This window comes from Alcanivorax profundi (assembly GCF_003597125.1).
GTDB lineage: Bacteria > Pseudomonadota > Gammaproteobacteria > Pseudomonadales > Alcanivoracaceae > Alcanivorax > Alcanivorax profundi.
In genome coordinates this window covers 922,747-980,417 of the sequence record NZ_QYYA01000001.1, presented here as the reverse complement: position 1 = coordinate 980,417, position 57,671 = coordinate 922,747, and the positions used below count along the sequence as shown (strand labels likewise).

Annotated in this window: 52 protein-coding genes and 1 tRNA gene (2 of these 53 only partly in view); 37 read left to right on the top strand and 16 right to left on the bottom strand. The window is 54.3% G+C overall.

Annotated elements, in window-relative coordinates:
- On the bottom strand, positions 1-907 hold the 5' portion of the coding sequence (rimO, locus tag D4A39_RS04580; RefSeq protein WP_022986540.1) for a 30S ribosomal protein S12 methylthiotransferase RimO. 437 nt of this gene lie to the left of the window's left edge; the window shows 907 of its 1,344 coding nt (coding positions 1-907); it begins with the start codon at positions 905-907; its stop codon lies beyond the left edge, outside the window.
- 144 nt (positions 908-1,051) lie between these two features.
- Here rimO and thpR point away from each other — a divergent pair, with 144 nt between their 5' ends.
- Both thpR and D4A39_RS04570 read left to right on the top strand, forming a co-directional pair.
- Entirely contained in the window at positions 1,052-1,564 is a 513-nt protein-coding gene (gene thpR / locus D4A39_RS04575) for an RNA 2',3'-cyclic phosphodiesterase (RefSeq protein ID WP_022986539.1), read from the top strand.
- Between the two features lie 65 nt (positions 1,565-1,629).
- A complete protein-coding gene (locus tag D4A39_RS04570) occupies positions 1,630-2,259 on the top strand; it encodes a YbhB/YbcL family Raf kinase inhibitor-like protein (RefSeq protein WP_119917573.1) in 630 nt (209 codons plus the stop codon).
- A gap of 78 nt (positions 2,260-2,337) precedes the next feature.
- On the opposite strand, the gene D4A39_RS04565 is transcribed toward D4A39_RS04570, so the two are convergent.
- Positions 2,338-2,414 (bottom strand) — tRNA-Pro (locus D4A39_RS04565).
- 142 nt (positions 2,415-2,556) lie between these two features.
- On the opposite strand from D4A39_RS04565, the gene D4A39_RS04560 reads away from it, so the two are divergent.
- Positions 2,557-3,687 carry a methyltransferase gene (locus tag D4A39_RS04560; protein WP_119917572.1) on the top strand — a complete coding sequence of 377 codons (1,131 nt, stop codon included), beginning with the start codon at positions 2,557-2,559 and terminating at the stop codon, positions 3,685-3,687.
- Between the two features lie 16 nt (positions 3,688-3,703).
- Here the strand turns inward: D4A39_RS04560 and mtnC are convergent, their stop codons facing one another.
- From mtnC to D4A39_RS04535, 5 genes are read right to left on the bottom strand one after another with little or no spacing between them, the layout of a single operon-like run.
- Positions 3,704-4,387, bottom strand: coding sequence for an acireductone synthase (gene mtnC, locus D4A39_RS04555; protein ID WP_119917571.1), 684 nt, complete (start codon positions 4,385-4,387; stop codon positions 3,704-3,706).
- Positions 4,388-4,434: 47 nt separating this feature from the next.
- Entirely contained in the window at positions 4,435-4,977 is a 543-nt protein-coding gene (locus D4A39_RS04550; RefSeq protein WP_022986535.1) for a 1,2-dihydroxy-3-keto-5-methylthiopentene dioxygenase, read from the bottom strand.
- Between the two features lie 3 nt (positions 4,978-4,980).
- On the bottom strand, positions 4,981-5,616 hold the full coding sequence (locus tag D4A39_RS04545) for a methylthioribulose 1-phosphate dehydratase (RefSeq protein ID WP_119917570.1): 636 nt from the start codon (positions 5,614-5,616) through the stop codon (positions 4,981-4,983).
- 19 nt (positions 5,617-5,635) lie between these two features.
- Positions 5,636-6,670 carry an S-methyl-5-thioribose-1-phosphate isomerase gene (mtnA, locus tag D4A39_RS04540; RefSeq protein WP_119917569.1) on the bottom strand — a complete coding sequence of 345 codons (1,035 nt, stop codon included), beginning with the start codon at positions 6,668-6,670 and terminating at the stop codon, positions 5,636-5,638.
- A complete protein-coding gene (locus D4A39_RS04535) occupies positions 6,660-7,130 on the bottom strand; it encodes a hypothetical protein (RefSeq protein ID WP_022986532.1) in 471 nt (156 codons plus the stop codon). The genes mtnA and D4A39_RS04535 overlap by 11 nt, the downstream gene beginning before the upstream one ends.
- Positions 7,131-7,318: 188 nt before the next feature.
- Between D4A39_RS04535 and D4A39_RS04530 the strand changes: the two genes are divergently transcribed.
- A complete protein-coding gene (locus D4A39_RS04530; protein WP_119917568.1) occupies positions 7,319-7,792 on the top strand; it encodes a DUF2489 domain-containing protein in 474 nt (157 codons plus the stop codon).
- Here the strand turns inward: D4A39_RS04530 and D4A39_RS04525 are convergent.
- On the bottom strand, positions 7,726-8,475 hold the full coding sequence (locus D4A39_RS04525; protein WP_022986311.1) for a DUF3108 domain-containing protein: 750 nt from the start codon (positions 8,473-8,475) through the stop codon (positions 7,726-7,728). The two genes, D4A39_RS04530 and D4A39_RS04525, sit on opposite strands and share 67 nt — an antisense overlap.
- A 96-nt stretch (positions 8,476-8,571) precedes the next feature.
- On the opposite strand from D4A39_RS04525, the gene D4A39_RS04520 reads away from it, so the two are divergent.
- Positions 8,572-9,249: a hypothetical protein gene (locus tag D4A39_RS04520; protein ID WP_119917656.1), complete on the top strand. Its 678-nt coding sequence runs from the start codon at positions 8,572-8,574 to the stop codon at positions 9,247-9,249.
- Complete coding sequence (locus D4A39_RS04515; RefSeq protein ID WP_022986309.1) at positions 9,242-9,628, top strand: PilZ domain-containing protein; 387 nt, start codon at positions 9,242-9,244, stop codon at positions 9,626-9,628. The genes D4A39_RS04520 and D4A39_RS04515 overlap by 8 nt, the downstream gene beginning before the upstream one ends.
- Positions 9,629-9,882: 254 nt before the next feature.
- Here the strand turns inward: D4A39_RS04515 and D4A39_RS17630 are convergent, their stop codons facing one another.
- Positions 9,883-10,494 (bottom strand): S46 family peptidase, encoded by a 612-nt coding sequence (locus D4A39_RS17630; RefSeq protein WP_147393886.1) that lies wholly within the window; start codon positions 10,492-10,494, stop codon positions 9,883-9,885.
- A gap of 502 nt (positions 10,495-10,996) precedes the next feature.
- Here D4A39_RS17630 and D4A39_RS04500 point away from each other — a divergent pair.
- The 3 genes from D4A39_RS04500 (at position 10,997) to thrH (ending at position 13,873) form a co-directional block, all read left to right on the top strand.
- Positions 10,997-11,911 (top strand): 5'-nucleotidase, encoded by a 915-nt coding sequence (locus tag D4A39_RS04500; protein ID WP_031226772.1) that lies wholly within the window; start codon positions 10,997-10,999, stop codon positions 11,909-11,911.
- An 81-nt stretch (positions 11,912-11,992) separates the two neighbouring features.
- Positions 11,993-12,967 carry an HTH-type transcriptional regulator CysB gene (cysB, locus tag D4A39_RS04495; RefSeq protein ID WP_022986104.1) on the top strand — a complete coding sequence of 325 codons (975 nt, stop codon included), beginning with the start codon at positions 11,993-11,995 and terminating at the stop codon, positions 12,965-12,967.
- A 288-nt stretch (positions 12,968-13,255) separates the two neighbouring features.
- Complete coding sequence (gene thrH, locus D4A39_RS04490; protein ID WP_022986105.1) at positions 13,256-13,873, top strand: bifunctional phosphoserine phosphatase/homoserine phosphotransferase ThrH; 618 nt, start codon at positions 13,256-13,258, stop codon at positions 13,871-13,873.
- Between the two features lie 200 nt (positions 13,874-14,073).
- On the opposite strand, the gene D4A39_RS04485 is transcribed toward thrH, so the two are convergent.
- Complete coding sequence (locus D4A39_RS04485) at positions 14,074-15,189, bottom strand: anthranilate synthase component I family protein (protein ID WP_119917565.1); 1,116 nt, start codon at positions 15,187-15,189, stop codon at positions 14,074-14,076.
- 306 nt (positions 15,190-15,495) lie between these two features.
- Between D4A39_RS04485 and filA the strand changes: the two genes are divergently transcribed.
- The 18 genes from filA to D4A39_RS17620 all read left to right on the top strand — a co-directional run bounded on the left by filA (position 15,496) and on the right by D4A39_RS17620 (position 40,815).
- Positions 15,496-16,317, top strand: a complete 822-nt coding sequence (filA, locus tag D4A39_RS04480; RefSeq protein ID WP_022986107.1) for a putative pilus system protein FilA — start codon at positions 15,496-15,498, stop codon at positions 16,315-16,317.
- Positions 16,318-16,427: 110 nt separating this feature from the next.
- Positions 16,428-18,302 carry a tetratricopeptide repeat-containing sulfotransferase family protein gene (locus D4A39_RS04475; RefSeq protein ID WP_147393885.1) on the top strand — a complete coding sequence of 625 codons (1,875 nt, stop codon included), beginning with the start codon at positions 16,428-16,430 and terminating at the stop codon, positions 18,300-18,302.
- Between the two features lie 161 nt (positions 18,303-18,463).
- Positions 18,464-19,273, top strand: a complete 810-nt coding sequence (locus D4A39_RS04470; protein ID WP_022986101.1) for a C39 family peptidase — start codon at positions 18,464-18,466, stop codon at positions 19,271-19,273.
- A gap of 43 nt (positions 19,274-19,316) precedes the next feature.
- Positions 19,317-20,330, top strand: coding sequence for a transporter family protein (locus D4A39_RS04465; RefSeq protein WP_022986100.1), 1,014 nt, complete (start codon positions 19,317-19,319; stop codon positions 20,328-20,330).
- Positions 20,331-20,361: 31 nt separating this feature from the next.
- Positions 20,362-22,029, top strand: coding sequence for an OmpP1/FadL family transporter (locus D4A39_RS04460; RefSeq protein WP_031226765.1), 1,668 nt, complete (start codon positions 20,362-20,364; stop codon positions 22,027-22,029).
- Entirely contained in the window at positions 22,029-22,895 is an 867-nt protein-coding gene (locus D4A39_RS04455) for a hypothetical protein (protein WP_147393884.1), read from the top strand. The genes D4A39_RS04460 and D4A39_RS04455 overlap by 1 nt, the downstream gene beginning before the upstream one ends.
- A gap of 41 nt (positions 22,896-22,936) precedes the next feature.
- Positions 22,937-24,871, top strand: coding sequence for a hypothetical protein (locus D4A39_RS04450; RefSeq protein ID WP_147393883.1), 1,935 nt, complete (start codon positions 22,937-22,939; stop codon positions 24,869-24,871).
- A gap of 106 nt (positions 24,872-24,977) precedes the next feature.
- The gene (locus tag D4A39_RS04445; RefSeq protein ID WP_022986096.1) at positions 24,978-25,676 is read left to right on the top strand and encodes a GntR family transcriptional regulator; all 699 of its coding nucleotides are present in this window, start codon (positions 24,978-24,980) and stop codon (positions 25,674-25,676) included.
- Positions 25,677-25,685: 9 nt separating this feature from the next.
- On the top strand, positions 25,686-26,576 hold the full coding sequence (gene prpB, locus D4A39_RS04440) for a methylisocitrate lyase (RefSeq protein ID WP_022986095.1): 891 nt from the start codon (positions 25,686-25,688) through the stop codon (positions 26,574-26,576).
- Between the two features lie 121 nt (positions 26,577-26,697).
- Positions 26,698-27,843 (top strand): bifunctional 2-methylcitrate synthase/citrate synthase, encoded by a 1,146-nt coding sequence (gene prpC / locus D4A39_RS04435; protein ID WP_119917563.1) that lies wholly within the window; start codon positions 26,698-26,700, stop codon positions 27,841-27,843.
- A 141-nt stretch (positions 27,844-27,984) separates the two neighbouring features.
- Positions 27,985-30,576: a Fe/S-dependent 2-methylisocitrate dehydratase AcnD gene (gene acnD / locus D4A39_RS04430; RefSeq protein WP_119917562.1), complete on the top strand. Its 2,592-nt coding sequence runs from the start codon at positions 27,985-27,987 to the stop codon at positions 30,574-30,576.
- A 192-nt stretch (positions 30,577-30,768) separates the two neighbouring features.
- The gene (prpF, locus tag D4A39_RS04425) at positions 30,769-31,947 is read left to right on the top strand and encodes a 2-methylaconitate cis-trans isomerase PrpF (protein ID WP_022983842.1); all 1,179 of its coding nucleotides are present in this window, start codon (positions 30,769-30,771) and stop codon (positions 31,945-31,947) included.
- 477 nt (positions 31,948-32,424) lie between these two features.
- The gene (locus D4A39_RS17625; protein WP_147393882.1) at positions 32,425-33,774 is read left to right on the top strand and encodes a hypothetical protein; all 1,350 of its coding nucleotides are present in this window, start codon (positions 32,425-32,427) and stop codon (positions 33,772-33,774) included.
- Entirely contained in the window at positions 33,771-34,505 is a 735-nt protein-coding gene (locus D4A39_RS04410) for a DUF6160 family protein (protein WP_147393881.1), read from the top strand. The genes D4A39_RS17625 and D4A39_RS04410 overlap by 4 nt, the downstream gene beginning before the upstream one ends.
- Before the next feature lie 25 nt (positions 34,506-34,530).
- Positions 34,531-36,780 carry a DUF6160 family protein gene (locus D4A39_RS04405; protein ID WP_233552408.1) on the top strand — a complete coding sequence of 750 codons (2,250 nt, stop codon included), beginning with the start codon at positions 34,531-34,533 and terminating at the stop codon, positions 36,778-36,780.
- Positions 36,781-36,820: 40 nt separating this feature from the next.
- Complete coding sequence (locus D4A39_RS04400) at positions 36,821-38,281, top strand: hypothetical protein (protein WP_022983837.1); 1,461 nt, start codon at positions 36,821-36,823, stop codon at positions 38,279-38,281.
- Positions 38,282-38,318: 37 nt separating this feature from the next.
- The gene (locus tag D4A39_RS04395; RefSeq protein WP_119917559.1) at positions 38,319-39,986 is read left to right on the top strand and encodes a glycosyltransferase family protein; all 1,668 of its coding nucleotides are present in this window, start codon (positions 38,319-38,321) and stop codon (positions 39,984-39,986) included.
- Between the two features lie 19 nt (positions 39,987-40,005).
- Entirely contained in the window at positions 40,006-40,815 is an 810-nt protein-coding gene (locus tag D4A39_RS17620) for a hypothetical protein (RefSeq protein ID WP_147393880.1), read from the top strand.
- 10 nt (positions 40,816-40,825) lie between these two features.
- Here the strand turns inward: D4A39_RS17620 and D4A39_RS04390 are convergent, their stop codons facing one another.
- Together D4A39_RS04390 and D4A39_RS04385 are read right to left on the bottom strand one after the other, a co-directional pair.
- Positions 40,826-41,548 (bottom strand): glycosyltransferase, encoded by a 723-nt coding sequence (locus tag D4A39_RS04390; RefSeq protein ID WP_022983835.1) that lies wholly within the window; start codon positions 41,546-41,548, stop codon positions 40,826-40,828.
- Entirely contained in the window at positions 41,545-42,396 is an 852-nt protein-coding gene (locus tag D4A39_RS04385; protein ID WP_147393879.1) for a GNAT family N-acetyltransferase, read from the bottom strand. The genes D4A39_RS04390 and D4A39_RS04385 overlap by 4 nt, the downstream gene beginning before the upstream one ends.
- Before the next feature lie 548 nt (positions 42,397-42,944).
- Here D4A39_RS04385 and rffA point away from each other — a divergent pair.
- Complete coding sequence (gene rffA / locus D4A39_RS04380; RefSeq protein ID WP_022983833.1) at positions 42,945-44,096, top strand: dTDP-4-amino-4,6-dideoxygalactose transaminase; 1,152 nt, start codon at positions 42,945-42,947, stop codon at positions 44,094-44,096.
- Positions 44,097-44,143: 47 nt separating this feature from the next.
- Here rffA and ppsR read toward each other — a convergent pair whose 3' ends face one another.
- The gene (gene ppsR / locus D4A39_RS04375) at positions 44,144-44,962 is read right to left on the bottom strand and encodes a posphoenolpyruvate synthetase regulatory kinase/phosphorylase PpsR (protein ID WP_031225768.1); all 819 of its coding nucleotides are present in this window, start codon (positions 44,960-44,962) and stop codon (positions 44,144-44,146) included.
- A gap of 485 nt (positions 44,963-45,447) precedes the next feature.
- On the opposite strand from ppsR, the gene ppsA reads away from it, so the two are divergent.
- Positions 45,448-47,820: a phosphoenolpyruvate synthase gene (gene ppsA / locus D4A39_RS04370; RefSeq protein WP_022983831.1), complete on the top strand. Its 2,373-nt coding sequence runs from the start codon at positions 45,448-45,450 to the stop codon at positions 47,818-47,820.
- A gap of 219 nt (positions 47,821-48,039) precedes the next feature.
- Positions 48,040-48,336, top strand: a complete 297-nt coding sequence (locus D4A39_RS04365) for a Rieske (2Fe-2S) protein (RefSeq protein WP_022983830.1) — start codon at positions 48,040-48,042, stop codon at positions 48,334-48,336.
- Positions 48,337-48,431: 95 nt separating this feature from the next.
- On the opposite strand, the gene D4A39_RS04360 is transcribed toward D4A39_RS04365, so the two are convergent.
- Positions 48,432-49,070 (bottom strand): transglycosylase SLT domain-containing protein, encoded by a 639-nt coding sequence (locus D4A39_RS04360; protein WP_022983829.1) that lies wholly within the window; start codon positions 49,068-49,070, stop codon positions 48,432-48,434.
- A gap of 237 nt (positions 49,071-49,307) precedes the next feature.
- Here D4A39_RS04360 and D4A39_RS04355 point away from each other — a divergent pair, with 237 nt between their 5' ends.
- A complete protein-coding gene (locus D4A39_RS04355) occupies positions 49,308-50,876 on the top strand; it encodes an FMN-binding glutamate synthase family protein (RefSeq protein WP_119917558.1) in 1,569 nt (522 codons plus the stop codon).
- Positions 50,877-50,951: 75 nt separating this feature from the next.
- Entirely contained in the window at positions 50,952-52,316 is a 1,365-nt protein-coding gene (gorA, locus tag D4A39_RS04350; RefSeq protein WP_119917557.1) for a glutathione-disulfide reductase, read from the top strand.
- 118 nt (positions 52,317-52,434) lie between these two features.
- On the opposite strand, the gene D4A39_RS04345 is transcribed toward gorA, so the two are convergent.
- Positions 52,435-53,778 carry a cytochrome P450 gene (locus D4A39_RS04345; RefSeq protein WP_022983826.1) on the bottom strand — a complete coding sequence of 448 codons (1,344 nt, stop codon included), beginning with the start codon at positions 53,776-53,778 and terminating at the stop codon, positions 52,435-52,437.
- A gap of 323 nt (positions 53,779-54,101) precedes the next feature.
- On the opposite strand from D4A39_RS04345, the gene D4A39_RS04340 reads away from it, so the two are divergent.
- From D4A39_RS04340 to D4A39_RS04320, 5 genes are all read left to right on the top strand, one after another.
- Positions 54,102-54,881, top strand: coding sequence for a ParA family protein (locus D4A39_RS04340; RefSeq protein WP_022983825.1), 780 nt, complete (start codon positions 54,102-54,104; stop codon positions 54,879-54,881).
- Entirely contained in the window at positions 54,874-55,254 is a 381-nt protein-coding gene (locus D4A39_RS04335) for a YkvA family protein (protein ID WP_119917556.1), read from the top strand. The genes D4A39_RS04340 and D4A39_RS04335 overlap by 8 nt, the downstream gene beginning before the upstream one ends.
- 9 nt (positions 55,255-55,263) lie before the next feature.
- Entirely contained in the window at positions 55,264-55,857 is a 594-nt protein-coding gene (locus D4A39_RS04330; RefSeq protein ID WP_119917555.1) for a DUF805 domain-containing protein, read from the top strand.
- Between the two features lie 107 nt (positions 55,858-55,964).
- Positions 55,965-56,759, top strand: a complete 795-nt coding sequence (locus D4A39_RS04325; RefSeq protein ID WP_119917554.1) for a hypothetical protein — start codon at positions 55,965-55,967, stop codon at positions 56,757-56,759.
- A gap of 76 nt (positions 56,760-56,835) precedes the next feature.
- The gene (locus tag D4A39_RS04320) at positions 56,836-57,606 is read left to right on the top strand and encodes a hypothetical protein (RefSeq protein WP_031225765.1); all 771 of its coding nucleotides are present in this window, start codon (positions 56,836-56,838) and stop codon (positions 57,604-57,606) included.
- A gap of 45 nt (positions 57,607-57,651) precedes the next feature.
- Here D4A39_RS04320 and D4A39_RS04315 read toward each other — a convergent pair whose 3' ends face one another.
- A protein-coding gene (locus D4A39_RS04315) for an alpha/beta fold hydrolase (RefSeq protein WP_233552407.1) crosses the window boundary here: on the bottom strand, positions 57,652-57,671 show its 3' end. The gene runs 1,105 nt beyond the window's last position; the window shows 20 of its 1,125 coding nt (coding positions 1,106-1,125); its start codon lies beyond the right edge, outside the window; its stop codon occupies positions 57,652-57,654.

Here is a 57,671-nt window from a genome sequence, read left to right as displayed (position 1 = left end):
TGCTGCGCAGGGTAATGTCGGGGCAGATTTCACGCCAGCGACGAATCCGCTCAAGGGTATTTTCGGCATGAGCAGGGCGTTTCATCGCCTTCAGTACTGTCGGGCTGGCGTGCTGGAACGGAATATCCAGATAGGGAAGGATATGCCCCTCAGCCATCATCGGGATGATGTCGTCCACGTGAGGGTAGGGGTAGACATAATGAAGCCGAACCCAGGCCCCCAGTTGTCCCAGAGCCTGACAGAGCTCCAGCATCCGGGTTTTCACCGGCATGCCCTGCCAGAAGCCGGTTTGGTATTTGCGGTCGACACCATAGGCGCTGGTGTCCTGACTGATCACCAGCAGTTCCTGTACCCCCGCTTTGACCAGCCTTTCAGCTTCATCCAGAACGTCGCCCACCGGGCGTGAGTCCAGTTTGCCGCGCATGCTCGGGATGATGCAGAAGCTGCATTTATGATTACAGCCTTCGGAAATCTTCAGATAAGCATAATGACGCGGGGTCAGTTTGATCCCTTGCGGGGGGACCAGATCCAGAAAGGGATCATGGTTCTGCAGCGGCGGTACCACCTGATGAACCGCGTTGACCACCTGTTCGTACTGCTGGGGCCCAGACACGGATAACACCGAGGGGTGTACCTTGCGAATGGTCTCTTCTTCCACCCCCATGCAGCCGGTCACAATCACCTTGCCGTTCTCGTGAAGGGCTTCACCAATGGTGTCCAGGGATTCCGCCTTGGCATCGTCAATAAACCCACAGGTATTCACCACGACCACGTCGGCATCATCGTAAGTCGGCGTGACTTCGTAGCCTTCGGTGCGGAGCTGGGTCAAAATGCGTTCGGAGTCCACCAGGGCCTTGGGGCAACCCAGGCTGATAAAACCGACTTTGCCGGGGGCTTTACCGGACATAGTTCACCTCGAGATTGGCTGCCGCCTGTCGGGCACAAACGGCTGGCTGAGTGTCAGAGTGGGTGGGCGCGCAATTCTACCGTTGTCGCAGCCCTTAAGCCATGGGCGATTCCGGTATAAGGTGAGCCATCAGAGGGAGATTGTATGCGCTGTTTTCTCGGCATTCCGGTCTCGGGCCCACTGGCCCATGAATGTGTGGCGTTGTCACTGGGACTGCCTCAGGCGTCGCCGCGGCGAAACCTGCATCTGACGTTGGCCTTTTTGGGAGAGTGCTCACCGGGTTCCGTCAAACGTCTGGTCCCTGGCGTGTCTGCACTGGCTGCCCGTCATGCTCCCTTTACGATTGCCTTGACGGCCTGTGAGCCCTTCCCTGAGCCAGAGGGACCCTATCTGGCGCTGACGCAAACCACCCAAACGGCTCTGGCATCGCTCCATGACGACATTCAACAGTTGCTCAGCGCAGTCGACGGCTTTACGGCGGAGACGCGGCGGTTTCGTCCCCATGTGACCCTGGCCAAACCCGGAGAGCCATTGCAGAGGCGCACGGGGCAGTGGATTCTGGATGCGGATCAGTTGTGGCTCTATGAAAGTGACAGCCGTCACGGCAGGCCGCCGAGTTACCATCCGTTGCAGCGTTTTGCGCTTTCCGGTGGTTGAAATCCCCATCAGGACCCGCATGCTTCAACGGACGACCTCACACGACAGTGAACAGGAGTTTCACCATGCAGTTACTCAGCAACAGCCTGACCGATCAGGCCCCCATTGGTGAGAAGTACGCCTTTGCGGTCAAGGATGCAGATACCCACGTGGCCCTTTCCAGCAACATCAATCCCCATCTGGCCTGGAAAGACGCGCCGTCACAGACCCGCTCATTTGCCGTGGTTTGCCATGACCCGGATTGCCCCAGTGCCGGTGACGATGTGAACCAGGAAGACAGGGAAGTCCCGGCAGATTTGCCGCGGGTGGATTTTTATCACTGGACCCTGTTCGACATTCCTGCCGGTCAGAGTGAAATTCTTGAGGGCGAGCATTCGAGCGAAGTGACCGCCCATGGCAAGAACGGACCCACTGCCCCACAGGGGCTGCGCCACGGCAAGAACGACTATAGCGGCTGGTTTGCCGGTGATGCGGATATGGAAGGGGAGTACTTTGGTTACGATGGGCCCTGTCCGCCGTGGAATGACAGCATCGTGCACCGCTATGTCTTCACCGTGTACGCACTGGACGTGGAGCAATTGCCGACAGAAGGGGATCTCAGCGGTGCCGCGCTGGTCGGGCTGATCAAGGCGAATGCGCTGGATTCCGCCAGCATCACCGTGAGTTACACCCTGAATCCGCGACTGGCCAAGTAGACGGCTGTTGGGGAATCAGGAAAGAAAAAAGGCCGCGGAAAGCGGCCTTTTTCGTCAGCCCCCGGGAAGGGCTGGAATTGGTCGGAATAGCAGGATTCGAACCTGCGACCCCTACGTCCCGAACGTAGTGCTCTACCAGGCTGAGCTATATTCCGGATCTGGTGCTGGCGCATTCTAGCAGCGAATTCTGAAATTGCCATACCTAAATCCCCCGGTGGGGGTCGTTTGCACAGATTATGGCCAACCCGGAATCACACAGGCAGAATGCCACGCCAGACTGGCAGGTGAAGAGACGCAATGACGGAATTTGAGCATCCTTGGGGCACGCTAACCTTGCAGCGCTGGCCGCTAAAACGGCAGGACGCATTGCAGGCCTGGGACAACGCTGACCACTATCTGCTGAAGACTCTGGCGGATCGGGGCGAAGGGACAGCGACGCTGTGTCTCAATGACAGCTGGGGAGCGCTGGCGCTGGCTGCAAGCCAGCATGGCGAGGCGCTGTCCTGTGGTGATTCCTGGCTGGCGTGGAAGGGGATGGCCATCAACGCACAGACCAATGGCCTTGCCCCTCCCCAATGGTGCTGGCCACAACAGGCACTTGATGTCACCCCGGATCAAATAGTGCTGAAAGTCCCCAAATCCGTGGCCCTGCTGGAATCCCAGCTGGACTGGATCGCGCAGAACACGCCGGACGATGTACCTGTCTGGCTTGCGGGAATGGACAAGCATTTGCCGCGCCAGCTGGTTCCGCTGCTGGAGAGGTTCCTGGGGAACGGCCGCGCCGAGTACGGTTGGAAAAAAGCGCGCTTGTTCAGTGCCCGAACACCGGGGCAATCCCTGGCACAGGCGGACTATCCTTCTACCATTGATTCTCCATTCGGCCCCTTGGTTGTTCATGCGGGAGTGTTCTCACAGTCCCAGCTGGATATCGGCGCGCGCTGCTTTCTGGACCATCTGCCAATGAATGTGACGCCAGACACGCGTGTGGCAGACCTGGGTTGTGGAAACGGCGTCATGGGGCTCGCCATGCTGGCCGCTTCGCCCGGTTGCCGGGTGACGTTTTGTGATGAGTCCTGGCTGGCCTTGCAGAGCGCCCGGGAGAATGTAGACCGCCACAGCCCGAACGCAAACGCCCGGTTTCATCTGGGCGATGGGTTGAAAGGCGCCGGAGGCCCGTTTGACCTGATCTTGCTGAACCCGCCTTTCCATGAAGGCCATGTGGTCGGGGATCATGTGGCACGCCGGTTGTTTCGGCAGGCCAGCGAGTCGCTGGCACTTGATGGCGAGTTACGGGTGATCGGAAACCGGCATCTGGGGTATCACACCGTGTTGCAGCGGTTGTTTGAATCGGTCGAGGTAGCCGGCAGCAATCGAAAGTTTGTGGTGTGGGCTTGCCGGTTGCCACGAGGGCGGCCTGGCCAGTCCTGACGCGCCATGGACTGGCTTAAAAGCTAGCCAGATCAATCTCATCAAAACGGCTGGCCACTGGGTGTCGGCTGGCGCCCTGACTGCCCTCACGATCCAGCCGGCAAGTATGAAAACCCGCTTCGGCTGCGGCATCCAGTTCGGCTTCCACATCAGACAGGAACAGCAACTGGTTGGCCGGAAGGCCAATGGCGGCCTGAATATTCCGGTAGCTCTGGACATCCTGCTTATGGCCCGAGGTGGTATCGAAATAGCCACTGAAAAGGGGAGTCAGGTCGCCGGCATCGCTGTAGCCGAAAAACAGCTTTTGTGCAGCGATGGAGCCTGACGAGTACACATAAAGATCCAGGTTTTGCTTTTTCCAGAGGTTCAGGTTGGCCGCGGTGTCGGGATAAAGGTGGGCGGTATAATCGCCATTCTCATAGCCCGCCTGCCAGATTTTGCCTTGCAGGGCCTTGAGTGGCGTTACCTTGCGGTCTGCTGCGATCCATTCCTGGAAGAGGGCATTGGCACTGTCAGGTGATGTCAGCGGCTGGCCACTTTCGGCGGCGGCTGCCGCAATCAGTTGTTGAACGTCAGCCTCATCCCAGTGTTCTGCCAGAAACCGGGGGAAGGCGTTGGCGGCATAGGGGAACAGCACTTCCTTGACGAAAGAAATGCTGCTGGTGGTGCCTTCGATATCGGTAACGATGGCCTTGATCATGGCGGTATCCCGTTTTCTGGTGTTATCCCCGGATGCGCAAATCGCGTTCAGTCCAGACGATTGAATCGCTGGGCGATATCGCTGCCGGTAAAATTTGCGACCCATCCCTCAGGGTTGTTGAACAGGCGGATCGCCACAAAACGAGGGTTGGGGCCCATATCGAACCAGTGCGGCGTGTTCGCTGGCACGCTGATCAAATCGCCCTTGGTGCACAGCACTTCATAGACGTTGTCGCCAATGTGCAGCGTAAACAGACCGCGGCCTTCCACGAAGAAGCGCACTTCGTCTTCACTGTGACGATGTTCTTCCAGAAACTTTTGTCGAAAAGCGGCCTTTTCCGGGTGATCCGGTACCATGCTGACGACATCGACGGTCTGGTAGCCTTCCTGTTCAATAAGACGATTGATATCTGCCTGATAGGCCTCAATCACCTCTGCCTGATCGGGATTTTCTGACAGTGCCTTGCTGGCTTCCCACTGTTCATAGCGAATCCCGGCGGCCGCCAGCGCCTGGGCCATAGCTGCTTTGTCGGTCAGATGCTGCTGAACGGTTTGCGGCTGGCTGTCATGAAATATCTTAAGTTCGCTCATGTTTTACACTCCACTCAGGCGACGGCGATCCAGCTCAACGGCGAGCAAGACCTCCAACGCTTCAAGCTGTCGGTAACAGGATGGCAGATCGCTGGCCCAGGTATAAAGCCCATGCCCACGAATCAGGTAGGCATGGCTGATGGCGCCTTCTGCCATGGCCGTATCGACCTCACTGGCCAGCGCGGCGATGTCCTGAGTATTGTCGAAGACCGGGATCTGCAGTCGACTCTCATGGGTGTGGATGCCCTCGAGTGCTTTCAGCAGCTCGTAGCCTTCCAGCGTCAGCATATTGGCAGGCCAATGCATGGTCAGCACGGTACTGGCGTGGCTGTGGGTGTGCAGTACTGCGCCGATCTCAGGAAAACGCTGGTACACCTGGGTGTGCAGAAGGGTTTCGGCAGATGGCTTGCCATCGGTGGCGGGTTGGCCCTGAAGGTCAACCGCCATGATGTCGGTTTCGCGCAGCAAACCTTTATCTTTCCCGGAGCGAGTGATGGCCGCGTGGGTCGCGTTCAGGCGAACGGAATAGTTACTGCTGGTGGCTGGTGACCATCCATTGGCATAAATACGCTGGCCGGTCGCGGCCAGCGCTCTGGCGGCGTCGCGGTAGCTGGCAGTAGAAAAAGGGCGATCAGTCATGGTGTCGGCTCTGGCTGCCTCAGTGGCTGGCTTGAAGGTGGGCAAGTACCTTCGATGTGTCGGGGGCATCAATGACGCCACGTTCAGTGACAATCGCACTGATCAGGGATGCCGGCGTCACATCAAAGGCCGGGTTATAGACGGGGCAGTGTGCCGGTGCCACAGGCTTGCCTTGTATCTGGCGGATTTCACTGCCATCGCGTTCTTCAATCACGATATGGCTGCCGTCCGGCAACTCGCTATCAAGGGTCGACAACGGCGCGGCCACAATGAACGGAATGCCGTGATGTTTGGCGAGCACCGCCAGAGTGTAGGTGCCGATCTTGTTGGCGGTATCACCGTTAGCGGTGATCCGGTCGGCGCCGACAATGACGGCGTCAATCTTGCCCTGGGCCATCAATTGGCCTGCGCTGCTGTCAGCCACAAGGGTAACCGGGATGCCATCGTTGAGTAGCTCCCAGCTGGTCAGGCGACTGCCTTGCAGCCAGGGGCGGGTTTCACCGGCGTAGACCCCGGCAAGCGTGCCCGCTTCCCACGCACTGCGAATAATGCCCAGGGCGGTACCGTGACCGCCGGTGGCCAGCGCTCCGGTGTTGCAATGGGTGTAGAGGGTGGCGCCAGGGCTCAGCAAGGCGGCGCCAAACTCGCCCATGCGGCGGTTCGCTGCCAGGTCTTCCTGGTGGATGGATTCGGCATCCTCAATCAAGGCCTGTACCAGTTCGCTCCCTGTTCGCTCGCCAGCGGTGCGCTGCAGTCGCTCCAGTGCCCAGAACAGATTGACGGCCGTGGGGCGGCTGCTGGCCAGACACTCGATGGCGGTGGCGAGAGCGGGGAGGCTGGCGTTGTCACCCAAACGTTGGGCTTCAAGTGCCAGGCCATAGGCTGCCGCGATGCCGATGGCAGGAGCTCCGCGTACCACCATCTCGCGAATGGCGTTGGCGGCTTGCTGGCTATCGCTGATGGTTAGCCAGACGGTCTGGGTGGGGAGCAGGCGCTGGTCCAGCAGCTCCAGCGAGTTTCCGTGCCAGCGAATGGCTGCGCTGTTAATGGCCATGCAAGGAATCCTTGTGGTTACCCGGCGGTACCTGGGCATCGGGATGAAGGAGCGGTTCACGATGGTAACGGGCGCGAATCCAGTTGGCGGCCCGGAATACCCCGGGGCGCCGCATAATAGCGCGTTCCATACGGTATTTCCCCGGAAATGTGCTGGTCATGATAGCAATCAGAATGGTCAACAATCCCTGGCCGGGTAGGACCAGCATGATGACGCCGGCCAGTAACAAGAGCAGGGCCAGCAGGTTACGCAGACACCATAGCAGCCACGCCAGAGGCCCGCGTTGTGAACGGGGCTGATACGCCTCGGTGAAGTAGTGGGCAGGCATGCGAATCAATAGCCAGGGGATGGCGACCATGGAGGCAAGCGCCATCACCACCCCGGTAAGGGTCAGGGCGGGGAGCCAGGGCTCGAGCTGCTGTGCAACAGGCGATAGCCAATCAGGAAGAGCCAGTTTCACGTTGCCTCCGGGGCGGTTAGTCAGACCATGATGATATTGTGCTGCGTAGGATGGTGTCGTGGCGTGGACTTTTCAAATGTTCTGTACGAGACAGGTCGATGGTGGGCGAAAAGGGGTGGCAAGCTTGCAGGCAGGAGTCCGGGCCAGTCATCATAGTCGCCCATTTGGCCTATCAACGGGAAAGATACATGGCATTTGTCTGGCAGGTTTTATGCGCCGCGCTGGCGGGGTTGGTGATTGGCTCCTTGCTTGGCCTGGTGGGGTGGCGCTGGTGGCTGGCCAGGCGACACAAAACAGAGCAACGAGTGCAGCAATCCGGTGTGCTGGATAGTCTTGAGGTGCTGTGCAAGGCGCTAGAGCAGCAGCAGGTCGAGGTCAGCGAGGCAGCGATCCGTATCAGCGCACTGCTGGATACCTTGCCCGCGAGCATCTCGCCAAAGGTGGATTTGTCCGATATTCATCAGTTTGCCCAGACGTGCCAGCAATTTGACCGGGGCCAGGCGCGCCATAACCTCACCCCGAAGGCACGCCATGAACAAGATAAATACCGCTGGCAACTGGATGAAGAAAACCGTGAGCGAATTCGTGCCGCCGCTCAGCGACTGGTCACGGTGCTGCCTGACTGGCGATCAGGGCTGGGTATTTCCTCCCCTGACAGGTAGCGGAATTCCGTTAGTTCAATGCGCCCGCGGATAAAGGGATTTTCCTGATGATCCATGCGCACCATGAAGTATTCCAGCTCCCTGGCTGCCCAAAAGCGTGAGCGACGCCCCCGTTCCGGGTAATCCCGTTCCACGCTCACGGTTTGCCACTTCCCGGCAGGGGTTTCCAGAGCCTCGGTCTTCAGCAGGCGGTACTGGTAAGTATCCATGCCATCCGGTTCTGCCACCGCATATTCAAAGTTTGGCTCCGCTCTCGCCATGTTGCAGCGGGCCATCATCGCCACACTGAGGGCATCCAGTGCATTGTCTGCGAGAGCGTAGACCGCCTTGCTGCCGTTGGCCTGACGAGCAATCCAGTCAAAATCAATCTCGCCTTCGCGGTTGATGCCAAATCCTGCACTGGCATGACGATAGTGATGGGGGCGCGCTGTACAGTTATTCCAGTCGAACAGAGCAACTTCTTCATGTCTGAAAAAGCGGTTTTCGGCTCGAAATTGAAGCTGATAACCCTTCTGGTGTGGGGTTAGGGTAATCATGGCATCCATACCCACAGGTATACCATTGACCACAACCCGATAGCGCGCTTGGGCAGGGGGTAGGGCGGCGGGGAATGAGTACCCGGCAGCCACCGTAGATGAGTCGCCGTTTATGACTTGTTGTGCCAGAACTGACTCGCCTGCCATTAGCATCAGGCCGAGAAGCAGCCGGCCAGAACGATAAAGTAAAGTAAGATGCGCCACGTTCCCTGTGATCCCTGACAGCACGATTGGAAAGACTGGATGAATGATAGCACGCTCCATGTTGCCTTTGCGGCACCGGAAAATTTGCACGCCACTATCGAGGGTTTTATCGATGGAGTCCTGGCGTCTCCTGATCAGTGCCACCTGGCGGAGCTTGAGGCCTTGGTTTCGCCCTTTGTTAACGTTCTGTTAGCGACCTTTTTTAAAGGTCCCATTGAAGCATCTGGGGCGTCGGGGAGTGCTGCAAGGTTTATTCTGGGGGCCATGAACGTGATCCAGCGTGCCACGGACACGCTGGTCTCGCGGCTGTTGAAAAATACTACGCAAATGGAACAGCGACGTCTCGCGGAACATTTCTCGACACTGAGAAAATATAATGAAAACAAGCTCTTTGTGGCGTTTCCGCTGACGCCTTCTGAGGCTGAAAAGGCCTCGTTGGTCTTCCAGGCGTTTCTCCACGGCGACGGCGATATGGAGTTGCTATTGGAGGTGATGCAGGTGATAAACGATGGGGCCATTGAGCACTTTATGGACCGTTCGGTAGGTTGCCTGTCGCTTGGTCGTCTCAACCGTGCCCTTGTTTCTGCTGCCCGTGTTACAGTATGTAAAGCGTCGACCTCCGCCACCCACAAGGGCCTGGTCGCAATGGATGCCAACGCCAGGAGGGCGGTGGTCTCATACTTCGATAACATGCTGATACGGTTCGATGATGGATAGCAGGGAAACGCGCGGCGCCAATCGCCGCAAGCTGGCACGCATTAACACGCAAATGCGCATCGATATTTTCCGGCACCGCCTGTTTGGCGGCTGGCGATTCCTTACTCGGGCCAAGGCCCTCGATTACAATCGATATGGCATCGGGCTTACCTCACCGGTTCGGCTGTCGCCCAATACCATCGTCAAGCTCGATCTGTACGCCCCTGGTATGATCCTTCGTCAGGTCTCGGCGGAGGTCGTCAGTTGTCAGCGGGCAGGCCAGGCCTACCGCTTGGGGCTGAGAACATATCAAAGTCTGCGTGACCTGGCTGGCGATGTAGACCAGCATCAGATTCGTTACCTCGCCGGCATGGAAGAGGTGCTTCCCCAGCAGGCGTAAGCCGGAAGGGAGATCCGGCAAAGCCGGGCCTATGGGGGAGTGCCGTTCCTTCACTCTGGCAACCCACCTTTCCGTAGGAGCGTCGCTGGCGGCGCGATTGTCACCGTTTTTAATGCTTCAACGCGGGGTTCAGAGAAGTCTGGCAGGTTGGTCGGATTTCAGACGTCCGACCTGGCTGTTTTCCCCGCTACTCCGTGATGAACATAAAAAAGCCCCGGCGTGTGCCGGGGCTTTTGTAAAGGGCTTGCAGGCGTTTAGCTGTCAGTACCGCTGGCAGGGGCCTTCTTGGCGGCCGCCTTTTTCTTGGCGGGTGCCTTTTTAGCCGCTGCTTTCTTCTTGGCAGGGGTTTTCTTCACAGCAGCCTTTTTCTTGGTAGCGGCTTTTTTGGCCGGTGCTTTCTTCGCCGCGGCCTTCTTCTTGGCCGGGGCTTTCTTCGGGCTCACCTTGCGCTCAATTTCCTTGGCGCGTTTTTCCAGATCCTTTTCGTACTGGCCGATAACCCGCGCAAGGCTGTGCGCTTGCTTGGCGGTAGCCTTCAATACCTTCACCTCGGTTTCGAGGATACGCTTGCGAGCCTCGGAGTCATCCACCTGTTTGCGGGCATCGTCGGCGGTCTTGCGGGCGCGGTCCAGCTGACGTTTGACGGTAGCTGTCGCCTTTTCACGGTATTCAGCTTGCAGCGTCTCCAGCTTGTTGAAGTAATCCTTCTGACGCTTCACCTCCTGGTTAAGGCGATCACGGACCTTTTCCAGTTGCTTTTCCAGCTGGGCGATCTGCTTTTCACGTTCCTTGTCAAATCGTTCAGCCAGTTTGCGAATCTGTGCCTGAAGCTCTTCGACGGTATCTTTTACCTTGTTAGCAGCCATGGATGACTCCCTCTTCCCCTTCGGATGGAATGAACAGCATTGGCGCTTTTGGTGAACGCCCGAGTGCTGAGGCAACTTTATGCCACATCCTTAAAGTGAACAACCATTGATCAGGTGACTGTCTGACAGGATCGGGTAGAGATGAAGGAAGTTGCCAACAGAATCGGTCAAACTGATACTGGGAATCTCTGACTAACTCCTTGCATGCTCAGCGTGTCCTGAAGCGTGCAGCTGTTGTGTCTTGTCTCGACGGTAAGGGGGGTTCCCTTTCCTAGAGACAAGGCGCAGCAGATGGGCGCTTCAGGACACGCCCTTCGGGTCTTCCAGGCTGGCCCGCACTCGTTGTTGCGCTTTTTCGATGGATGGGCATACAGCTTCAAAATCGCGCCCCTCTTTACCTTTTGACCTATAGAGGGGGCGAACCAGCCTGAAAGACTGAGCACGCAAGGAGTTATTCAGAGGTTCCCTGGTTAATGAAAGCCCCAAACAGTTGGAATGGACTATGCCGGTTTCGTTTGATGGAAAGTTGGTGGTAGCGATCAGTTCGCGAGCCCTGTTTGATCTTTCAGACAGCCACCAGGTTTATTTGGAGCAAGGGCTGGAAGCGTTTCAGGATTATCAGGTCAATCACGAAGAGGATGTGTTGGCCCCGGGCGATGCCTTCCCGCTGGTACAAAAGCTGCTGGCCATCAATGAGCTGGATGAAGGTAAGGGCAGGGTAGAGGTGATCCTGCTATCGAGAAACAGCTCTGACACTGGCCTGCGCGTGTTCAACTCCATTGAGCATTACGGTTTGCCGATCACCCGTGCTGCCTTTGCCGGGGGGGAAAGTCCCCACCGTTACGTCTCGGCGTTTGGGGCGCACCTGTTTCTTTCCACTGATCCCGGAGATGTTCAGCAAGTCCTGGAAGCCGGCTATGCGGCTGCCACGATTCTCTCGGGCGGCCAGTGCCAACGGCCCGATGGCATCTTGCGGATTGCCTTTGATGGAGATGCGGTGCTGTTCTCGGATGAGTCGGAACAGATCTTCCAGAGCGATGGGCTTGAAGCCTTTACCGAAAACGAAAAGCGCTCCGCCAGGCAGCCTATGGATGGGGGGCCTTTCAAGCCGTTTCTGGCGGCGCTGCACCAGCTCCAGAACAGCTTTCCCGTGGAAAGCTGCCCAATCCGCACGGCACTGGTCACTGCCCGCAGTGCTCCGGCCCATGAGCGGGTGGTACGCACATTGCGGGAATGGGATATTCGCCTGGACGAAAGCCTGTTCCTGGGCGGGCTCGCCAAGGGAGATTTCCTGAGAGCCTTCGGCGCCGATGTCTTCTTTGATGATCAGCAGGGGCATTGTGAATCTGCCTCCCGGCACGTTGCCGCGGGTCATGTACCCCATGGTATTGCCAACCGGCGAAAGCAGGAGGGTTAGTCTCCCTATGCGTGCTATGCGCGGAACGCATAATTCCTTATATTCTTATAACCGGTATAGGATCAGCTTGCGGAGGCAAGGATGAAACTGCAGCAACTACGCTACATCTGGGAAGTCGCGCGCCATGATCTGAATGTGTCTGCCACCGCTGCTGCGCTCTACACCTCGCAGCCGGGTATCAGCAAGCAGATCCGCATGCTGGAAGACGAACTTGGGGTTGAGGTCTTTGCTCGCAGTGGCAAGCACCTTACCCATATCACTCCAGCCGGGCAGGCGATTCTGCGCATTGCCGGCGAAATCCTCCAGCAGACCGAATCCATTCGTCGTGTCGCCCAGGAATTCCGTGATGAGTCTCGCGGTGAGCTGAGTATCGCCACTACCCATACCCAGGCACGCTACGCCTTGCCGCCGGTGATCCATCAGTTCACCCGACTGTTCCCGGACGTCTCCCTGCATATGCATCAGGGTACGCCCATGCAGATTTCCGAGATGGCGGCCAATGGCAGTGTCGATTTCGCGATCGCCACAGAAGCCCTGGATCTTTTTTCAGACCTGATCATGATGCCGTGCTACCGCTGGAACCGTACGGTCGTCGTTCCCGAGGGGCACCCACTCACGAAGATAACACCCCTGACCCTGGAAGCACTGGCGGAATTCCCGATTGTGACCTATGTGTTTGGTTTCACTGGCCGCAGCAAGCTGGACGACGCCTTCACGGACAAAGGGTTGGAGCCCAAGGTGGTATTCACCGCCGCCGATGCCGATGTGATCAAGACCTACGTGCGCCTGGGGATGGGGGTAGGGATCATTGCCCATATGGCAGTGGACCCGGTTGAAGACAAGGGCCTTGTCGCGCTGGATGCCAGCCACCTGTTTGAATCCAGCACCACCCGAATCGGCTTCCGCAAGGGGACCTTCTTGCGGGGGTTCATGTACGACTTCCTCAAGGCATTTGCACCTCACCTCAGCCAGAACCTGGTAGAAGCCGCGATCAAGGCGAGTAACAGGGAAGAGCGTGAAGCCCTGTTTGCCGACATTGAATTGCCCGTCCGCTAGAATCCGCTCGCCAGGGGCCACAGCGTGCACTATGTGAAACCGCTTGATTCGGTGCTTTGTGCCTTATCTGTTGATGTGTTTTGCCCAATGAGTGCTCTGAGCAAGTGGGTCCTGTGCACTTTCTGCGCTCCCGTCCCCCGAGAATTCTGCCCCCCTGAAGCCTGTTGAGGGTTCTCCTGCGTGGACGCTGTGCTCTGAGTGCAGAACCGGCCTTTATCTGGCGCCAATTGATTTCTAAAGGGCTCGCAGCTACATTGTGCGCGCCTGATCAACCCATAGGGGAAAACCGTGGAACTGCTCTGTCTGGACCTGGAAGGGGTGTTGATTCCTGAAATCTGGATCAACTTCGCCGAGAAAACCGGCATTGAGGAACTTCGTGCCACCACCCGGGACATCCCGGACTACGATGAACTGATGCAGATGCGTCTGCGCATTCTGGATGAGAAAGGCTATGGCCTGCCTGATATCCAGGAAGTCATCGATACCCTGGACCCATTAGAGGGCGCCAAGGAATTCGTTGATTGGGCCCGTGAGCACTTCCAGCTGATCATCCTGTCGGACACCTTCTACGAATTCGCCAAGCCGTTGATGAAGAAGCTGGGCTGGCCGACCCTGTTCTGTCACCGCCTGGAAGTCGATGAGAGCGGCAAAATCACTGATTACAAGCTGCGCCAGAAAGACCCCAAGCGCATGTCTATCAAGGCCTTCCATAGCCTCAATTATCACTGTATCTCCGCCGGCGATTCCTACAACGACACGACCATGTTGTCTGAAGCCGAGCAGGGCATCCTGTTCCATGCTCCGGAAAACGTCATTGCCGAATTCCCGCAATTCCCGGCGGTACACAGCTACGAAGACCTGAAAAAAGAAATCGTCAAGGCCAGCCCGCGCGATATCCCGCTGTAACACGAAGGCGGTCACGCCTTGTAGGGGGCCTGCCTCGCCAGCGACTGTCTGTGATGCTCCTGTGGGGGCTGGGTTGCTGGCGTTTGCTGGCCAACGACGATCCATCGCTGGCAGGCAGGCTCCCACAAGGGCTTTAGGCGCAAATGGGCGAATGTGCCTCTCCGCCATTATTGTCAAATCCCCTCTGCCCGGATCCAGCCTTACAAAAAAGCGTCTTCCAGCGCCCCCATCAGTTTCGCGACCTTGAAGTAGCTCTCCTCGTATTCGGCTTCCGGTTCGGAATCAAACACGATCCCCCCGCCACCATGACAATAGATCCTGTCTCCCTCCGTCTGCATGGTGCGGATCAGGATATTGCTATCCAGGTTGCCCTGATCATCCATCCAGAAGAAGCTGCCGCAATAAGCACCCCGCTCGAAAGGTTCGAGCTCATGAATAATTTCCATGGCGCGTTTTTTGGGTGCACCGGTAATCGAACCGCCGGGAAACGCTTGCCAGAGAGCCTCCAGTGGGGAGATGCCATCGCTGAGCTCGCCGTTTACTGTGCTGACAAGATGCTGAACATTGCTGAATTGTCGTAGTTCAAACAGCGGCGAGGCACTGATCGAGCCTGGCTTGCAGCAGGCCCCAAGATCATTCCGTAGAAGATCAACGATCATCAGATTTTCAGCTTTGTCTTTCGGATTGGCCTGCAATTCCTGGGCAAGGATGAGATCGTCTTCCGGGGTTGCGCCCCGGGGCCGTGAACCCTTGATCGGTTCGCTGATCATCTTGCCCTGGCGGATGGACAGAAAACGCTCTGGTGATACACCAAAGATCTGTTGATCGCCAGTATCAAAATAGCAGCTATGGGGGGCGGGGTGGGCAGCATCCAGTGCGAGCCATGCCGTGAGGGCCGAGCCACTGAAAGGAGCGGAAAAGCGCTGCGCCAAATTGACCTGGTAACAATCGCCAGCCTCAAGGTAACGCCGAATTTGTGACAGGGACTGGAGGTATTCGCCTTTCGATTGATCTGGTTTGAAGGCCCCATGCAGGCGGAAGTCCCCGGGATCCTCCCCCGAGTCAGCCAATAACCTGGGTGGTTCTTTATATAGGTATAGCGTAACCGGCAGGGGGGCTACCCGCAGGTTGTGCCGCCAATGGCCACTTTCATAGGGCAGCAAGCCGCAGACAAATCGGTATCGTGTCCCGAGTTCGCGCTTCACCTGGGTCATGCAGGCCCGCATGTCATCCTCGTTCGAGGCGATAAGGGTCAGATTGGGCTGGGGCAGGGCAAGAAGTTGCCCCCCGGAGCGGTATAGGCAGCGTGTAATCATGTCACCGGTTCATTTTTGAGCAACGCTAGTTTACCTGTTACAGAAAAGGGTGCCTATCCTGTTACTGGCAGTAACAGATTATGCGATTGCCGAAAGCTGGCCTGGGAATATTTTGCTGATACATTCGTGCCACTGTTTAATAAATCCTTTTATATCAGCGGGATAGAGGTTGGCGTTGGAGACAAAAAGTTTTGTAACGGACGCATTGGCTTTTGTAACTGTTGTGTTAACGTAAATGCGTGCTCTGCGAGAACCGGGGCGCACTATAAGCATTACAACAACGTTGTGCACACGAGGAGAATAACAATGGGTTTCAAGAAACTTGCTCTTGCAGCAGCCGTAGCCGCCGCGCCCATGAGCGCCCTGGCTCTCGAGCCGATGCAGGACGATGCGCTGTCTGACGTAACGGGTCGTGACGGTATCACCATTGGTCTGGCAACTGATATTTCTGCTGGTCTTAAAATTCACGACACCGATGGCCTCGCTAACGGTGCTGGTGCTCTGGTTATCGATGGCTTTGCTATCACCCGCGCCAATACGACTGATCAGATTTCCCTGATTATCGACGCAGACGACGGTAACGCTACTGGCACTGATGCGCCTTACCTGAACATTCAGGTAAGCCTGCCTGCTGACCTGTCAGTTAACCTGGGTACTTTGGGTGTTGCGTCCTCCGGTCGTGACGACACTACTCCGGCCTGGTCTACGGCCAATACTGTTTCCAGTATTGTGACTCTGGGTACCCTTACTCTGGGTGCGACCACCATGAACATTCAGCTGGGTAACGAGCCTCAGGGCAACATGATTGCTCTGAATACCTCCATTACTGGCGGTGTTTCCCTGAGCGGCTTCTCTGTTTCTGATGCCGGCGGTTCGGTGTCTGGCGGCTCTCTGACTACTGACCTGTCTGTAGTCGATAGCGGTGGCGCCAACCTGACTGTGAACACTGGCATCGATATTTCTGCTAGTGGTCTGGTCATCGGCCTGGATAACATCGGTGATGCCACCAACGGTATCGATGTTCGTATGGCTAACCTTACCCTGGGTGATGGCACTGCTTCCGCTCTGGGTGATGTGGAGCTGATCGGCCTGGATCTGACGGGTAACCTGATTATCTCTGGTCACTAAGCCGTCACCGGCTACAAAAAAGCCCGGCATTGCCGGGCTTTTTTGTTTGTTGAAAACAGTTTGAGCATAATTTTTAATGCCTCCTTAACGATTCTGTTCAGGTAATTCCCTTGAGCACCAAAACAATGACAAGAAAAGCAATTCATGCGTATCAGGCAGGTAATCACATTGAGGCGTTGAAACAAGTTGAGAAGGCTCGGGAAGCAGGGATGCTCAGTGTCGAACTGCTTGAAATCGGGGCACAGTCGGCGCTTGCCACTGGAGATCTTAATCGGGCGCTTCAATTCATTGAGGCAGTAATCCATCAAGCTGGGGCTACGGTCCAGCGGGCCATGTTTTATGGTGACTTGCTGACCCGGCTTGGCCGATTGCAGGCCGCGGCTGATGTTTTTCAGCAGGTTATTCGTCAGCAGGATGCGAATCCTATTGCCTGGAAAGGCCTTGCGAATTGTCTATTCAAGGCCGGTGACTGGGAGAGAGCCAGGGCTGCATACTCGGCAGTCGTAGAAAGGGCTCCCAAAGATCTCGAGGCAAAAGCGTTTTTGGCAAACTGTATTCTCAAGACTGGGGCCTCTGGTGGTGCTGCTGCCATCCTTGCAGACGTTGTCAGGGATGCCCCTGACTATGCCATGGCGGGTGTGTGGTATGCAGAGGCGCTCCGTCGTTCCGGTCGAGTCGAGGAGGCTATCCCTTATCTGGAGCGCTGGGAGTCCCACGCTGAAGTCGGTGGGTTGGCCAAGCGTTTGCTTGTCGCTTGCTGGATGTCAATCGAAGATTATGAGCCAGTTCAGTCAGTACTGGAGCCTTTAATCAGGTCGAACCCTGATGACCCCGAATTGATGATCTTGCATGCGAGGTGGCTTGCGGTAGAAGGGCAGCGAGACGAGTCCCAATCCGTTATGAAGAGAATGCTGAAGCATCATCCTGATCAGTTTGGAGCCTGGTCCCCTTACCTTGATACCTGCAAGCAGCCACTTGATGGAGAAATGGCCGCGATGTTGTTTGATGCCTGTTCGCGTGCTGAGCAGCGTTCGGACTTGAGGGACAAAGGCGCGATGTATTTTGCGGTAGCAAGGCAGCATCAGCTGGCTGGAAACCGAGATGCAGAGATGCAGGCTCTGGTTAGTGCGAACAGGGCAATGGCGAAGCTTTCTCCCAGTGACACCCATAAGAATGCGGGCTATGGCCAGAGGATAATCCGCTGTTATCCCTCTTCGGTTATCTCCGCGAATGACGCCGATGATACAGCGTTCGCTCCTGTTTTTATTCTGGCGCTCCCTCGATCTGGCACAACTCTCCTTGAGCAGGCCCTTGGACGTCACCATGCAACTGTGGGTGCAGGTGAAGCCGGTTTTGCTTCAGAGGCATGGCACGCTGTGACCGGCAACTGGGCAATCATTTCCAATCCCGAATCTCATGAAAAGCTGGATGCCAAGGGGCTGGAAAAATTTAGGGGCGCCTTTCTGTCAGCCGTATCAAAGGCGGGTCTGGATCAGGGTAAGATTATGATTCACAAGGGAATTAATAATCATAAGATTGCTGGGCTGCTTGCCGCCGCCTTTCCCAAAGCCCGATTTGTGGCCTTGTCGAGATCGCCCCTGGACGTAGCTTACGGCTGTTTTCGTCAGAATTTTGAATTCCAGCCGTTTAGTTTCACTGTGGAGGGTATAGCCAGTGAAATCGCCACTTATCAACGAAATGTTCAGTGGTGGCAGCAGCAGCTGGGTGAGACAAGGCTATACTCAACCCGCTATGAGGCTCTTGTTGACGATTTTGAGGGTGAGCTTAGAGCCCTGCTTGCTTGGTTGGACCTGCCTTGGGACAAGAATTGTATGGATTTCGCCAGGGCAAGCCGAGTCGGTACAGCCAGCATGAATCAAGTCAGGGAGGGCGTCTTTACAACAGCGGTAAACAAGGTGAGCGATTATGGCGATCTTTTCTCCCCCTTTGCTGAGGCCCTGAAGCAAGAAGGGGTCATTTTGTAGTATTTCGTGATTGACTATGTAGCCTGAGCGGACAGGGTGGTTACCCGGCGAGGGTGTTTGTCCCTCCGGCAAATCAACATAGTTGCCTGGACCGGGTGACGTGGTTAACATGTCAGCCATTATCAGAAACAAACAATAATAATAACGCTGGATGCCAACAGATGCTGACTTCCATGCTGGGTGTGGCGCTGATCTACTTTGCCGTCAACGAATCTGTAGTGGTCGAATCGCCGCAAAAGGGCGAAATCTACTACGAGCACCCAACCCAACCTGTCTCACTCCGCGAACGCGATATCGTGGTCAAGCCGGTATCCGAATTCCGCTACCACAATGTGGTGCGTCAAGCCTACGACTATTCCTGTGGGTCGGCAGCGCTGACGACGGTTCTTAACCAGTATCTTGGGCGCCAATTTCAGGAGCGTCAGATCATGGAAGGGCTGTTGCGCTTTGGTGAGACGGAAAAAATCGTCGAGCGACGCGGGTTCTCACTTCTGGACATGAAACGCCTGGCTACGGCGCTGGGGCACCCCAGCGGCGGCTTTAGAGCTGAAATGTCTGATATCAAGACGCTGGATCACCCGGCTATCGTTCCTATCGCTTACGGTGGCTTCAAGCATTTTGTCGTGCTCAAGAAGTACCAGGATGGTCACGTGTACGTGGCGGACCCGGCTCTCGGCAATATCAGTTTTACAGAATCCAAGTTTCAGGAAGTCTGGGACCAGAACGTGCTTTTCATCGTTTTCCCCAATGGCTTCGAGCCTCAAGACGGGCTAGAGCTGACGGATTACGATTTGCGTTTGCTGGATGAGCGTACGATCAACCGGTGGGCATTTGAGGTTTTTCCCGTCTTTACGACTCCAATGGAAAACTGGGCTGACAAGGCGGGAACGCTGACACGGGTCCAGATTACCGAAGAAGACGGCAGTAAGCGCATCATCAATGTGCCAACGCGCACCTACTTCCATCAATAAGGCCTGCAGTGGCGAATAACAAACAGAACAAAGGAAGGCTTGCATGAAAATGATGTCTGGGAAGGTAGCAGCCGTTGCTGCACTCTTGTTGGCGCAGCATGTTGCCTGGGCAGCAGATAGTGTTGATGAAGCCCGTGAAGCTCTGCAGACCCACGAAGATGATGTGACTCAGGAGAAAAACCTGGAAGAAGTGTTTCAGGCTGCGGAGAAGCAATATTCCTTGCTTCCCAGTGGGCAGATGTCGCTGAACTTTTCTGCCAACTACAACTATTACCGTGATGACCGCATTGATATCGCAATTGATGAGAATTCCGGTAGCATCAGCCGTTTTCGAATTGAGCAAGATGCTCAACATGCGTTTTCTTCATCGCTATCGTTTGATTACGGTATCTGGAATAACCTGACATTCAATACCCGTTTGCCTGTGTCTTATAAATACGACACACAGAAGGATGTTTCACAGGCTGCCTTGGGTGACGTCTCTTTCAGCCTTCGGTATCAGCCTTTTCCGGTAAAGCCCGGGGCCATGAATACAACACTTTATTCCACCTTGAGCATACCTACGGGTGATAGTCCTTATGAAATCAATGTGAATGAAGATGTTTCCAGTGGGTCTGGTTATTACTCTGTTGGGGCAGGCGTGAGTGTAAGCAAGGTCATCGACCCTGTCGTTCTTTTCGGCTCCCTGGGTTACACCTATGCGTTTGATGCCACCGGCCTGAATCAGCGCCGCGGGAGTGCGACGCTGGTAGAGGTTCAGCCTGGAGATAGCCTTAACTTTTCCATGGGCTTTGCATATTCCCTGTCTTATGAAGTCTCCTTGAGTGCCAGCTACCAGCAATCCTATAACTTCGTAAGTAACTTCGTATTCGAGGAATATAGCGCTGAGTCTGAGGACTCGACCTCCAGTGTGGTGAACACCTCCCTGGGCTTGCGGACCTCAAGCAACCGTATTGTGAACCTGAGCTTTGGCTTCGGACTCACAGAAGATTCCCCTGATGTGCTTCTTGGTATTTCGTTGCCGATTGATTTTGCTGGTCTTAAGCCCGGTGCCTGAAGCCGAATTGTGCAGTTGGAAGGGGTAAGCCATGCAGAAAAAAAATAATAGGCTGAGTTGGCGAATCGCAGGGTGTCTTGCTGCCCTTTGGGCTGGGCAGGCGTCTGCGCAGCTGGCCAACAATATTGCTATAGACGTGCGCGCCATGAGTATGGGGCATGCGGTTACCGCAGATCCGCCAGGAATCATGGCGATTCACTTTAATCCGGCGGGTTTGGCGAAGTTGGACGGCCGCAGGATGGATCTTCAGTTTCTTGGTGCCGATTTCAGTCTGGAGTCCGAGTTCTCAGCGCCGCCGGGTTATAACGTTTTTGGTTTTTCCGATGACCCTGTTGTTTGTAATGACGCACCAAATGATGGCGTCGATTTTTGCCGGGATTTCAAGACAGCAACCAGTACTGTCGAGGGGATTTCGCTTTACCTGCCATTCATCAACGATACCGTTGACTTGCCCCCGGGGCCATTGATTGCAGGGCCGCTGCCAGCGTTTTCTATCCGTCCGGCTGGCTCCAAATTCACTTTTGGTACCGCGACGTACCTTCCTCTGGCAGCGGGTTTCTACCGCGATGAAGATGATGTCGGTAATTTCATGGGGGAGCGGGTAGCGCTGGAGCGTATTACCTATTTGTCTCCGTCCGTTGGGTATCGTGTTAATGATGAGCTCTCTATCGGGGCGTCGATTGGACTGAGCTTCCAGGCGATCTCACTCGAGCAGGATTTTCGTGCTCCGAATGAGTTGCTTGGTTTTGCCAGGGTGCTCGATGAAAGCATCTGTGCTCCGTTCGAGGGAGAGTCCAATGTGGCACTTGACCTTATCTTGTTCGGTATTTGCCGTCCGGAAGAGGGGCTGGGGCCTTTCAAGAACCTGGCCTCTCTCGATGTATCAATGGATCAGCGCTTCAGCCCTTCCTACAATCTGGGGATACTCTGGGAGCCGAATGACCGCTTTGCCTGGGGGGCTGTCTGGCGCTCTCCGGCCAAGACGCATATGAAAGGTGATTACAAGATCACCTATTCCAATGCGGCGCGCGAAACCATCAATGGGATTGGCGGCTCTGCTACAGGTGCGCTTGCATTGGCTGTTTTGGGTATTCCCTCCTATGTAGGTGAAGAGGAAGTAGGGCGTGTGAGTATGGACCTCACCATGCCTGCTACCTTCCAGACCGGTATCAAATTCAAGCCTACAGAGCGCCTGCAGTTCAATGTCGACGCGGTGTGGGCTGATTACAAAGAGTGGGATGCATTCAACATCGTGTTTGACCGCAGCTCAGCAGTGCTTAGCCTGGCTCGACTCTTTTCACCGGGATCGACCCCAACACGCTTGAGTTACCCCCTTAACTTCCAGTCAACCTGGAATCTGGCCTTTGGTGCGGCTTATGATTTGACTGGCCGTATTCAATTGCGCGCCGGTTATGAGCCGAGGGCGTCTGCGATTCCGGAGGAACGACGCAGCCCGATGGTGCCGATTAATGAGGCGCGTTATTACAGTCTTGGTCTTGGCTATAAATGGGATAAAGAGACGGATATCGATTTGGGTATCGGCATGTTGCACAGTAAAGACGAGATTCCCGCGGATACCAGTTGTGCGGCAAACTGTACGGGTATTGATAACGTAGTTTATAACCCCTACGCAGGCCTTGATATCAAGACAGAAGCCAAGATCACGATTGTTGGCCTTGCATTCCGTACCCGATTCTAATGAGAAGTCTTGCGATCCTTCTGTTCGGCGTTATGCTGGGCGCCTGTCAAAGCCACCCGGATTCGGGTGGCTTGTATGTCTACACCGACGCTCAAGGCAACCTCGTTACCGTTCAGCAGCGCCCGGAACAAGGGAAAGCGGACCAAGCCAGCGATGACGGGGTGTCTCCCTCACAAGTGGTGCAGAACTCCCGTGTAGTTGCGGACCCGTCATCGTCAGCGGTGGTACGAGAGGATGTTGACGACTATCGACCAAGTGCTGAGGTAGAGGGCGAACTGGAAGCTCGCGAGAATGATCGTTTCATCACTTATGTAGATGAAATGGGCCAACTTGTCAGTCGCCCGCTGGATATGGGGGCGGAACGGGAAGCGGCTAATACACGGCCAGATGGGTTCGAAGATCTACAGCATGATGGCTACCTGGAAACCTATCGTGCTCTGCGGGTGGATTGCTGTAATCACTTTCTTGCACAGGCAGCTGTCTTGAAATCCGGAAAGGAATTGCTGGTGGAATTTGATTCCGACAGCCCGGTGCTTCGTGGAGATGTCCCATATCGGTCCCGGGTCTTTGCGGTTGATGACTCGGTTCAGTCTGTTTCCTTGATGAGTTTTATAAAGAAGCAGGACTACCTCGGCGTTGAATTGCTTTGGCTGGACGAGCAAGGTGTGCCGGTGATGCTGGTAGATCAACCGTTTAGTCGTCGTTACCCGGAAACCTGGTACCGCTATGGCTATCTACAGGGAACCCTTGAGAGGGAGCCTGGTCAGAAGTATCTGGTCGTTTTTCTACCCTATTTACAGGGCCGCGATGGAACCGATGGTCTGAAATTGGTTACTGATGGCGAGCTTGTTCTTAATGCGCAATAAAATGCCTTAGAGGCTTGCCAGTACATAACAGGTAATAATTTATGCGACGCATTCTTTCACTAGGTGCTTTGGCAATGTTAATGGCTGCCTGCAACGGCGGCGAAGATTTCTCTGATGCCAGTGTCCCGGGGTGTCCTGCAGGGGCGCCGTGTACAGCCATTTCTACGGGCGATGTCCTCGTGGAACTGACCGGACTTCAGGTCGACAATCTGGGGTACGAATGTGTTGGAACGAGTGTCGTTTTCGCAACGTCCAAGGACGAGCGCACCTCTGCTGCCAGCGATGGCAGTGATATTGTTGTGCCTCCTTACAACGCGCTTTGCCCCGCTTCCGCAACCCAGATCCGCTTTTTTGTGGGTAATGGCTTGTTCGAGGGCAACAGCTTCACGCTAGGGGAAATGCGTATTCCCCAGGGAGCTCCATTAGCACGATATTCCATTACCGTATCAGATTTGATGGATTCTCCTCGCCGCGTTCTGGCTGGGGAAGCGCGGCCACGAAATGTCGCAGCCTTCCTTCAGGGACTTGATGCCGAGCCTTCTACGCCGGATGTGATCGAAATTCCTGACGCGGCCCATGAACTTGCGGATGAACTGGAAGGTGTTGCTCCTGCGGCCTTTACCCAGGCCAGTTATGACGAGTTCAGAACTGGCTGGAGCGACTATTTTGATGATGTAAACGATGCTATTGATGGTACTGTGGCAGGTATGAATCCTGATCCCAATGTGCATATTCAGGAAGTTGTGAAAGCCAATTCCCTTACCCGGTCCGGGAATTATCGGTTTGACACCTGCCGTGGCGCTTTTGCTGCCATTACCTGTGTTTCTTCCGTGAACGAGGATGTGTTCACCGTCAGTTTCCCGGCAAGAACTACCAACGACATTAATATCGATGAGTTTCCGCTGATCCTTCCCACCGGCCAAGTGATGGGGATTGGTCGGGCTCTTCGTCAGTCGGGTTCAGATACCTTGACTGAATTGGTGGCCTTCTCAGAGACAGCAACGGTAGATGACAGTCTCGTTTTGCAGAACCTTTCTGTGCAGGGTATCGAGCCTGGCGGTTCAACCACCACGGTAGCGGGAACGGGCGCATTTTTGAACAAATTGGTCTACACCGGAGAAGTGCCTGACGCCGCTCCCAGTGGCTCTAAAAGCGACGTTGAGAACGACTATCCGGGTCTGGAGCTGAATGCAGACGAGAAAGGTACTCTCTCGGGTACCGTGGTGGGGGGCAATGTCGATTTGCCGTTGACCGCTGAACTGTCGGCACAGCCACAAGTCAATCGTGATGAGGATATGATCAGTGATCTTGCGGCGGTAGGGGAATTTACTGTCAGGCTGATGCGGGTGTGCCTGGATGATGATACAGGCTGCCGCGATATCCCTAACGAGGAAATAGAGATCGGTGAGGGTCCAGAGTTCAATTACAATACTCAGATCTATGATGCGTATGATCATACTGTTACACAGGAGTTGCCCCGGGAAGATCGTCAGGATGTGGCCGAATTCTGTGTTGAGGTCGTGAGTAATGCGGGTGAAATTGATCACGGCATTGTGATGGTAGGCAGCGATGGCGATTGCCCATCTGTCGCGTCGGACTCTTGGCCTGTGGGCTTTGTCACTCGTACTTTTCCTGACTCTCTAAGCTATAACCTTTCTCTGTTGTTGGCTCCCGGGGCGGAAAATAGAGACATTACCCCGAATTTTGGGGTCACCATTCAGGGCCGGGTAGATGGTGATGCGGGCGGCTGTTATCCCATGTATCGAACAGGCGATGATAATTTCGAGGCGGGTTTGCGCGCGCTTTGGATTGACGACTTTTATCCTTATGTTCAGCAAAAAGAATGGGTCGACGCCTTGCCAGAGGGTGGAGAACTGACGGATGAGCAGGTTCTCTTCTTTACTGCCATCAGCAGTGGTGCCGTCGAATTCTTTGCGGGTGCACCCGGCGGAGCCTGTGATCCTGCGGTGCCATGAACTGATCGAAAGCATCAATCATTGTCAACAATGGCCCTTGAAACATCCTGTTTAGGGGCGTAGAGTCCAGCCCGGTTGTGAATATTGTCAACAATCGGGCTGTTTTATGTCTGCTGCTGCGCCAGAAAGTGCAAGAACGCTTGCAGATCGGGTTTTCGCCCGGTTGCAGGACGATATTGTGCGTGGCCAGATTCCTCCCGGGTCCAAGGTCAGCGAAACCGAGCTGGCGGCCCGCTACGGTGTAAGTCGTGGCCCTCTCCGTGAAGCCATCCGCCGGCTTGAATCCCGCAAGCTCCTTGAGCGAGAAGTCCATGTGGGCACCCGCGTTGCCTCCCTCAGTTTTGATGACCTGATCGAGATTTACCACGTTCGCGAGGCCCTGGAAGGTATGGCTGCGCGGCTGGCGGCTGAATGCATGTCTGATGACGAGGTAAAAGGCTTGTTCGGGGTCCTGTCACAGCATGAACAACAGCAGGATCTGCGCGAAGACACCGCCTATTTTCAGCGCGAAGGGGATCTGGACTTTCACTACCGCATCATTCAGGGCAGCCATAACGCTACCCTTAGCCAGATGCTGATTGGCGAGCTGTATCACCTGGTGCGTATGTACCGTTACCAGTTCAGTTCCGTGGCCAATCGTCCGCAAAAAGCGCTCAATGAACACCGCAGAATTGTCGAAGCCATTGAAGCCCGCGATGGCGAAATGGCCGAGCTGCTGATGCGCCGTCATATCAGCAGCGCCCGCAAGAATATTGAAACCCAATATGCCGCCCACAAGGCGGAAAACCTGAAAACGGACCAATAGGAGAACGCCATGTCAGCAAACCTGACCCCCGGCGCCCGCTTCCGCAAGGCACTTGCAGAAGAGAAGCCCCTGCAGATCATGGGTACCATCAACGCCTATGCCGCCATGTTGGCAGAGCAGACTGGGTACCGTGCCATTTATCTGTCTGGTGGCGGTGTCGCCAATGCCAGCTATGGCATGCCGGATCTGGGTATGACCAGCATGAATGATGTGCTGGAAGACGTGCGTCGTATCTCCAGTGCGGTGGAAACCCCGCTGCTGGTGGATATCGATACCGGCTGGGGTGGGGCGTTCAATATCTCCCGCACCGTTAAAGAAATGATCAAGGCTGGCGCGGGTGCAGTACACCTGGAAGACCAGGTTGCCCAGAAACGTTGTGGCCACCGGCCGAACAAGGAAATCGTATCCCAGGCGGAAATGGTTGACCGCGTGAAGGCCGCCGTTGATGGCAAGACCGATGACGATTTCTTCATCATCGCTCGTACCGATGCGTTCCAGATGGAAGGCCTGGAGTCTGCGGTTGAGCGTGCCAAGGCCTGTATCGAAGCGGGTGCCGACGGCATCTTCGCTGAAGCCGTACATACCCTGGAAGATTATCGTGCATTCAAGGCCGGCCTGGGTGACGTGCCGCTGCTGGCCAACATTACCGAATTCGGTGCCACGCCGCTGTTCACCCGCGAAGAACTGGCTGAAGCTGGTGCCGACATGATCCTGTACCCGCTGAGTGCTTTCCGCGCCATGAACAAGGCCGCCCTGCAGGTGTACCAGAGCATCCGAGAAAACGGTCACCAGAAAGACGTGGTGGACATCATGCAGACACGTATGGAGCTGTACGATTTCCTTAACTACCACGACTACGAGCAGAAACTGGACGCCCTGTTTGCCCAGAAGAAGGGCTAAGGCAACACGATCATTGTAGGAGCTGTGCTTGAGCCGAGAAGGGTTTCGCGGCTCAAGCGCCGTTCCTACAGTAAAGATTCCGCTTTGGCGGTTGAACAACAGATTAACCAGGAGATGAACAATGGCAGAAGGCAAGAAACTTTCAGGCGCTGGCCTGCGTGGCCAGGTAGCAGGTAAAACCGCTCTTTCTACTGTAGGTGTTTCCGGCTCCGGCCTGACCTACCGCGGTTACGACGTGAAAGACCTGGCTGAAAACTGCGAATTCGAAGAAGTGGCACACCTGATCCTGAAGGGCGCGCTACCCACTCAGGCTGAACTGGATGCCTACAAGACCAAACTGAAAGGTCTGCGCAGCCTGCCGCAAGCACTGAAAGAAGTGCTGGAGCGCATCCCGGCTGACGCCCACCCGATGGACGTGATCCGTACCGGATGCTCCATGTTGGGCAATCTGGAGCAGGAAGACACCACCGTCATGGGCGAATTCCCGACCCAGGAAGAGTGTATCGACCGGATGCTGGCCTGTTTCCCGTCGATCATTTGTTACTGGTACCGTTTCAGCCACGACGGTGTGCGCGTTGACGAAAACACCGATGACGATTCCATCGGCGCTCACTTCCTGCACATGCTGCGTGGCGAGAAGCCCAACGAGCTGCATGAGCGGGTTATGAACGTGTCTCTGATCCTGTACGCAGAGCACGAATTCAACGCATCCACCTTCACCGCTCGCGTGTGTGCTTCCACCCTGTCCGACATCCACAGCTGCATCACCGGTGCCATCGGCACCCTGCGTGGTCCGTTGCACGGTGGCGCCAACGAAGCTGCCATGGACATGATCGAGAAGTTCACTTCTGCCGATCACGCCGAGCAGGAAATGATGGGCATGCTGGAGCGCAAGGAAAAGATCATGGGCTTCGGTCACGCGATCTACAGCACTTCCGATCCGCGTAACGCGATCATCAAGGAATGGTCCGAGAAGTTGGCCGCCGACGTGGGTGACACCGTGTTGTACCCGGTTTCCGTACGTTGTGAAGAAGTCATGTGGCGCGAGAAGAAGCTGTTCTGTAACGCTGACTTCTTCCACGCCTCTGCTTACCACTTCATGGGTATCCCGACCAAGCTGTTCACCCCGATCTTCGTGATGAGCCGCCTGACCGGTTGGGCTGGCCACGTGATGGAGCAGCGTGCAGACAACCGCATCATCCGTCCGAGTGCGGATTACACGGGTGAAGATCTGCGTTCTGTTACTCCGATCGCAGAGCGTGGCTAATCGTTTTTTAGCGTTTCGCTCTTTGTGGGAGCCTGCTTGCAGACGAAGGTATTCGCTTGCAGGCAAGCTCCCACAGTTCCACCTACCCAGGCTCAATTTCCCCAAGCTCCTGTATAGAGTCCCCGACGAGAGTCCCAGGCTATGAACACTGATTATCGCAAGCAGCTTCCCGGCACCCAGCTGGACTACTTCGACACCCGCGCGGCTGTCGACGCCATCCAGCCTGGGGCCTATGACAAACTTCCTTTCACCTCGCGTATTCTTGCCGAGCAGCTGGTTCGCCGTTGTGCGCCAGAGGATCTGACGGATTCTCTCAAGCAGCTGATCGAACGCAAGCGCACCATGGATTTTCCGTGGTACCCCGCGCGCGTGGTGTGTCACGACATTCTGGGTCAGACCGCACTGGTCGATCTGGCCGGTCTGCGTGATGCCATCGCCGAAGCCGGCGGTGACCCCTCCAAAGTGAACCCGGTAGTACCGACCCAGCTGATCGTGGATCACTCGCTGGCTGTTGAGCACCCGGGTTTTGAAAAAGACGCGTTCCAGAAAAACCGTGACGTGGAAGAGCGTCGTAACGCGGACCGTTTCCACTTCATCAACTGGACCAAGACGGCGTTCGATAACGTCGATGTGATCCCGCCGGGTAACGGCATCATGCACCAGATCAACCTGGAGAAAATGTCTCCGGTAGTTCAGGTTCGCGACGGTGTGGCGTTCCCTGATACCTGTGTGGGCACCGATAGCCACACTCCCATGGTCGACGCCCTGGGCGTGATCTCCGTGGGTGTGGGTGGTCTGGAAGCCGAGAACGTGATGCTCGGCAACCCGTCCATGATGCGTCTGCCCGACATTGTCGGTGTGGAAATGACCGGCAAATTGAAGCCGGGCATCACCGGTACCGACCTGGTGCTGGCTCTGACCGAGTTCCTGCGTAAGGAGCGCGTGGTAGGCGCCTACCTGGAATTCTACGGTGAAGGCGCCGACAGCCTGTCCGTGGGTGACCGTGCCACCATCGCCAACATGACCCCGGAATACGGTGCCACTGCGGGCATGTTCTTCATCGATGGCCAGACCATCGATTACCTGAAGCTGACCGGCCGTGAAGATGAGCAGGTAGCACTGGTAGAAAAATTCGCCAAGGAAACCGGCCTGTGGGCAGAGAGCCTGAAAGGTGCCGAGTACGAGCGCGTCCTTCACTTCGATCTTTCCAAGGTGGAGCGTAACCTGGCTGGCCCGTCCAACCCGCACGCGCTGTTGCCGGTATCCGAACTGGGTAGCCGCGGCATTGCGAAGGAGTGGGAAGAGCAAGAGGGCTTGATGCCTGATGGCGCAGTGATCATTGCAGCCATCACCAGCTGTACCAACACGTCCAACCCGCGCAACATCATCGGCGCCGGCCTGCTGGCCCGTAACGCCAACAAGCTGGGCTTGATCCGTAAACCGTGGGTGAAGAGCTCCCTGGCGCCCGGTTCCAAGACCGTGAAGATGTACCTGGAAGAATCCGGCCTGCTGCCTGAACTGCAGCAACTGGGCTTCGACGTGGTGGCCTTTGCCTGTACCACCTGTAACGGTATGTCTGGTGCGCTGGATCCCGAGATCCAGAAAGAAGTGATCGAGCGTGACCTGTACGCCACAGCGGTACTGTCCGGTAACCGTAACTTCGACGGCCGTATTCACCCTTACGCCAAGCAGGCGTTCCTGGCATCGCCGCCGCTGGTGGTGGCTTACGCCATCGCCGGTACCATGCGTTTTGATATCGAGAAAGATGCGCTGGGCAAGGATCAGGACGGTAACCCGATCTACCTGAAGGACATCTGGCCTTCTGATGAAGAGATCGATGCCATCGTGAAATCTGCGGTGAAGCCGGAACAGTTCCGCAAGACCTACATCCCGATGTTCGAGAAGAAGGGTGACGGTGAGCGCGCAGCCAGCCCGCTGTACGACTGGCGTCCTCAGTCCACCTACATCCGTCGTCCTCCGTACTGGGAAGGCAACATGGCCGGTCAGCGTGAGATGAAGGGTATGCGCCCGCTGGCGATCCTGCCGGACAACATCACCACGGACCACCTGTCTCCGTCCAACGCCATCCTGCTGGATAGCGCTGCCGGTGCCTACCTGGACAAGATGGGTCTGCCGCAGGAAGACTTTAACTCCTACGCCACCCACCGAGGTGATCACCTGACCGCCCAGCGTGCCACGCTCGCGAACCCGAAACTGTTCAACGAGATGTGCCTGGACGAAAACGGTGAAGTGATCCAGGGCTCCCTGGCCCGTGTTGAGCCGGAAGGCCAGCAGATGCGGATGTGGGAAGCCATCGAAACCTACATGGAGCGCAAGCAGCCGCTGATCATTGTGGCTGGCGCAGACTACGGTCAGGGTTCTTCCCGTGACTGGGCGGCCAAGGGCGTTGCCCTTGCCGGTGTGGAAGTGATTGCCGCTGAAGGTTTCGAGCGCATTCACCGTACCAACCTGATCGGTATGGGCGTCATGCCCCTGCAATTCGAGGAAGGCACCACCCGCAAGACCCTGAAGCTGGACGGTACCGAGATCTACGACGTGGAAGGTGAGATCGCTCCTCGTGGCACCATGACACTGGTGATTACTCGCCAGAATGGTGACGTGGAACGGGTCCCGATGCTGTGTCGTCTGGATACCGCAGAAGAAGTGTCCGTGTACACCAATGGCGGCATCCTGCAAAAATTCGCCAAAGAGTTCATGGCGGAAGCGGGCTAAGGCGGTTCTTGTTGTGGGAGCTTGCCTGCAAGCGATTCTTCGCACTCAAGCAGGCTCCCGCACATTGCCTTTCCGTAGGCGTCTGCCCGCAGGCGATCTTTTCGTTTGCAGGCAGCCCTCTGCAGCTCTATTTCTGTAGAAATTCCAGCCCCGCCGGTATCACCGCCGGGGTTTTTTTAAAGGAGCAACACCATGGCTCATGCACCACAGATTAAAATCCCCGCTACCTACATGCGTGGCGGCACCAGCAAGGGCGTATTTTTCAGCCTGGAAGACCTGCCCGAAGTGGCTCAGGTACCAGGAGAGGCCCGTGACAAGATCCTGCTGCGCGTCATCGGTAGCCCCGATCCCTATGGTAAGCAAACCGACGGTATGGGCGGCGCCACCTCGAGCACCAGCAAGACCGTGATCCTGGCCAAAAGTGAAAAGGCCGACCACGACGTGGACTACCTGTTCGGTCAGGTCTCCATCGACAAGCCGTTCGTGGACTGGAGCGGAAACTGTGGCAACCTGACTGCGGCTGTGGGTTCCTTTGCCATCAGCAACGGCCTGGTCGCCGCTGACCGCATCCCGGAAAACGGCATTGCCGTGGTTCGTATCTGGCAGGTCAACATCGAAAAAACCATCGTTGCCCATGTGCCCATCACCAATGGCGAGGTCCAGGAAACCGGCGACTTCGAGCTGGACGGCGTGACCTTCCCGGCGGCCGAAGTGCAGGTGGATTTCATGGACCCGGCAGACGGGGAGGGCGCCATGTTCCCCACTGGCAATGTGGTTGATGAGCTGGAAGTCCCCGGCGTCGGCACCTTCCCGGCGACCATGATCAATGCGGGTATTCCCACGGTTTTCGTGAACGCAGAAGATATCGGTTATACCGGTACCGAGCTGCAGGGCGATATCAACGAAAACAAGGACGCCCTGGCCATGTTCGAGACCATTCGAGCCTACGGCGCCAAGCGCATGGGTCTGATCGAGAACATCGAAGAAGCGGAAGCCCGCCAGCACACCCCGAAAGTGGCCTTCGTCTCCAAGCCGAAAGCCTATGCAGCCTCCAGCGGCAAGCAGATCGGGGAAGGGGATATCGACCTGCTGGTGCGCGCCCTGTCCATGGGCAAGCTGCACCACGCCATGATGGGCACCGCCGCCGTGGCCATCGCCAGCGCCTCAGCCGTCCCGGGCACCCTGGTGAACCTGGCAGCCGGCGGCGGCGAGCGTGACAGCGTCACCTTCGGCCATCCTTCGGGCACCCTGCGCGTTGGCGCTGGCGCCAAGCTAGAAGATGGCCAGTGGACCGCCACCAAAGCCAGCATGAGCCGTAGTGCTCGTGTGTTGATGGAGGGCAACGTCCGTATCCCGGGGGATTGCTTCTAGATCTGCGATGTTGCTAGCGGGAAGCTCGGTGGCGCCAGCCGCCGCACTTCCCGTTGCCCTCTGTCTGTGTCACTCCCTTTCTAACGCCTTGCACAAACCAGAAAGGCGCTTTCCTGTCCGTGTATTCCCTCCTGTGAATCCCTCTACGGCCGCAACAATTAATCCAGTGTGACTTCTGGAATCGATGGCGCACAAGGTGACCGGCCGGTCATAAACACTTTTCCCTCCCGTGTGCACAAACGTAACAAACCATTCATCAGCAATTAGAGTACGAGTGTCCACAAATTAGTATATGCTCTGTTTAATTGCGCTAAGTTACTGAATATAAAGGATAAAAAAACAAAACATTCTGTAGTGTTTATGTTAACAACTGTTGCGACAACGTGTTTTGCTGTGTAATCATGTGGCAAAAGATAACCAGAACTGACCTAAACGATCAGTCGTGGGTTAGTCCAAATAACAAGAAACGAGGTCACAGTGCGTCGCAAGAGAATCCGTTCCAACCTGGTGTTGGCAGCGAGCCTGGTGCTGGGTGCGCCTCCAACTCTCGCTCTTACCGAGCTGAACGATGCTTCACTCTCTGAGGTTCAGGGGGCTGGTTTTGCGTTTGCACTGGATAACTTCAGCATGCGCTTTGCCCCTGAAAGCTTCATTGAGTTAACCGGCGCTTCCGTAAATGGTGTCGGTTGGCAGCGAGGTGATGCGCGATATTACGGTCTGTCCATGACCAATGGTGTTCAGGAAAGTGGCACTGATTGGTATGCCACACTTAACGGCGTTGGTAGTGGCGCGTGTGGCGGGTCAAGCACATTCGGCAATACCTTTCTCGCTTGTCCGTTAGGTAACGGAAACAGTTCCGGTCTTGGTCAAACAGCTAACCAGTACGGTATCGGCGCCTTTGCTTCTGTTTACGACCCTTACCTTTTACGTGTGTATGAGTACCCAGGCCATGACTATCAGGGGGATTACCTTGATGGTGCAACTCGGCCTACGATTCTGGAACTCATTGGCCCTACACAGACCGAGAACTGGCGTTGGAGCTTCTGGGGTGAGCTGGAGGTGGATCGCATTGCCAATGGCCATGCTCTTGGCGATTGCAACAACAGTGCTGCAGGGTGTAGCGGAGGGGCGGATTTTCTCCAAAGCCAAACTATTATTCACGGCAAACCAACAACCGCAGGACGTAATGGAGAAGAGGTTCGGCCAGCAATTCTTCGTTTGATGCAAACGGCTAATGACGCAGATCCAACCTTGGGCATCACCTACCAAAGTGCGCTTTCAGGAGACTTCCGCTTCTCTGTGCGGCAGAAAGACAGCAATCCCGGAACGTATATCACGGACACACTACACAACGTGCCGGACTTTGATGACAACGAAGGCATGTACTTCAAAAATGTCGATGCTTTCCTCCCACTTGGCACCCTCCATTATCAAGCCATTACGCTCAATGCTGTAAGGGAATCCGGCAAGGCAACCGGTGACTTTGTTATTGAGCTGACGCCAATTCCAGATGTTCCTGAAATCTACAATCACTTCTATTGCGGTGCTATCAGTAACCCCAATGCCAATGGCTGTGATACCAACAATGACGGTGTTCTCGACTCTGTGAATCAGGATACGGTTGGCTATGTGCGTTGGGGGAATTTCGATAATGATGACGTGAACCTTGCCACGTTGCCTGGAGCTACCGCGACTGATAACGGTATCTATTTTGTGAGCCCAAGTGTTACGCCTACAGCGGCTGACGTGACGAATATCGGGATCTCAAGAATCGAGGGCATGCGCATTCATAGTCTTAAAATAACAACACTGGGGGCCAACCCGTGATTGATTCTCTGCGTCCCGCTACATTGCCTTGGCTAACCGAAAAGACGGTTTTAACCATATTCACAGTGATTGTGGCTTGTGTTGCTTCCCCTGCGATTGCGCTTGAAGCGATGAATGATAATGAAATGGGGGATGTCACTGGACAGAAGGGCATCCTTCTGAGTTTGCAGTACTACTACAACAGTAATCCCGATCTGAATGGCGCAGCCAATACTGGCACGGGTGGTTGCAGTACTCCGAATGGTGGCACAAGCCTGGCCGAAACAAATTGCCGTTTTGCTATGCAAATTACCAATCGGGAATCTGAATGGCTTGTGTTCAAAAACGGTTATGCATCCATTGATCTTGATCGTATCGCCCTTGACGCTTCTGTCCTTGGTGGGGCAAGAGGGGCGGACGCTGCTTATGCTGGCTGGTTTGACGAATCGAAGTTTCAGGACATAGACGGCTCAACGTGCTTGCTTGAGGGCAGCTGTGACACCGCAACGATCGCCGAGATGGCGGGGTTGCGACTGAGTTACCCGGAAGGCGTGAATGGCGAAAATTTTGGCAATGTGAAGTTCGGGCTTTTCTTCGAAGGTCTGGCCGTTGAGCCTAATGCCGGAGCGCCAGGGGGGATTGGTTGGTCAGGCAATCAGAATGGTTCCTTTATGGGACTCAATATTGCTGACAACAATGGCCAGCAGGCAAATATTGCCTTTGGTGGCGATTTTTACCTCTATGGGTTTTAGTCGTAGCAGGTTGAGGTATCCAGAAATGCATATCGAAATTAAAAAAAGAATAACTGGATCTTTTGTCTCTGCCTCTGCATTGATGATGGCCTGTGGTGCCCAGGCGCTTGAGACTCTATCGGATCAAGAGTTGGGTTCTGTCCGAGGGCAAGATGGTGTCACGATCAGTTTACAAATCGACCCAACAGAGTCGATTACCGCTGAACAAATTCGTTGGGATCTCGATATAGGGCAGACCGATGGCGGAGGGGCATCACTCGCTAACCAGTTAATCATCGGTGGTAGCTCTTCTGATGCCAGCCAGTTCAGCATCAAGCCAATCGGAATGAATGGCGGAGCCGCAACTGAAGCGTTGAATTTTGCTGTAAAAATTGATGCTGGTACCAATGCTATGAATCGGCCAGGTATTGGTATCAACGCCAGCTGGAACAGAATGCGAGTCCAGATGGATGATCTAACTGTTTCCAATACGGCGCGGTCATTTGGCTCTGTTGTACTGGATAGTGAGGGCCGTTTCGCTATTTCAGGTGATGGTGGCTTGTTTAATCAAGACAATGATCAGGCTAGTTTGCTGCTTAACCTTGGGAATGTAGATGCGAGCGATGCCAACCCCAGCAATTGGACAATCGATAACCCCGGGCAGCTATTTTTTCGTTTGACCGACGGTGGTACCGAGGCAATTCTCCACAACTTCGGTTTTCTTTTTGATATGCAGCAAGGTGTGCTGGGCATTAATGATGAAGGTCTGATCGTTCAGAATACTGGACGTACAAATTTCAATCTAACCTTTGATTTGTATGCAAATGCCACCGGTCAAAATTTCCAGTTTGTACCATTCGCAGGCGCAAGTACCTCTATACCGATGCTGTTATTTGGCTGGCGGGGAGGGATGGAAAACCTCGATTTGCGTCTCAGACCACAAGGGACTTGGCTCGATAGCGGAGTTCATACCCAGGGCCTTACAGCGTCACTCAGCTTCGATCTTGCCAGCGATTTTCAGTTTTTGCTGGGTGAGGCAGGTGACGATCGCTCCTATCTGGAGTTTGCAAACCCTGTGAGTCTGACCGCTTCAGATGGCTCAGCGCTGAATCGAAGCGATGTTGAATTTGGTTACCTGACTCTGGACACCGTGAGTGCCGGCCACGATACCGTCCCGAATATTTGCTATGGGGGGGCGAACCCTTATGGCGGTGCAGGAGCATCATGTACGACTTCCACGGGGGGTATCCTTCCTGCCCAGTCCATTGACCTTCCTGCTTCTGATACTGGGCTCGCGCTCGTAGCGAGAGACTGGGGGCTTCATGCCTATGCAAGCAAGGTTCAGTACCGAGATGGTGTTACCTCTGCAAATGATGTCGACGATGGTTGGGCGCTTATCTACACGCTGGGGGATATCAGCAGTAATTGGTACTTGTATCCGCAATCAGGTGGTGGCACGAGCGTTGATACGGACGCGGGCTTCACTATGGACATCGCAACTGCGATACAAACCGTGGGTGGGGCGGATGCTGTAACAGGGCGTCCTCTGCGTTCCCGTTGGGAAAATGGCACTAACCTGATGATTGGGGATACAGATTTTACCTATCCCACCGGGCATCCAGTGGCGAGTTATGCCCAGGGCATGGCAATTGGTTTGATGGGGGCAGATCTCCTGTTTGTCGCGGATGACATGCGCGTGGCTCTGACACAGCTCGAAGGGCTTGGTCTTTCCTCTGATGCCGTACGGCTTCAGCTTCGCGGTCTGTTTGGAGGCGGGGATATCCCCAGGATGAACAGTCCTGTTTATGGAAGCTACATAGATGCGAATCTGGAATTCGACAAATTCCAGTTCAATCTTTTCCCCGCACTGTTTGACGGTTCATACATCAATTTTGGTGGTTTTCTCAGTTTCGCCAATCTCAATAATGGCTTCTCACAGAATTCAGCTGGAGACGCCAATGATGATGGCACCTATATCTCTTTTGCGGAGCCAAATTTTAACAAGTTGGACGTGGACGTGAGGCTAGCAGACATAACGGGTGATATTGCAATCCCGTTGTCTGTTGTTGGTGATGGAGGAAAGATCGATCTCCTTTCCGCTTCTAGTGAAGCGGACGGCAAGCCAAAACTCAGGGTAGAGATGAATATGAATGTTGGGGCTGCAGCCACTAAACCTGGTGGTGGGGCAGGTGACCCGCTGACCATCGGTAGAATCGAGTTTGGCAACAAGGATCTCGGCACAATGGTTATTCCATCAGCCAAAATCTATACATCTTTTACCCTGGAACAGCAGTAACCCTGCAAGGGTGCTGACTTGTTTCAGTGCAGGTATTGATATGAATACAACAAACATAATTAATGATGCCTTGATCAAAGTTCAGTTATCCATCTTGATCTTTGGACTGCTTGCTTTCATCCCGGTTGTTTCGTACGGCATGGTTGAAATGCAGGATGAACAGCTATCACAAGTCACCGGGCAGGCACTTCTACAGATGGGAAAAGAGCTGGGGCAAGGGGTTTCATCCGATCTGACATTTTATAAAGCTGGACTTGAAGCTGAAGTTGAACTGAACCTGAATATTGAAAAACTCCAATTGGGTTGTACGGCTGGTGCAATAAATGGTCAGTTTTGTGATATCGATATTGATAACCTTAGCCTTTCTGGTTCTACCTGGGGGGCTGAGGGCCGTGCTGGATCTTCCGCAATTCTTACACGTCCATTCTTTGAATTTGCCATTAAGAACGATGACCAGAAGACGCTAAGAGAAGTTGTCGGGATTCGTCTGAGTGCAGAACAGGCAATTGGTATGATGACCTTTGGCGACCAAGAATCTGGGGCTGGCGATGCGGGGGACACTTCCGGAATAAACAGTCTCAGCGGCTACATGCAAATTGGTTCAGCAACGGGTGTAGCACAAACGGAAGCTCGTCAAATGTGTTATGCAACATCTCAGTGTACGGATGGCAGTATAGGTCTCAGTGAAGGCGGCGTAGGCGCTGCAGCAAGAATGACTGGCAGAATTCGTGCGAATACCGATATTCTGGGGTGGCAAACTGGCGACTTTTTTTCAGAAACGTATCGTTTAAATCTTGATGAAGCTAACGCGAATGTTGTTACTTCCCCAGCTGTTGTAAATGGAAAACGTCAAACATTTGTGGAGCTCATGGGCTCAGCTACAATCGATGATATCAACTTTATTGGTCAAATGACGGCTAATGCTACATTGTTAGGTATAGGGTTTGAGCTCGATAAAGAGGTTACTGGCACAATTAGAGGATTAACAGCAACGGTGCCAATCACTGAGGGGCTTGAATACATACACAAGATTAATGTTAATAACCCTTTTTCTCTATCAATGCAGGCTCAAGATGTTTTATGGCCTGATGCGGCGGCGCCTGCAATGTCTGGATGGTGGTTAGCATTCGAAGATGAAATTGACATCGGTAACATTAGCCCGGAAGCTAAGGTGCAGATGACAAATGAAGTGTTATTGCAAGCATTAACAGGAGCCTCTGGTCCTCCCTGGAATACAAATAACTCGGGTGTCGCTGGCTCCCCGCAAGAGTGTACGGTACCAAGTATTAACTGTGCGTTGTATCGGCGACTTTCAACTGGTACGAGTGCGGCCAACACCTATGGTGTAACATGTCCATCTTTGGGTGACTGCTTGGGCGGCGATAGTCTGCCTGTCGGCACTATGACAGTGCCTGCTGATGTTGTTTTTCCTCTTAATGATTTAAAGCTCGGAGCCCAAACGGTTACGCCTAATTGCTATGGATCGGCGAGGTTCTGTTAGCGAAGCTTGCCATATCCTTGTACATTAAGAGAGGCTTATGCCTCTCTTTTTTATTGGGGGGAGCTCTTTTCTATTATTGATGGTGTCTCTTTTGTCAGTGTTAAAAATTTATCGATCAGAGCCCGTTTTCGTTTTTGTGTCATTTTCTCTCTTGTATATCTTCCTGGCTTGGGTGGTTTGTGGCGAGGGAAACTGGTGGGTTATTGATTACGTTGATAGCAGCAATGTTTTCTATGGCGATGATGCCTACCGATTTTTCTTGGCTCGCTCTGCATGGATAAACCCCGATCTCTATAGCTATAACTTTGTCCTTCCTGGTTTCCTTCTGCTTGATGGAACGGTAGTCTCAGTTGCAAAAGGGGACCTTTTTTATGCTCGCTGTATACATGGGCTCTTAGCTTCATTTTGTCTTGCATTGCTTTGGCAGTCAGGTCGGACAATTGGCATTAATCGTGGCGTAATGACTTCAGCAGTCGTGCTAATGGGTATGTTGCCACGCTTCGCTTTGACCTCGCTAAGCTTTTATGGAGAGGCATGGTTACTTTTCCTGATCTGCTTCCTGATATTTCTTTATCTACGCGAGCGCTATTTTATTGTTTCTATTCTGGCTTCCCTTATGCCTTTGGTAAGACCGGAAGGGATGTTCTTCTGGTTGCCTCTTTGGTTTTCTCTTCTGCTCAAAAGAAAATGGCTTGAAGCAGCAGTTATGTTGTTGCCAGGTGTCGTTTATTTTGCCTATTTGAATGTTATATTTTCAGACTTGTCTCAATACGGGTATTGGCGTCTCGAATTAAGGAAAATTCTTAACAAGCTGGTCCTCAACGAGTCAGCCATGGAATGGATCAACACCTACTCCCTTTTGCTGGTGTTGCCGTCCACTTTGGGATGGCTTTACAAACCAGTGCGTCACCTTTGGCCCTTTCTGCTTGGAGGGTTTGCTTGGTTTTCATGGCTTGTGCTGCTTTTTTGGTGTGGGCTTAGTGATTATGAAGATCGTTATACTTTCATTTTGATTCCATTAATGGTGTTGCTTTGGGCGTCTTTTTTTACATGGTTGAAAAATGTAGTGTCTGGTTTCTCTCAGCAGGAAAGATGGGTTTCTCGGTCTGTCGTAATCTGTGCAACTGCAGTAGTAGTGATGCATTTTTCAAACATGTACATGCTCAAAGGGAGTGTTAAGTACATTGGTGGATTTGCAACACTTAAAAATGTGTTAGCTGGTCGCTGGGAAAAAATTTTCCTGTCTCACTCCGAGGAAACGGTTGAAGAATGGAAAGCGGCGGCGCTGAAAATTGAATCGATGCTTTCCGCAGATCCGGGCATTGATAGGCTTATCGTCTTCGATCATGTTTTTTATTACCACCTTGACCCATACAATATCCCTGAGCAAGTTACGGTTGCTTACGCAACGAATGGTTATCGGGTTTTCCATATTCTGTTTGATGGGCAGGTGTTTGCCCAGCACCCAGGTGAGGAAATGTACAGCTATTTTGATTTCTCTGAGCCAAAGTATTCATCAAGTGAGAAGCGTGCAATCTATGTGGATCTGATGCCGCTAAACGGATACCCGTATACTTGGAGGTTTGCTGGGTACCAGGTTCATTTATTTGCCTATGCCAGGAGTCTCTCTTCCAGAAAGAAAATCGAAGATGCTCCAACCATAGACTTAGAGTTGATGAAAAAAGCCTATGACAAGTGGTGGTAGTCGCCCAATGGAGTACCGGTTGAATGGAGAACTTGTTAAGTTGGACTTGTCAGGGCCGGTAGAAATTGGAAGCAATCATTGTCTCCTTGATTACGATGATAACCTTGTATCCGGTTGCAGCTGGGATCGTGCTGGGTTTACCGTCGATGAGTTCCTTTCCGAGCAAGAGTTAACTTTGCTTACGGAGGGTGTGAGGCGGCTCGTGATGGATGCCCTGATTGACGCAGGGCTGGCTATTGATGAGGCCGCGTTCCGGTTGGAGCAGTACCATACACTGTGTCGTGAGCAGCGCGATCACCTTTCAGTTATTAACTTTCTCAAGCGCCGGGCCTCACTGAGAAACTTGCCGATTCCTCCATCATGCCTTGACCGAAAGGTTAGCCAGCTTTGTGGGAAAACTGTTTCAAGTGATGTTGTTTCTGTTCCCGCATCCGGTTTCTTCTTTATCCGGATTGTGAGGCCTTCTCCATTCGTTGATAACAACCCACCGCATAAGGATGTATGGCTGGATAGACTCAGGCATGCGGTCAATCTTTACCTTCCTATTGCGGGGAGTAGCGAGAATTCATCGTTGCCTTTGGTCGAGGGGAGTCATTACTGGTCAGAATCACGCATCACAAGGACATCATCGGGAGCTACTGTAAATGGGGTTTCTTTTAGTGTTCCATCTGTAGTTTCTGTAGAGGGGGGGGTGACGATGGTTCGGCCTGATGTTGGCCCTCGACAAGGCATGGTTTTTTCGCCCTATCTGATCCATGGGGGGGCAATAAACCTTGAGCCTGATCTAACCAGGGTGTCATTAGAGGTGCGGTTTTGGCGGAAACCTTAACGTAATGTTATCAGTCGTTTCTGTCCATGCGGCTAATTTTTCTTAACTTTAAGGCATTTCGTATGAGGTGCCATGTTGTGCGGATAATCTCGGTAGTAGTGTAGTGACTTACTTCCCCTTTTACGGCGGAGCTCCTGAGTGTGTACGACGACAGTTGATCGGCAAGTTTGAAATAACAGAGTAGACGTGGGTTTATTTGCCGTTCCTCCTCAGATGAGGGAAGGAGAGTTAGTATCTCTTTCTTGAACAAGCATATCGGACTTCCAATGTCATCGATACGCAAGCCTGTTATTCGGCAAATAAGCCAATTGATAAATTTAGAACCCCACATGCGTACCTGATTGGCGTCTGAGCGATGTTTTCGTACCGCATGAACTGCATGTGTATTGGTATTTAAAAGCGCCAATAACTCAGGTATTTCATGTACACACGGATAAAGATCCGGGTCTATGGTGAGTAGTAAAGAGCCTTTGGCGTAAGATATGCCATTCAGGATAGCTCCAAGTTGGCCAGCGTGTTCTGAAGGGGTGATTAGGTTGATCAACAGGTTTTTATATTCAGCCGACAAAGGTGGTGCAGAATCTTTCCACTGCTGCAAATCGTCTACTATGACTACCTCGTATTGCGCCTTTTCTTTTATTGCTAGCGAGGACAACTCGGATAGCAATGCTGGAAGGTGACCGGTAAGAGGGTCGGTGGTAGTGATGATAGATAGGCTGTTCGTTGAGCTCATCTTGCCAGCCGTAGTGCATAGCGGGTTGAGTTCGTACCAAAGTTCATTTTTTCCAAAACTCTCACCGCTGCATGGTTATTCAGTGAAATGCAGGTTTGCGCTGTAGAGTAATGAGTAAGTGCTGTTTGGATCAATTCATAGATGACTGGGTAATAATAGCCGGTGGCATCTGACCGGGAGACGTAAATGCCTCCGCTCATGAGCTGTAAATCCACTCCGGCAAAACGGAGATCCTGCGCTTCAATGGTGCCACACGCAAGAACTACACCTGCTTTTTCAACGACGAGAGCGGTCCGTTCCTCGTCCGATCGATCCAAGATCTTCTTCATCCATTGACGATAGAGTTGTTGTGACTTTTGATGGCATAAAATGCTGTCTCTGGAGAAGCGGGTAGCAAAAAACGAGTAGTCCAGAATCTCAAGTATGGAGTCACGGTCTGCTTCGGTATAGGGGCGCACATAAGCCCGAAATTTTGGGGGGGGGACGTTCTTCAGGCTCTTTGCGCGATACTCCCGCTTTAAATCCAGAATTTCTGCACCCATTGAGAGAAGAGTGTTCAAGCAAAGGTAGTTGTCGATATCTACTTCACATGAAATGTGAACTTCTCTGCCAAGGTTGGCTGCCATGACTGTCTTTTCAGCTAGTAGCTGGAGCGTTTTCGGAGCGACCGCTGGACAGCTTGAGATACTAATCTTTGCCATTTTTTGGCCAAAATGTTCGCTATCCCATGCTAGTGGTGTGACGGCACAGATTGCCTGAATGATTTCCCCGTGAATGATGGCACTACACCTTCCTCCAGCTGCCAATGCTGCTCCCAGTTCATGTTGTAAAAGGCGGATATGGTCCAAGCGATCTAGCTCAGGGTGTCCTCTGTACCGGGTATATATATCCAGGTTGTCAAAATTCAGCGACGTAACCTGTGCTGGGCTTCGCAGGTGGTAAAAACTGTGATGAGTGAAAGGTTCCGTCACTGTCATGCCTAGATTAGAAATTATTAGAATTCTTACTTTCTATTTTGCCTCATAGACATGGGTTAGGCGAGGCTCCACTGCCATAAAAGCCGTGTTTTTTGCCGTTGTACGAGCATAGCGCAACGATCGAGTTGCGATTCCATCAATGTCTGATGCAAAGGGAATCCTGAAGGATCCATCTTTACAGCAATGTTTCTCCCCTGCATGAACTGGGCTGGGTGGGGTAAAATTGCCCACAAATTATTCGGCGGGCTGGGTTTGATCTTGTTTCTTTCTTTGTTGCCATGCTTTAACTTGATCCCTATTGACTAAGTTTAATAAGGATACATCGACTCCTGCTTTATCAGCATTGTAATTGGCTTATATTGCCATGGATTGATCGCTAGTCCCTATCTTCAGACCTTCTAACGTATGGCCCCTAAAGAATGAACCTGTCGCTGAATATTCCTTTTAACCGGCCCTTGATGATTGGGGGAGAGCCAGAGGCAATCCAGGAGGCAGTTCATTCTGGAATGTTGGCGGGGAACGGGAGTTTCACTTCTTACTGCGAGGGACTACTGTCAAAATTGGTGGGGGCTCTTGATGTTCTGTTGACACCTTCTTGTACCCATGCGTTGGAAATGGCGGCCCTACTGATTGATATTGGTCCGGGAGATGAGGTTATTATGCCATCCTGGACATTCGTCAGCACTGCTAATGCGTTCGTATTAAGGGGCGCCATCCCGGTTTTCGTCGATATCTCCACAGCTGATGGGAATCTTGATGTGACACTCATCGAGGCGGCCATAACTCCCAGAACACGAGCAATTGTGCCCGTTCATTATGGCGGTGTGGCGTGTGATATGGATGCCATCATGCTGATCGCTGAGCGTCATGCCCTTTGGGTCATTGAGGATGCTGCACAGGCAGTGATGTCAAATTATAAGAACAGGCATTTGGGGAGTATTGGTCATCTGGGTGCTTTTAGCTTCCACGCGACCAAGAACTACACAAGCGGAGGGGAAGGGGGGGCATTGGTTGTCAATGACGCCTCTTTTCTGGACCGGGCCAGAATCCTGCGAGAGAAAGGCACTAATCGAGAGGCGTTCGCATCAGGAGCAGTCAATCAATACCAATGGCTGGATATTGGCAGTAGCTTTCTCATGAGCGAGCTTCAGGCGGCTTTCCTTTCCGTTCAGCTTGATGCCGCTCAGGCCGTTAAATTTGAACGGCGGGCGCGGTGGGAAAACTATGCGTCTGAGTTGGCACCATTGTCGGATTTTCACGGAATAAAACAGGCTAGCGTTCCTGATTGGGCGGACCACAATGGCCATATTTTTTTTCTGAAAGCGAGAGATTTGCGTGCAAGGAATGAATTGCTTGCGGGGCTGAATGCGAAGGGCGTCTGCGCTCAGGCACACTATGTACCCTTACATCTTTCTCCGGCTGGAAAGCAGTTCGGCAGGAACGTTGGAGCATGCAGCAAGACAGTTGAACTTTACGAACGGCTTGTACGCCTGCCTGTTTTCCACTCACTCACCGACGGCGAGCAGGCGTATGTCATTGATTCAGTGGAAGCCTGCCTTCGGGGCTGCTAACACCTCTACCATTGACTTGTGGGATGCGCTCTTAGTAGTCCTTGCTGCTATTGCAAGCGCCGCTTCAGCCCCTTCATCGCCAACACCCGCGTACTGATCTCTTCGATAGATAGCTCTGTGGCATCGAGATAGGGGATGTTGTGCTTGTTGTACATGGCTTCCAGGGCGCGTAGTTCCATGTCGCATTGACGCAGTGAGGCGTATTTGCTGTTTGACTTGCGTTCGCTGCGTATTGCGCTAAGACGCTCGGCGTTGATAGTCAGGCCGAATAGCTTCGTTTTGTGTTCCTGGAGCGCCTTGGGAAGTCGCAGGTCATCGAAGTCGTCTTCAGTGAGAGGGTAGTTGGCAGCAAATAATCCAAATTGAAGAGCCAGATAAAGGCTGGTGGGCGTTTTGCCGGAGCGGGAGACGCCGATGAGGATAATGTCAGCCTGGTCGTAGTGCCGCGTCCGGGCGCCATCATCGTTGTCTAGCGCAAAGTGGACGGCATTGATCCGAATACGGTAGGAGTCGGCGTCACGGATGGCGTGACTCTGGTTGATCTTGTGATTGGAACGAACCCCCAGTTCTTCCTCCAGCGGGTTGAGGAAGGCGCCGAACAGGTCCAGCACCATACCTTTGCAGCTGTGCAGAATCTCGCGGTGTTCGTTGTTCACCAGAGTAGAGAAGACCACCGGTTTTACCCCGTCTTCCTGGTGGGCCCTGTTGATGCGTTCTACGGCCTCTCGTGTTTGCTGGTCGGATTGCACAAAGGGGAGGGTGACCTGAACGAATTCAATATCGCCAAATTGGCTAAGCATGCTGTGGCCAAGGGTTTCGGCGGTAATGCCTGTGCCGTCGGAAAGGTAAAAGGCTGTTCGTTTCATGATAAGTGCCATGTCTGATCCCGCATGAGGAGGCTGGCCATAGGGCTTGCTTTGCGACCATGGGCTCGACAGTCCCTGATCGTCCCTCAGGAAAATTGTCTACAGACAACCTTTGGAGCCATCTCTGGCCCTGCAAGGGTGTCTAAGTCATTGTTTTGTCGTAGCAGTCTAGTGACTCCACGCCGGGGTTTCCACTGCTATGACCGTAAAGCAGGCTCAATGACACGAATTGGCCGTTGTCCGGACCCCGCGTTGCCACTACACTGCGCGCCGATAGCCCAGGCCATGAATTATCCTTGCATTTTCAATGGGATAGTGGCTTTGAAAGCCGAGTGGCGGCGAACCGGCCATATAAATGCCGAAAGTCGCGCCCCTTTTTGTCACTTGGGCGGGCAAACCGTGATGGTTTTGAGTAGAATGTCGGCTCGATTCGACCCGGCATTGCCAGTGGATACTACCGGTAACACGTATTTAAGGAGACAACCTTGGCGGAATATGTAGTCTGGTTTCAGGATCTGGGGAAAGACGACGTAGAACACGTTGGTGGCAAAAATGCCTCCCTGGGTGAAATGATCAGCAATCTGTCGGCAGCGGGTGTCTCCGTGCCCGGCGGCTTTGCCACTACCGCTGAAGCCTTCCGTGAGTTCCTCGAGCACAACAACCTGACCCAAAAGATCAACGAAGCGCTGAGCGCTCTTGATGTTGAGGATGTGGTTGCACTGGCCAAGACCGGTGAAGAAATCCGCCAGTGGGTGATTGATGCGCCTTTCCAGCCTGCGTTAGACAAGGCTATCCGTGAAGCTTACGAGCAGATCGGCGAGGGCAATGCGGACCTGCCGGTGGCGGTTCGTTCTTCCGCTACCGCTGAGGATTTGCCGGATGCCTCCTTTGCCGGCCAACAGGAAACCTTCCTGAATATCCGTGGTATCGACAGTGTCATGGTCGCCGTGAAAGAGGTCTTTGCCTCCCTGTTTAATGACCGTGCCATCAGCTACCGGGTCCATCAGGGTTTTGACCACAAGCTGGTTGCCCTGTCTGCGGGTGTGCAGCGCATGGTGCGCTCCGAGACCGGCGCGGCAGGCGTGATGTTTTCCCTGGATACCGAATCCGGGTTCAAGGATGTGGTGTTCATTACCGCGTCTTACGGCCTGGGTGAAATGGTCGTGCAGGGCGCAGTAAACCCTGACGAATTCTACGTTCACAAGCAGACACTGCAGAATAACAAGCCTGCCATCCTGCGCCGTAACCTGGGCAGCAAGATGCAGAAGATGATTTACGGCGCCGAGGCCACTGCTGGCAAGTCAGTCCAGATTGTGGATGTGGATCGTGATGACCGCATGAAGTTCTGTCTGACCGACGAACACATCGAGAACCTGTCTCGTCAGGCGATCGAAATCGAGAAACACTACGGTATGCCCATGGACATCGAGTGGGCGCTGGATGGTGATGACGGCAAACTGTACATCGTTCAGGCCCGTCCCGAGACGGTGAAGAGCCGTTCTGATGCCAACGTCATGGAGCGTTACCTGCTCAAGCAGACCGGTAAGGTTCTGGTAGAAGGCCGCTCCATTGGCCAGCGTATCGGTGCCGGTACGGTCCGCATCGTTACCAGTGTCAAGGAAATGGACAAAGTGCAGCCGGGTGACGTGCTGGTGACCGACATGACGGATCCGGATTGGGAGCCGGTCATGAAGCGTGCGGCGGCCATCGTTACCAACCGTGGTGGCCGGACCTGTCACGCAGCCATTATTGCCCGTGAGCTGGGTGTGCCTGCCATCGTAGGGTGTGGCGATGCCACGGAACTGCTGTCTGATGGCATGGAAGTTACCGCGTCCTGTGCTGAGGGCGACACCGGCAAGATCTATGAAGGCAAGCTGGAATTTGACGTACAGCGTAATTCCATCGAATCCATGCCGAAGCTGCCATTCAAGATCATGATGAACGTCGGCAACCCGGATCGTGCTTTCGATTTCGCGGGGCTGCCGAACCAGGGCGTTGGGCTTGCCCGTCTGGAGTTCATCATCAACCGCATGATCGGTGTCCATCCGAAGGCGTTGTTGAACTACGACAGCATGCCGAACGACATCAAGCAGAACATCGACAAGCGTATTGCCGGCTATGGCGATCCGGTCGATTTCTATGTTGAGAAACTGGTGGAAGGCGTGTCGACCCTGGCTGCGGCGTTCTACCCCGAGAAAGTCATTGTTCGTCTGTCTGATTTCAAGTCCAACGAATACGCCAACCTGATCGGTGGCAAGCACTACGAGCCGGAAGAAGAAAACCCGATGCTGGGCTTCCGCGGTGCGAGCCGCTACATCAGTGAAAACTTCCGAGACTGCTTCGAGCTCGAATGCCGGGCCATGAAGAAAGTCCGCGATGTGATGGGCTTTACCAATGTTGAGCTGATGGTGCCGTTCGTTCGTACCACTGGCGAAGCCGAACAGGTGATCGAGCTTCTCGGCAAGAACGGCCTGAAGCGTGGTGAAAATGATCTGCGTGTCATCATGATGTGCGAGCTGCCCACCAATGCGCTGTTGGCCGATGAGTTCCTGCAGAACTTTGACGGCTTCTCTATCGGTTCCAACGACCTTACCCAGCTGACGTTGGGTCTGGACCGCGACTCCGGTATCGTCAGCCATCTGTTTGATGAGCGCGATCCTGCAGTGAAGAAGCTGCTGAAGATGGCCATTGATGCGTGTAACGCGCAGGGTAAATACATCGGGATCTGTGGTCAGGGCCCCTCGGACCATCCTGACTTGGCGAAATGGCTGATGGAGCAGGGTATCTCCTCTGTATCCCTGAACCCGGATTCAGTGCTGGATACCTGGTTCTTCTTGGCGGGCAAGCACGGCGACTAAATCGCACGGCTTGACCTGTCTGGTGCTTCATCGCACAGTAAAAAGCCCGCGCAAGCGGGCTTTTTTATGGTTCTTCGCAGGTTTGAGGGGAAAGCCCGATTGATCCCCCACCGCAAAGTGGGAGGCGTCCCCCAAAAATCCGCGATGAACCCTTTCAGGCGATCGGGCTTTGCATGTCATGGCTGGGATCTGCAGGTATTGCGAAAAGGAGGGCGGTCCATGTTTCACCGACTGATTCGGTCGCTTGAGCTCTATGATGGCCTGCGCATGCCTGTGAAAGTCGGCCGTGAAGAGCTGCTGTTAATCCATGAGGATGGGCAGACCTGGCTGGTGCAACGCCGTTGCCCCCACGCCGACTTCCCGCTTGATCGCTGTACCGTATCCGGTAACCAGTTGCGCTGCCCCGGTCACGGAATGGAATTCTCCTTGCGCAGCGGGCAATGCCTGACTGCCAACTATCGTCTTGACCAGTATCGGATTGCCTATGATGGGCCGTGGTTGGGGGTGGAGGCTTGAAAGCAGCTGTTAGCTATGAGTCATGAAGATCAAGAAGCAGACTTGTGCGGTTCTGGGCTCGCGATTTTAAAACCCATAGCTGATAGCTCGCTGGACTATCTCGCCGCGAAGACCTCCTCTTCCCCCATGCCCGCCAGGAAGTGCGGGGCATAACGGCTTTTCAGCTGTTTCACCTTACGAACATAAGCCTGGGTTTCCTTGAACGGGGGGATGCCACCATAACGACGCACATTGCCTTCGCCCGCATTGTATGCGGCAAGAATATGGTCAAGGTCGGTAAATTTGCCTTTCAGGTAGGCAAGAAAGCGGGTGCCACCAAGGATATTCTGACGGGCATCGAAGGGGTTGGTGACTTCAAGGTAGTTGGCCGTTTCCGGCATGAGTTGCATCAGGCCCTGGGCGCCCACACGGGACACAGCATTCGGGTTAAACAGGGATTCAGCGTGAATTACAGCCTTGATCAGGCCGGGTTCAACCCCGTACCGGCTGGCTGCGAGGGTAATAACGGTATCGTAGCGGTCACGCTCAGCATCGCTCAGCGCGCGGGTCTGGTAGCTCCATCCCTTTCGTACAGACAACAGGGTATGGTCACTGCCAACCCGCTCCTGGGGCTGATCAGTGAATAATATGGTGCCATCCGCTGCGCGGTACTTGTAAATGTTCCCCGCAGTGGCCGCTCCTGACAATCCGATAAGGCCACTGATACACAGGGCCATCAGGACGTAATTGTTCATTGTTATGGCCAGTACCCTTGGTAGCAGTTTGTGCTGCTCCGGTATTTATTATTTGCGTAGCCAAAGGCTAACGCTTGCCCCCATGTTAGCGTCGTCGTTTATAGTGGCCGAGTACTCACCGATGAAGTGGCGATATCGCGGGTTTAACGTGGACGCTAACAACCATCATACTACCCACTGATCGAAGGCCCAATAGCCTATCTGGTCAAAGTGCCGGGCAGGTCACAAGGAGAAAGTATGTTCCCGGAACGCCTACAACCCTGGTTGAGCAGTATGATTGCCTGGCTGGAGCTGGGCTTTCTTGCCCTTTTAATGCTACTGATTCTGGTCGCATTAGCCCTGTGGGTACAAGACCGGTTCTTCCAGAAAGCCCATGCCATTCGCCGAAATTTCCCCTTGATCGGCCGCTTTCGGTACTTTTTCGAGCATCTCGGAGAGTTCTTCCGCCAGTACTTTTTTGCCATGGATCGGGAAGAGCTGCCATTCAACCGGGCGCAACGCAGTTGGGTATACCGTGCTGCCAAAAATCTGGGTAATACCTCGGCATTCGGTTCGACCAAGCAGATCGGCGCCGGGCGGGTGATCTTCATGAATTGCCCGTACCCGACGTTGGAGAAGAATGCCGCCAAAACCCTCCCGCTCATGATCGGTCCTCACTGTGATCAACCCTACGTTGCTCACAGCATTTTTAATATCTCAGGTATGAGCTATGGCGCGTTGTCCCGGCCGGCAGTTCAGGCCTTGTCGAAAGGGGCCTCCATGGCCAATTGCTGGATGAATACAGGGGAAGGCGGCCTGTCCCCCTATCATCTGGACGGTGGCGGTGATGTGGTATTTCAGATCGGGACTGCCCGATACGGTGTGCGGGACGGTGAGGGCAACCTCGATGACGAGAAACTGGCGAACATTGCAGCACACAGCCAGGTAAAAATGTTCGAAATCAAGCTCAGCCAAGGGGCAAAACCCGGCAAAGGCGGGATTTTGCCTGCGGCAAAGGTCACAGAGGAAATTGGCAGGATAAGAGGCATTCCCGTCGGAGAATCCTCCATCAGCCCAAACGGACAGCCGGACATCCAGGACGCGGACAGTCTGCTTAACATGATTTCCCATGTCCGTAAGGTCACGGGCAAGCCCACCGGTATCAAGTGTGTGATCGGGTCGGCCCGTTGGCTTGAAGACCTGTTTCTGGCGATCCACGAGCGCGGACACGAATCCGCCCCGGATTTTATCACTGTGGACAGTGGTGACGGCGGTACCGGCGCCGCCCCCATGTCATTAATGGATGATGTTGGGCTGTATTTGGCTGAGTCATTGCCCCTGCTGGTGGACTTACGGGATGGCTACGGCCTGACCGACAGGATCAGGATCATCGCCTCTGGCAAATTAATTAATCCCAGCATGGTGGCCTGGGCTATTGCGGTCGGAGCGGATTTCTGTGTGTCCGCCCGTGGCTACATGTTCGCTCTGGGCTGTATTCAGGCGCTGCAGTGCAACCGCAATACCTGCCCGACTGGCGTGACAACTCATAACCCCCGTTTGCAGCGTGGCCTGGTTCCGGAAGAGAAATCACAGAGGGTGGCGTACTTCCACGACAATCTCGTCAAAGAGGTGGAAACCATCGCCCATTCCTGTGGCGTCAGTGAGCCGCGGGAATTGCGCCGTCATCATGCCAGGATGCTCAGCAGTAACGGCGAATCCATTCCACTGGATTATTTGTGGCCCCAAGTGGCTACAGGAGAGTATCTGGCTTCCGGGCGACCCAGTGAGCAACCAACACTGGTAAGGTGGCAGGCCCGGAAATCGTAACAAGTCCCTGTTCGGAGCATCAGAACGCTAAAGCTAAAACGTTGCCTGACATTCCCTATTTGCGAGGAGTAAGCAGTGAAAACCGAGTTTGATCTGGTGGTAATTGGTGCCGGTTCCGGCGGCGTCCGTGCTGCGCGTATGGCCGCGAGCCATGGCGCCAGCGTGGCAATCATCGAAGAGCGTTTTTTTGGTGGGACCTGCGTCAATGTGGGTTGCGTCCCCAAAAAACTGTTTTCCTATGGCGCACATTTCCCCCAGGAATTCTCACTGGCGAGCGATTATGGCTATCAGGTTGATGGCTGGTCGTTCGACTGGGCGACTCTCAGGGACAACAAGAGCCGGGAAATCGAGCGCTTGAACGGCATTTACCAGCGTATTCTCGACCAGGCGGGCGTCACCATTTTTCAGGGCCATGGCACGGTTCTGGGCGAGGGCAGGGTCTCGGTGGGAGATCAGGTTCTCACGGCCAGGCATGTATTGGTCGCTGTTGGCGGTAAGCCGTTTGTACCGGATTTCCCGGGCAAGGAACATGTTCGAATTTCAGACGACTTGTTTTATCTCTCTGAATTACCCGAACGGGTGGCGGTTGTGGGGGGCGGCTATATCGCAACTGAGTTCGCCGGCATTCTGCATGGGCTGGGCTGTGAGGTCACGCAGGTCTATCGCAAGGAGTTGTTCTTGCGGGGGTTTGATGAGGATATTCGGGCTTTTGTGGCAGCGCAGATGACGGCGCAGGGTATCACGCTGAAGTTCAATGCCGATGTGGCCAAAATCACCGAAGCCGAAGGCCGTAAACAACTTCACTTCCAGGATGGAGGTGAAGAGGAGTTCGATGAGGTGTTCTATGCCACTGGCCGTGTTCCCTTATTGGACGGTCTGTTTGCAGAAGGGGCAGCGCCTGCGCTCAATGAGCGTGGGGCTATCAAGGTCGATGAGCATTTTCAGACCAGCAACACCGGGCTGTATGCGTTGGGCGATGTGATTGACCGCGTACAGTTGACCCCGGTCGCCCTGGCTGAAGGCATGTGGCTGGCCGCACACCTGTTCGGCCAGAACAAGCCAGATGAGGCCATGAATTACGAACATATTGCGACGGCAGTGTTCAGTCATCCCAACATTGGTACTGTCGGCCTGACCGAGCAGCAGGCGCTAGAGTCTTGTGGGGCGGTCCGAGTCTATAAAAGCCAGTTTCGCCCCATGCGCTATACCCTTGGCGAGCTGCAGGAACGGAGTTTCATCAAGCTGATTGTCGATGATGAGACAGACAGGGTTCTGGGTTTGCACATGGCCGGCGAGGATGCCGCCGAGATTACCCAGGGGTTCGCAGTGGCGATCAAGATGGGCGCCACCAAGGCAGATTTTGATGCCACCGTGGGGATCCATCCAACGGCTGCCGAAGAACTCGTCACGATGCGCCAGGGCGAGCGCATTACACGTTGATTGTGGCTGGAATCGACTGCTGCCTTATCGCTTGCGGGCAAGCTCCCACAGAGTCAGCTCCGTGCCGCAGCTTTTCCCTCCCTGGCAACGAAGCGGCTCTGGGAGCCAGCCTGCTGGCTTAGAGCCGCTGCAATGTAACCGGCAGGCCGTCCCCAGGTACGGGCAGGCTGGTCGTATCCAGCGGCATTTCATAACTGTCCGGCACGCTCCAGCGATAATTCAGTAATACTTGATGGAGTATCGCTTTGACCTGCATCTCGGCGAAGTGCAGACCAATGCATTTGTGAGCCCCGCCGCCAAACGGCACCCAGGCATAAGGATGGATCTTGTCTTCCCTGCGTGCTTCGCTGAACCGCTCTGGGTCAAAGGTTTCCGGTTCCGGCCAGAACTCTTCCATATAGTGGGTAAAGAATGGGCTGACGCTGATAAAGGTGCCCTTGGGGATAAAGTAGCCGTTGAATTCGGCATCTCTGACGGTTTTGCGTGGCAATGAGGGGACCGGGGCGCATAGTCTCAAGGCCTCTTTCATGGCCAGGCCAATCCCCTCCAGTTTGGCCAGATCATCATAGTCGATGCAGGTCTTGTTCAGGGTCTGACTTTCTTCCCGCAAGCGCTGCTGCCACTGTGGATTCTTGGCCAGATAATAGAAGAGGGTGGACAGCGTGATGGTGGTCGTGTCGTGGGCGGCCATCATCAGGAAGATCATGTGATTGACCACATCGTCGTCGCTGAACTGGTCTCCATCTTCTGTTTTTGCATGGCACAACACACTGAACAAATCGGATTCCTGACTTGCCCGTTTCGCTGGCAATTCCTTGCGGAAAAAGCGTTCCAGCACCTTGCGCCCCCTGAGGCCTTTCGCCCAACGACCACCGGGAACATTCGTGCGAACCAGCGCGGTGCCGGCACGTACCGTATCAATAAATGCCTGGTTGATGGCTTTGCTTTCCGGGCCCAGTTCGTAGCCCATGAAGACGTCGGTGGCGAGATCCAGTGTCAGCTGTTTGATGGCATTGAAGACCAGGAAATCAGGTATCTGGTCCCAGTGTTCAATGCCCTGGGTAATATGCGGGCCCATGCGCTGGAGATAGCCCCGCAGGACATCGCGGTTAAATGCCTGCTGCATGATTTTGCGGTGCCAGCGATGTTCCTCGAAATCCAGCAGCATGATGCCGCGGTGGAAAAACTTGCCAATGAAATAGTCCCAACCCTGATGGTTAGAGAACAGGTCTCCGCGGTTAAGCATCACAAACTGGTTGGCGTCAGGGCCCACCATGTGAACCATGCGCATGCCAAAGACACTGGCCCAGGAAATCGGGCCATAGCGGTCGTAACGCTTGCGCATTAGATTGATTGGGTCTTTCATGAATGACAGGGTCATCCCAATCAGGGGCAGGCCCCGGTCGCCCTGAATCGCTTTCAGATTGCTGTCAGCAGGAACCGTGCAAAACGGCTGGCTCATGATGGCACTCCAGTCTCAACATTGTGTTTACTATGTATCTCCGTGATCGCCTTGGACAAGAGTGCTATATAGATTTTCGTCTCGTGTTTAGCTTGTGCTGATGCAATTTTGATCACGACTGGAATAAAGGGGTAGCTATCGGGCCTGTAGCGCTTTCTCCCGGCGTTTTCCAATGAGTTATCCACAGTATCTGTGGAAGACTGCAGTGACTGGATAACCGCGGCAGTTCAGCACTGTGAGGCTTGCCGGTAGCTGTGTATGATTCGGCTCAAAGCTTGTCAGCCACGGCTGGCCAATATCCGGCAGTTTAAGGAGAACAAGGAATGCGTCGTGTGGTGTTTAACCAGAAGGGCGGAGTGGGGAAATCCAGTATTACCGTCAATCTGGCCGCGATCAGTGCTGCGGAGGGGAACCGCACCCTGGTTGTTGATCTCGATCCCCAGTGTAATGCCAGTCAGTACCTGTTGGGGATGGAGGCCTACAGTGGCGGAGAAGGCCCCAAGCCTAACATCGGCACCTTCTTCGGCCAGACGCTGTCGTTTCGCCTGAAAGAAAAAGACCCACGCGATTATGTTCACGCCACTCCGTTCGAGAACCTGTTCGTCCTGCCCTCCAACGGCGAACTTGGCGAAATCGAGCACATGCTCGAGTCCAAGCACAAGATCTACAAACTCCGGGGGTTGCTGAAAACCTTGTCCCGTGATTTTGACAACATCTTTGTGGATACCCCGCCAGCCTATAACTTCTACACGCTCTCGGCCCTGATTGCCGCGGACAAGGTTCTGATTCCGTTTGACTGTGATGCGTTCTCCCGCAAGGCGCTTTATACGCTGCTGGAAAACATCCAGGAGGCCCGGGAAGACCATAATGATGAGCTTCAGGTTGAGGGTATCGTCGTCAACCAGTTCCAGCCTCGGGCCCGGTTGCCCCAGGAACTGGTTGCGTCGTTGCAGGAAGAGGGCTTGCCGATTCTCGAAAACAAGCTGTCTTCCAGTGTGGTGATGCGCGAGTCCCATGAGCGGGCCACTCCGCTGGTGAATTTGCAGCCCAAGCACAAACTCACCGAGGAGTATCGCGCTCTGTTCCACGAGCTCAATGGCTGACCTTTCCTTCGCACGGCGCCGCGCAGAACGGATTCTGCGGTCGGTATCGGCCACTCGCTGGCTGGCTCGCCTGGCGCTGCAACGGGGCGACACACTCAAGGCGCGTCTTGGCGATGCGGCCGACGATGTGCGGCTTTTCGCTGTCATGCTGTACGACTGGGCCACCGGCCGCTATCGTCAGGTGCCCTGGTCAACGCTGGTGAGTCTGGCTGCGGCCCTGGTGTATTTCCTGATTCCGCTTGATGCCATACCGGATCCCATTATCGCACTGGGACTACTGGATGATGCGGGTGTTCTGGCGCGGGCCGGGACGCAATGTCGTGGAGATATCGAACAATACCGCCAGTGGCGGTCCGGGCAGGAGGAGGGTTAACGATCCGTCATGGATAACCTGTACAAAGGCCCGGAGATCAAACCGGGATATCTTGGCAAAGGCACCATCGTCTATGAGCCGATCTCACCGCTTAGCCTGACGCAACGGTTGGGCCGGCTGCGGTACGCCTGCTACCAGTTTTGCTCCAGTCTGATTGCGATATTGTTGATGGCGCTTTCCTGGGTGGTATCGGCGTCTCCCGCCGTCCCGGCATGGCTTGGATACCTGGTGACAGGAGTCGTTGCTCTGCTGGCGATTGTCTATCTGACAGGCCTGATGGTAAGGCGCCTTCATGACATCGAAAGAAGCGGCTGGTGGACTCTGTTGGTACTGGTTCCAGGGATAAATCTGCCATTTCAGCTCTATCTCTACCTTGCTGATGGCAGCAGCATGATGAACCGCTATGGCACTCCGAACCCGCCCCCCGGGGCGCTGGTAAAGGTTTTTGGCGGTCTCTTTTGGGTGTGGAATGTACTGGTATTGACCTTCCTTACCGCGCTGGTGTTTTTACAGTGGTGGCAACCTGACTGGATCGCTGGGGCGCTTGAGCGGTTGCCGTTGGGATCAATCCCGCGTCTGCCCGTCGGCCAGCAATACCACTAGACTCCTATTTCTCATAATAAGTGTGATACTGTTTACTGAATTGGGGCCAGATGGGGCGGCTCCGTATAACAAAAGAATAGAATAGCGAGATCAGAAAGGGAGAACTTATGGCTAAGCGATTGCTGGGCAGTCTGTTGGCGGTAGCCCTGTTGCCGATTCAGGGGATGGCAGCCATCACTAATACCGACCTAGAAGAATTCGAACTTTCCCTGTGGCAGGTCCGTACCGATTTTCACATGTTGACCGTCATGACCGGCAGCGATTCTTATGCTTCAGACCTCGATCGCTCGATCTCCCGGGCCCAGGCTGCACTGGCGTCTCTGAATGGGGATGCAGAAGGGAGCGAGGAGAGAGACCTTGTCGCCGCCTTGGAGAAAGACTGGAAAATTTACGAGGATGCCGCCAGCGGCAACACCATGGCCGAGCAGGGTTTCACCAATGCTTACACCATCCAGGATGTGAATGAGCTGCCCGCCATTATGGTGGAAAGAATGGATGCCTTCGGTGACGCCAAAAGTGGTCAATATGATGATGTGCTTGCATTGGCGGCATATTTACAGCGGATGACTTCTGAGTATCTCAACCTTGCAGCTGACCCTTCGGGCGGAATGGCCGCGGGCTCTGATGAGGGGCGTCTGGAATTCAAAGATGCCGTCCCGCAGTTCGAAAAAATGCTCGCAGCAGCCCAACGCAAGCATTCGGGTGACGAGGCAATGGCGCGCGCGCTCAATCAGGTAGGTCTGAAATGGCAGTTTATTCGAGAATCGATGGTTAAATTCTACGAAAACGCGGTGCCTTTCCTGATTTATCGTTATACCAGGCAGATGGTTGAGACGATGGACCAGGCAATCAGTCTGGCGTCGACAGAAGTCGAGAAACCAACTTTCGGGCCGGTGGATTAATTATCACCATGGTCTGACACTGACCCCCGCCCGGATGCGGGGGTTTTTCGTGGGGAGTAAAAAGAGTGAGGGACAAGTGAAAACGACGTTACGGATAACAGCAATAGCAGCCCTTTTGGCCGGTGCGAGCCTTGCCGAAGCGGCAGTCACTGCAGGAGAGCTCGCAACGCTGGAAGCAGATGCCTGGCGCGCGAGAATGGGATTCCATCTCCTTTCCATTAGAGGCGATAACCCGGATGACCGGGAAGCCCTGAGAATTTTACTGGCCGAAGGGGATCAACGGCTTAATGAAATGGTCAAGGAAGCGGAGCCGGGCAATGAGGCTGGCATCAACGCACTAAATGAGGCCTGGGCGACGCTTTCTGAGCGAGCACTGGACAATCCTCTGGCATCACTGGGTTATGCCGATTATGGGGCGATGAGTGAGATGAATACGACCACGCTTGACGTGGTGGAGCTGGCCGAGTCGACCCGTGACCAGCAGACGAGCGCCTATCTTGATATCGCAGAGTTGTCCGTCGCGATGCAACGATTGGCGAGCGAGTATCTCGCATTGGCGGCCTTTCCTTCAGCTGGTTTGCCTACAGGTACAGGCCTTAAGCCCATGGATTTTGCCATTGAATCCAAGGGCATTGATGACAGGCTGAAAGCCCTGAACACGCAGTATGCTGCTGACACTCAGGCGTCCGATGTTCTGGATTTTGTGAACCAACGTTGGGCCTTTATCCGTAGCACTATTCCGAAAATGAACGATGAAGCCTCGAACAAGGTTCCCTATCTGTTTTACCGGTATGCGAACCAGGTTGCGGAGCGGATTGAAGAGCTGGTCGAAGCAAGCAAAGGTTAGCCAGGCAAGTTGGGTGTCTGCGCGGGCGATCGCCCGCGCAGGCAATCAATTCGAACGAGTGGCAA

Coding starts and splice junctions, on each gene's coding strand:
- D4A39_RS04560 (WP_119917572.1), top strand. CDS start 2,557: ATGACGGAATTTGAGCATCCTTGGGGCACGCTAACCTTGCAGCGCTGG.
- D4A39_RS04460 (WP_031226765.1), top strand. CDS start 20,362: ATGCAGAAAAAAAATAATAGGCTGAGTTGGCGAATCGCAGGGTGTCTT.
- prpB (WP_022986095.1), top strand. CDS start 25,686: ATGTCAGCAAACCTGACCCCCGGCGCCCGCTTCCGCAAGGCACTTGCA.
- D4A39_RS04450 (WP_147393883.1), top strand. CDS start 22,937: ATGCGACGCATTCTTTCACTAGGTGCTTTGGCAATGTTAATGGCTGCC.
- D4A39_RS04515 (WP_022986309.1), top strand. CDS start 9,242: ATGGATAGCAGGGAAACGCGCGGCGCCAATCGCCGCAAGCTGGCACGC.
- D4A39_RS04330 (WP_119917555.1), top strand. CDS start 55,264: ATGGATAACCTGTACAAAGGCCCGGAGATCAAACCGGGATATCTTGGC.
- ppsR (WP_031225768.1), bottom strand. CDS start 44,962: ATGAAACGAACAGCCTTTTACCTTTCCGACGGCACAGGCATTACCGCC.
- D4A39_RS04545 (WP_119917570.1), bottom strand. CDS start 5,616: ATGACTGATCGCCCTTTTTCTACTGCCAGCTACCGCGACGCCGCCAGA.
- prpF (WP_022983842.1), top strand. CDS start 30,769: ATGGCTCATGCACCACAGATTAAAATCCCCGCTACCTACATGCGTGGC.
- D4A39_RS04530 (WP_119917568.1), top strand. CDS start 7,319: ATGGCATTTGTCTGGCAGGTTTTATGCGCCGCGCTGGCGGGGTTGGTG.
- D4A39_RS04355 (WP_119917558.1), top strand. CDS start 49,308: ATGTTCCCGGAACGCCTACAACCCTGGTTGAGCAGTATGATTGCCTGG.
- D4A39_RS04465 (WP_022986100.1), top strand. CDS start 19,317: ATGAAAATGATGTCTGGGAAGGTAGCAGCCGTTGCTGCACTCTTGTTG.
- D4A39_RS04525 (WP_022986311.1), bottom strand. CDS start 8,475: ATGGCAGGCGAGTCAGTTCTGGCACAACAAGTCATAAACGGCGACTCA.
- D4A39_RS04520 (WP_119917656.1), top strand. CDS start 8,572: ATGAATGATAGCACGCTCCATGTTGCCTTTGCGGCACCGGAAAATTTG.
- rffA (WP_022983833.1), top strand. CDS start 42,945: ATGAACCTGTCGCTGAATATTCCTTTTAACCGGCCCTTGATGATTGGG.
- D4A39_RS04445 (WP_022986096.1), top strand. CDS start 24,978: ATGTCTGCTGCTGCGCCAGAAAGTGCAAGAACGCTTGCAGATCGGGTT.
- D4A39_RS04340 (WP_022983825.1), top strand. CDS start 54,102: ATGCGTCGTGTGGTGTTTAACCAGAAGGGCGGAGTGGGGAAATCCAGT.
- D4A39_RS04325 (WP_119917554.1), top strand. CDS start 55,965: ATGGCTAAGCGATTGCTGGGCAGTCTGTTGGCGGTAGCCCTGTTGCCG.
- D4A39_RS04550 (WP_022986535.1), bottom strand. CDS start 4,977: ATGAGCGAACTTAAGATATTTCATGACAGCCAGCCGCAAACCGTTCAG.
- D4A39_RS04390 (WP_022983835.1), bottom strand. CDS start 41,548: ATGAGCTCAACGAACAGCCTATCTATCATCACTACCACCGACCCTCTT.
- D4A39_RS04485 (WP_119917565.1), bottom strand. CDS start 15,189: ATGATTACACGCTGCCTATACCGCTCCGGGGGGCAACTTCTTGCCCTG.
- mtnA (WP_119917569.1), bottom strand. CDS start 6,670: ATGGCCATTAACAGCGCAGCCATTCGCTGGCACGGAAACTCGCTGGAG.
- D4A39_RS04395 (WP_119917559.1), top strand. CDS start 38,319: ATGCCTCTCTTTTTTATTGGGGGGAGCTCTTTTCTATTATTGATGGTG.
- acnD (WP_119917562.1), top strand. CDS start 27,985: ATGAACACTGATTATCGCAAGCAGCTTCCCGGCACCCAGCTGGACTAC.
- mtnC (WP_119917571.1), bottom strand. CDS start 4,387: ATGATCAAGGCCATCGTTACCGATATCGAAGGCACCACCAGCAGCATT.
- D4A39_RS04455 (WP_147393884.1), top strand. CDS start 22,029: ATGAGAAGTCTTGCGATCCTTCTGTTCGGCGTTATGCTGGGCGCCTGT.
- D4A39_RS04360 (WP_022983829.1), bottom strand. CDS start 49,070: ATGAACAATTACGTCCTGATGGCCCTGTGTATCAGTGGCCTTATCGGA.
- D4A39_RS04470 (WP_022986101.1), top strand. CDS start 18,464: ATGCTGACTTCCATGCTGGGTGTGGCGCTGATCTACTTTGCCGTCAAC.
- thpR (WP_022986539.1), top strand. CDS start 1,052: ATGCGCTGTTTTCTCGGCATTCCGGTCTCGGGCCCACTGGCCCATGAA.
- D4A39_RS17630 (WP_147393886.1), bottom strand. CDS start 10,494: ATGGCTGCTAACAAGGTAAAAGATACCGTCGAAGAGCTTCAGGCACAG.
- cysB (WP_022986104.1), top strand. CDS start 11,993: ATGAAACTGCAGCAACTACGCTACATCTGGGAAGTCGCGCGCCATGAT.
- D4A39_RS04400 (WP_022983837.1), top strand. CDS start 36,821: ATGAATACAACAAACATAATTAATGATGCCTTGATCAAAGTTCAGTTA.
- D4A39_RS04570 (WP_119917573.1), top strand. CDS start 1,630: ATGCAGTTACTCAGCAACAGCCTGACCGATCAGGCCCCCATTGGTGAG.
- filA (WP_022986107.1), top strand. CDS start 15,496: ATGGGTTTCAAGAAACTTGCTCTTGCAGCAGCCGTAGCCGCCGCGCCC.
- D4A39_RS04365 (WP_022983830.1), top strand. CDS start 48,040: ATGTTTCACCGACTGATTCGGTCGCTTGAGCTCTATGATGGCCTGCGC.
- prpC (WP_119917563.1), top strand. CDS start 26,698: ATGGCAGAAGGCAAGAAACTTTCAGGCGCTGGCCTGCGTGGCCAGGTA.
- D4A39_RS04345 (WP_022983826.1), bottom strand. CDS start 53,778: ATGAGCCAGCCGTTTTGCACGGTTCCTGCTGACAGCAATCTGAAAGCG.
- D4A39_RS04500 (WP_031226772.1), top strand. CDS start 10,997: ATGCCGGTTTCGTTTGATGGAAAGTTGGTGGTAGCGATCAGTTCGCGA.
- D4A39_RS04335 (WP_119917556.1), top strand. CDS start 54,874: ATGGCTGACCTTTCCTTCGCACGGCGCCGCGCAGAACGGATTCTGCGG.
- D4A39_RS04405 (WP_233552408.1), top strand. CDS start 34,531: ATGCATATCGAAATTAAAAAAAGAATAACTGGATCTTTTGTCTCTGCC.